The organism is Microcoleus pseudofavosus SVA1_A4 (assembly GCF_036700565.1).
Lineage (GTDB): Bacteria > Cyanobacteriota > Cyanobacteriia > Cyanobacteriales > Microcoleaceae > Microcoleus.
Map to the genome: position 1 here is coordinate 1 of NZ_JAUBPE010000040.1, position 57,281 is coordinate 57,281.

Sequence of the window (57,281 nt, forward strand, 5' to 3'; positions counted from 1 at the left end):
GATGCACCTTACTTGCTCTCCATTTTTGGACACCATACCTAATTTACCATTATTTGAGCCTTAACTGAACCGTATTGGGTTATGTCGTGCTGATTTGTCGGACACTGATTTATCTGGCGCTGATTTGAGTAGTGCTGATTTAAGCGGTGCTAATTTAAGCGGTGCTGATTTGAGTAGTGCTGATTTAAGCGGTGCTGATTTGAGTAGTGCTGATTTAAGCGGTGCTGATTTAACAGAGGCCAATCTTGAATCCGCGAATCTCCAAGGGGCACAACTCATAGCAGCGGATCTCACAGATGCAAATCTTGAAAGAGCATATATAAAACAGGCGAATTTTACAGAAGCTTACCTCACCAATGTAAATCTGAAATTAGCCATCTCTGAACCGAGAGCAACAAACACCAGTTGGACTCAGCTAGAGTTTAATTTTACAGATGCTAATATTTCTAAGCACACAAAAATACAGGGTATATTAGCTGAGCTGGGAAAAAGTTTGGGTTTTACAGTATGGATTGCTAGAAATGACCATCGAAATAAATATAAAAATCAAGAACTAGGAAAACTTAGCTCAAAGAACTTCCCTTTAATAGTGCCTCAAGATTTTCCTCAAAAAACTGAGAAAATTATTCAACTGATAGATGTTATTTGGTTCAGAAAAGAATTTCAGCAAATTGAAGCAGCTTTTGAGGTGGTATGCACTACGAGTATTTACTCAGGCTTGCTGCGAATGGCAGACCTTTCACTTTGTTCAAAACGTGGGTTGTTTGGATATAATGCTCCTGATTTTCATTGCTATACGGTTATTCCTAAAGCAAGGAAAAGGAGTTTTGAAAAACAGTTAGGCAGACCCATATTTCAAGAGCATCAAATCTTTCAGCTTTGCAAAGCAATTAATATTGAAGATATAGAATCCAAGTGGGAGAGTGACCCAAATATTATTCAGAAGATATCTTATGGTTTGGGTCAAGATGCACCCATCAATTGATCGATTGGTAGCTACTTACCTCTTGACCTCATAATGGAGCGATACTTTAAACAAAAAGCGCCCCTATTTCTAGGAGCGCTTTTTGTTGATCTCAAGTTAAAAATTAACCGTTGATAGAAGGAGCAACCATTGCTACGGGAGTGGTTTCACCAGCAGCCAAGTCGAGCGGGAAGTTGTGAGCGTTGCGCTCGTGCATGACTTCCATACCCAAGTTAGCGCGGTTGATAACATCAGCCCAAGTGTTGATGACGCGACCTTGAGAGTCGATAATCGATTGGTTGAAGTTGAAACCGTTCAAGTTGAAAGCCATCGTGGAGATACCCAAAGCGGTAAACCAGATGCCGACAACTGGCCATGCGCCTAACAAGAAGTGCAAGGAACGGCTGTTGTTGAAAGAAGCGTATTGGAAAATCAAACGACCGAAGTAGCCGTGGGCTGCAACGATGTTGTAGGTTTCTTCTTCTTGACCGAATTTGTAACCGTAGTTCAAAGATTCGGTTTCGGTTGTTTCGCGAACCAAGGAAGAGGTAACTAAAGAACCGTGCATGGCGGAGAACAAAGAACCACCGAAGACACCAGCTACTCCCAACATATGGAAGGGGTGCATCAGGATGTTGTGCTCGGCTTGGAACACGATCATGAAGTTGAAGGTGCCGGAGATACCCAAGGGCATACCGTCAGAAAAGCTGCCTTGTCCGATCGGGTAAATCAAGAATACTGCGGTTGCTGCTGCAACAGGTGCAGAGTATGCTACGCAGATCCAAGGACGCATACCTAAGCGGTAAGACAGTTCCCATTCACGACCCATGTAGCAGAAGATGCCGATCAGGAAGTGGAAAACTACCAATTGGTAAGGGCCGCCGTTGTACAACCACTCATCGAGGGAAGCAGCTTCCCAGATTGGGTAGAAGTGCAAGCCGATCGCATTAGACGAAGGAACAACAGCACCTGTGATGATGTTGTTACCGAACATCAAGGAACCAGCAACTGGTTCGCGGATGCCGTCGATGTCTACAGGGGGTGCACCGATGAAGGCGACGATGTAGCAGATGGTGGCAGTTAGTAAGGTAGGAATCATCAAGACGCCGAACCAACCTACATAAATGCGGTTGTCGGTGGATGTGACCCAGTTACAAAACAGGTCCCACAGGTTAGCGCTTTCGCGCTGCTGTAAGGTTGTGGTCATGGTTTTATGATTGCTTTATTGATTTGTCAATGTTCGTAGCGGTTGTGTTTCCCGCCATGTAAATAAACATAAAGCATATTCTCAGGTTTGTAAAGTATCTTAATAACAGGTTAACTGATGAGAGTCATAAGCTTGAGTTATCTATATCAGGAATCCTGGATAAATGGGCAAGAATGCACAAAAAAATAGGGAAAGCCTGGAAGCTTGTCGCCTTCAGGCATGAAAATATTAAGATACAGACTTTTGCTGGCTGGGTATCATAATGAGAGCCCAATAGGGAACTTCAGCAGGATCGACATCTGCGATCGCCCTAATTCGCTGATTCGGCATAGTTGCGCGTTCGATATACAAAGCTCGATCGAACTGCCCCAAATCAATCAGCACATCCCGAACCTTCGCGAAGTGTCGGCCCAGCTTAATAATCACCGCAGCATCAACAACCGCCAGCCGATCGCGCAAAACCTCAGCATCCAGCGTCGCAGGCATAATGCTTAACACATCGTTACGATAAGTCAGCGGCACTCCCAAAGCCGCCGCACTCGCCATTGTCGAAGAAATTCCCGGCACAACTTCAGTAGTGAATTTTCCCGACAAACGGTTGAATAGATACATAAACGTGCCGTAGAGAAAAGGTTCGCCCTCACACAACACAGCCACATCCCGTCCTTCGCTGAGGTGGGCAGCAATTTTCTCGGCAGCAAGATCGTAATAAGGTTGAGACGATCGCGTCGGACTAAAAGGCAGCGGCATCGGAATCTCAATTTGTTCTGGGCGCAGGTAATCTGCGACGATCGCCCTGGCGAGCACCTTACCGTTTTCCATCGCCGGATAGGCAATCACCGGCACCGATTGCAAAATCCGATAAGCTTTCAAAGTAATCAATTCAGGATCGCCAGGGCCGATGCCCAATCCGTACAACTTACCAGTAGTCTCAGTCATAATTCATCCTTTTTCGCTAACGCATTCACGGCCGCCGTTGCCATTGCACTGCCGCCGCGCCGCCCGTGTACTGTAATAAATGGCACTCCCCGACTGTTCGCAGCGAGTTCCGCTTTGGATTCGGCCGCCCCCACAAATCCTACCGGGAAACCCAGAATTAAACTTGGTTTCGGGACTCCATCATCTAACATTTCCAGCAGTCGGAACAAAGCAGTCGGGGCATTTCCAATTGCCACAACCGCACCTTCCAAATCCTTTAGCCACAAATCAAGGGCTGCGGCCGATCGAGTATTTCCGATTTGTAGCGCCAATTCTGGGACTTCGGGATGCCAGAGGGTGCAAATTACCGCATTGTCGGCGGGGAGACGTTTGCGGGTGATGCCTTCGGCTACCATGCGGGAATCGCACAGGATTGGTGCGCCGGCGGCGAGGGCGTTGCGCCCTGCGGTGGCTGCACCGGGGGAAGCTGCTAAATCTGCGACAATATCTGTCATGCCGCAACTGTGGATCAGGCGCACTGCGACGGATTCTAAGTCGGGCGGTAAGGTTGACAAATTGGCTTCGGCTCGAATTGTGGCGAAGGATTTGGTGTAGATTTCTGTTCCGTCTTTAATATAATCAAGCATTATTTAAAACTGGATTTTTTTTGAATGAACCGCGAAGGCGCTAAGGGCGCGAAGGAAGAAAGATCGAGAGAGGAATTCACTTGTGATTTTGTTTTTTGAGGCTAAGCAACTGCTGCAATTGGTCGATCGCACTTCGATCTACAAATTCGCCTAATGATTCGTCGGGCGATCGCCATCGCTGATATATTTGCAGCAACTTGTTCATAGAACTCGATATCTCTGCCACACTCACCGCCCGGAAAATTTGCCGCCCAAAAGGCGAGTCTGTTGTACCTGCGTAAATGTCATAACCTGCGATCGTCTCATTTCCTTGTTTTATCTGAATTCCCACCAACGTTATATCAATTGGAGAATGCTGGGCGCAGGATTTTTCGCAACCGCTGAAATGAATGTTGATTGGGCGATCGATCTGCATTTTTTGCGATAAATCTCTCACCATTGCTAGGGCGTGACTTTGAGTGTCTGTCATCGCGGAAGCACAGCCGCTGCTACCGGCACAAGCAACTAAGCACGAGTCTAGATTGGTTGCGGATGAGTGCAATTCCAAGCGGGCGATCGACTTTTCGAGTTCGCAAATCCGGGAGTTGGGGATGTCAGAAATCAACAGATTTTGCCAAGGTGTGAGCCTCAGAGTGCCTCGACCGAAGTTTTGGGCTAAATTTGCCAAATCTCGCAATTGCTGCGATTTTAGCCTGCTTAGCGGCAGTGCTATTCCGATGTATGAGAAACCGGATTGTTGTTGGGGGTGAATGCCGAGGTGTTGGTGATGGGCGATCGACCTTTCAGACGGAGCGATCGAACTTAGCTGCCATACAAACGGTAAATTATGCTGTATTTGTTCGAGATATTTTTCCACACCCCAATCTGCTAGCAGGTGGCGCAAACGCGGTTTTTTTCCCTCAATTCGATCTCGATTTTTGGTGTATTCAAGATATGTGTTAGCGAGGGCTGCCAATACTGAAATACATTGCGATTCTTGAATTGTAATCCCTGTATCGCCGTTTAAATACAGCCGAAACACGCTTTCTGAATCGGCATATCGCCTTTCTGCTGCTAATAAAATATCGTTGCGAATAGCGCGGATTGAAACTGATTCCCCGCCGTCAAAACCAACACTGAATTTAGGCGAAATTTCTGACAATTCGGGATGCGTTTGCAGGTAATTATCCCAAGCTTTAACTAGCGGGCGAATATCGAGTAACTGCTGGCGATCGATCCCGGCTGTCGGGCTTGCCATAATATTGCGAATCGGGTCAATTTCAACGCAGCGAGATGCTATTCCCAATTCTTGCAAATCGTGCCAAACTTCAGCAGAAATTGCCGAGTTTAAGTCTCGGATTTGCAAATTAGCGCGATTTGTTACTTGCAAACAGCCGCTACTGTATCGATCGACTAAATCTGCGATCGCCCGACACTGCGGTACATTTAAAATTCCCCCCGGAATCCGCATCCTCGATAATATTCCGTCTCGGGCGCGGGAACCGCAAAATAAGCCCGGACAAGTCGGTAATTCACTCAAACTTAACAAACAAACTCCTCCCCGTGCGACGCAGGGAATCTAAAGTAAACATCCTGAAATCGGCATTCTGACTTTGACAGTTGCGGCACAGCGCCGGAATTGCACCGGACTTTCCCGCTTTCAGGTTTCAGAAATGTATCACAAGTCGATCGGCATAAACCAGAACGATCGAGTTTCTTAACAAATCTCCGGGCGAGCTCGCCTGTTAGGGGGGAAGTTCGTTTTACGATCTTGCTGATTCCCGAATAATTTTTTATAATCTATAGTCTCCGTCAAAATCACTCTAAGAGTGCTTGACTTCTAACTTCGGCTATAAAACCTGCGATCGCGTTATTTATGACAATTGAAGAATTGCAAATCAAGCTCGCAGATATCAATCACCTTGTTGAGACATTCCAAACCTCAGTAGCTTTGGAAAACTACTACTCGGATGACACTGTGATGATTGAAGGCGACGGTACGATTACTAACGGTAAAGAAAACTGCCGCCAAGGAAGAGAAATCTTTTTTCAACAAATGTTAGTTGAGTTTCGAGAATCAAAATTAATTAGTCAAGACATCGCTGTTTCAGCCGACAAAGATTATGATTTTGTGGTAATTTCCAATTGGTACAATGATTATAGCGTTAAAGTTGAAGGTCAAATCATTGATTCCAAAAGCAACCAAATCTCGATCGGCTATTGGAAAGATGGTTTGGTAGTCAAGGAAAGTTACAACTATCCAGTGATTGCGGTGGTTTAGCGCTGTTTGTTAATTAGACTTACGCAAAACCTGCATAAACCGGGTTTTTTACCTTATCTGTGCGCGATAACTAAGTATTGTCGAAAAACCCGGTTTATGACCACCCGTGCGTCCTGGACTAATATTGATAGGTGCGATCGTTATTGAACCTGAGAAAAATAATCCGCATGATACTTGAAACTCCGAGAGTGGTTTTGAAACCGATTGTAGAGAGCGACCTCAACACGCTCCACGGAATGTTTACTAATTTTTATGTGAGGAGATATCTATGCGATAGCAAAATATTGTCGCAGCAACAAGTGAAAGAAATTATCGAACAGAACACAAGGGTTTTTGCAGAAAATAAATTCGGTTTGTGGTTTATCAAAACTAAGAGCGATCGAGAAATTATTGGATTTGTCGGTTTGTGGTATTTTTTTGATGAACCGCAGCCGCAGTTAATTTACGCGCTGCTGCCGAAAGCTCTTAAAAAACGTTACGCTACTGAAGCATCAACCAAAATATTGGAGTATAGTTTTGATGAACTTGGCTTTGACTATCTGGTCGCAAGTTGCGATCGCCCGAACATCGAGTCGCACAAACTAGCAGAAAGACTCGGGATGAAGCAAGTAGAAGAAAGAATTGTCGATGAAAATCCGATATTATTCTTTAGAATTGATAAGTCAAATTAGCGAGCATTTTCAAGTTTTGGGCGGGTTCTCCTGCCATCCCACAAGAGTTTGAAAAGTTAACTGTCAACTGTCAACTGTCAACTGTCAACTATCAAATGAATTTGCGAACAATCAATGCTACGAGGTACGTCACTCCCCTGCGGGAAGGCGGATCGCTGCCAGCAATTATCGAAGCCGATGATGATGGGATGTACGTGCTCAAATTTCGCGGCGCGGGCCAAGGAGCAAAAGCTCTAATTGCGGAGTTAGTAGCAGGAGAAATTGCTCGCGCATCCGGGCTTCTTGTTCCCGAGATTGTCTTCGTCGAACTCGATCCCGACTTGGCGCGCACTGAACCAGATCCGGAAATTCAAGACTTGATCCGGGCGAGTGCTGGCCTCAATCTCGCCCTCGATTATCTCCCGGGATCGGTGACGTTCGATCCTGCGGTAGAAAAGTGTGAGGCGGATCTCGCTTCTACGATCGTCTGGTTTGATGCTTTTGTGACTAATATCGATCGCACAGCGCGCAATGCGAATATGCTGATTTGGCACCGACGGCTTTGGCTCATCGATCACGGGGCGGCGCTTTATTTTCACCATACTTGGAAAAATTATCTCGATCGCAGCCGCGATCCTTTTAGCCCCATTAAAGACCACGTTTTACTGCATTTTGCCAGCAATCTGCAAGCGATCGACTCGAAAATGACCGAGTTGCTGGCACCCGATCTCATTGAACGCATTGTGAAATTAATTCCCGATGCTTGGCTGGTGGGAGATTCTCCGTTTAGCGGGAACAGCGAACATCGAGATGCTTATCTCAATTACCTGCTGAATCGGTTAAAATCGCCGCATACTTTTTTGGAGGAAGCTATTCGTGCCCGATCGCTTCATGTATGATTATGCTATTATCCGCGTCGTTCCCAGGGTCGAGCGCGAAGAGTTTGTCAATGTTGGTGCGATCGTTTCTTGCGGGCCCGAAAAATTCCTCGCAGCCCGGATTTCACTCAACGAAAAGCGGCTGATCGCGATCGATCCCAAAGTCGATTTAGAAACGGTTTGCAATCATCTAGCCGTCATCCCCGCCATCTGCGCGGGGGGAAAGCCAGCAGGAAAAATCGGTCAACTCCCGCACAGAGAGCGCTTTCACTGGATTGTTGCACCCCGAAGCACGATTATCCAAACATCGCGGATACACACCGGTTTTTGCCATAACCTCGATGCTGCGCTCGATCGGCTCATGGATACAATGGTGCACCCGCTGCGCGATCGGCCTTCTGCGGTGGAAAATCAACAGAATACCCAGATCCGCGACTTCTTAAAACAGTAAAGATTCAATGCACAAATGGCTTTCGGTGGTAGGGATTGGCGAAGACGGATTATCGGGATTAAGCCCGATCGCCCGTTCCCTACTCGATCGATCTCGAGTCGTTGTCGGCGGTGCCCGTCATCTAGCAATGTTACCAACCGACGACACCCGCGAAAAATTGGTTTGGGCATCGCCTTTGCAGACAACAGTTGACGACATCCTCGGCCGCCGGGGAGAGTCTGTCTGCGTGCTAGCAAGCGGCGATCCGATGTGTCACGGAATTGGGGTAACACTGTCGCGCAAAATTCCCATTTCGGAAATGACTGTAATTCCCGCAGCATCGGCTTTTAGTCTTGCTTGCGCCCGTTTGGGCTGGGCTTTGGCGGATGTTGAGACTTTCAGTTTGACCAATCGCCCGATCGCATCGATCGCCCTTGCTTTGTATCCGGGCGCGCGCTTGCTGGTTTTAAGCGCCGATCGACACACGCCGGGAAAGGTGGCTGAATTGTTGACGCAGCGGGGGTTTGGCAGCAGTTTGATGACCGTGTTCGAGCGGATGGGAGCCGGATCGGAACGGCGGATCGAAGGGGTTGCAGCAGCCTGGAATGCAGCGGATTTAGCCGATTTGAACACGATCGCGATCGCAGTTGCAGCCGATCGACAAACTCTTATCCTCCCTCCAACTGCGGGTTTGCCGGATGCTGCATATCACCACGACGGACAACTTACCAAACGGGAGGTTAGAGCCGTTACTCTGTCGGCGTTAGCACCGATTCCGGGTGAGTTGCTTTGGGATGTAGGGGCGGGCTGCGGCTCGATCGCGATCGAATGGATGCGGAGTCATCGCGGGTGCAGGGCGATCGCGATCGAACGCCATCCGACTCGATTGCAATACATCGCTGAAAATGCCTCGACTTTCGGCGTTCCGGAACTCGAAATCGTTGCGGGATCAGCGCCGGAAGCCCTGACAAATTTGCCTCAACCGAATGCTATTTTCATCGGCGGCGGTGTCACCGCAGAAGCTTTGCTGGAAACTTGTTGGAATGCTTTGGGTGAGGGCGGCCGATTAGTTGTGAATGCGGTGACAGTTGAGAGCGAACTTATGATTTTGCAATGGCATTCTTTGCACGGCGGGGAACTAATTAGAATTGGGATTCAGCGAGTAGGGGCGATCGGTTCTTTTCAGGGTTGGAAGCCGCTTGCGCCGGTGACTCAGTGGGCGGTAGTTAAGGGGTAAAACGACTTACCCAAGGGGCGATCGAAGAAACCGGGTTTTTGACGAAATCTGCGGGCTGTAACGCGTTTTCTCAGCAAAAAACCCGGTTTCTGGGCCCCCATGCGTAAGTCAAAAGGTAAAAGGCGATCGATCTATTTTTATCTTTGATATCTAAGTGAATGAAGCAGTTATAAACACGGCGATAACATAAATAGCTTCTTCAAATCTAGCAATATAAAATACCCGATAGGTGTCTTCTGTCCACTATGCTAAGATGAAGGCTGGTTTACATTTTCTGATGAGGTCGTTATGACCAGTTCGCTGTCTCCTACAAGCATTTCTCGCTATGTCACCCGCAATCCTGAAGTTTTGCAGGGGGAACCGATTATTGCAGACACTCAAGTTACTGTACGGGATATTGTGGTGTTTTGGAAATCAGGAATCAAGCCTGAAGAAATTCCACAGAAGTTACTGCAACTCGTGACGGCAGCTCAAGTGTTTGATGCGATTAGCTTTTATCTGGACAATCAGCCAGAAATAGACGATCGGATTGCTTGGTATGAGGCGCGTCCGATGTTGAATGTTTCACCTCTTTTGAGATGTAATCCGTTGCTGAATGAAGTCACGGAATATGTTCAGACCTATCGCCAAGATCGAAATGCTGATATCGATTTTCCTGAGTCTGAGACCCTATGAATCAATATATTCTCGATACCGACCATCTCACACTGCTGCAACACTTTCCTATGCAACTCCAAACCCTGTATACTCTCGCGCATAAGGAGGCTGAACTCCTAACACGATCTCTTCTTTGGGAATCCCCATTTGTACTAATTCATCAGCAAAACTTCGATCGGTTTGATTGCGCTGAATCCAAATTTTTCCATCTTTGATATCTAAGTGAATGAAGCAGTTATAAATACGGTGATGTTCATTCCATCCTAAATCGATAACCAGATAGCGATCGCGTTCTTTGTCAAAAATGAATTCTACTTCTATCTGACCATTAATCGGCGGGTCTTGACCCGATTCGAGCAGTAACTTTTCGATGCACTGGCGATAATAATCTAGTCGATCCATTGGACTATTTCCTCCCGTACTGGGTTGTATACAATAATTTTAACTTGATGTCGTTTGACTGATGCTTTGGGTAATTCGCGTTGGAAGAACGATTCGTAAGAGGCAAGTGGAACTGCTAAATATAAGGTACGCTCTGGATCGAGTTCTTCTAAGACTAAGCGATAATTCAAAAATTGTCCCAAGGCTGTATGAAAATCAGCTAATGCGGAATCGTTCAAAAAACTCTTAATTTCGACTGCGATTTTCTCTCCTGCTTTCTCTGCACCCAAGAGTTTTTCTGCTCCCAAGTCAATCTCCACGCGCTCGTTTTTTGCATACTCAAGCTTCAATGGATCGTGAGTAACCGTCCATTTTTCTTTTTCAAGACCCCGCTTTACCGCATCATGAAATTTATCTTTAGCTGCCATTCGTTTGTTGGTGCTGGATGAGTTTGAAGCATATCGCCACGATATAAGTTAGTTTACCATATACTCCTGCAAATCCTCTAATGGTGCATCAAAATCATCAGCAAGCGGTAAGAGAAACGTGCCTTTCATCATCCCGGCTTGACGTTTATTTTGAGGAGGATTTACGGCAACTTCGTTATTTGCATATTTTGCCGCTAAGAATTCTACATAGTGCAAAACTTCCTGTTTCAGGGAATCTGGCAACTTGACCAGGGTTTCTAGGATGGTGGTTTCTAGCATTAGATAACCTCTTGCTGGATAAGCTCATAATAACAATCGCAACGCTCTAAAGTTCTGCGAGGTGCCAGAAAGTCATCCCATTTTCATTATGACTGAGCAAAATCCCCAAATCTTCCAGACTTTCTAGACAGTCGAGAATGACTTTTTGTTTGCGGCTGGCTGCTTTGAAATGGGCGGTAACTTGGGCGGCTGTCCATTCGCCGCTTTGGGTGCGAAATAAGTCGCGGATGGCCCAAAGTTGCTCTTTGAGGGTTTTGGGGAAGGGTTGTTGTTCCGTGGGGGCAGGAGGGGTTTCGGTTTCGGTGGTGATGCCTGCAAGGGATGGTTGCACGTAGGTTTCGCCTGGGGCTTGGTAGTCGGGGCGCAGCCAGCGAATCAGTCCGTTGCGTTCTTCTTCGGCGCGTTGGGCGTTGAGGGTGACGAGGTTTTCCAGGATTTGGTCGTCGGTGAGGGTGGGTTCCCAACCGTAGGCGGCAAATACGGCGGTATCCAGTTCGTCGTGGATTTGTTTGAGGGTGGAGACTAGGGCTTTTTGGTTGAAGGCTTTGTCTTTGTCGTTGAGGGGTTCGCCTTTGCGGAGTTTTTCCAGGAGGTTGTACATCCCGGTGATGGTGACTTCGGGGTGAGTGGCTTGGACTCGTTTGCGGTGGCTGTCGAGGTGTTCTCCGAGTTCGCGGATGGTTTGTTTTTGGGTGTCCGTGGGGTCGGGGAAGGGGAAGGGGTCGAAGCATTTGGTCTTGACATAAACAGGGGTAGGACCAAGCTGTCCGCCACATACTAATGCCCATTTAACATGAATTTTACTAGAGAGAACACCTAGAAAATAAGCATCATCTAAAGCAATAGCAACAAGTTTATTATCTGGTAAAATATCATAAGCTAGAAATATAAATACGCGATACTTTGAAGTTTCAACAGTAGCTATATAGCGTTTGAGACTCTTTAGTGCATCTCTCAAAATTGTGTTGGATCTACGATAAAGCCACCATTCTGAACGAAGTTTGGGATCGTTATTCATTAAACGTTCAGGTTTAACTCGAACCAATATATATTGATAAGTTTTTGGATATTTTTTTTGTAAATCGTTTTCTGTAAGCCCTACTGTATCTATAATTCGCTTATTTCGAGAATTATGGAGAATATCTCGACCATTAATATAAGGTCTGAGTAAATCAGCTTCAACTAAACCTAAGTCTTGAGAAGCGACTTGAAATCCTTCACTGCCTGACATTACTCCACGACTAACCAGATTGACATTAGCTCCTAATACTTGACTTTTTGTAACATCAGTACCTGCACGAAGGTTACTAAAAATTTTATCGAAACTTTTCCAAGTAATTTTTAGTCGATCGGCCGAGTCTTCAGGAGTTAATCCTTCATCCTCAGAAATCAAAGTTCCCCATTGAGCAAGTCGTTCAAACTTTGAATGATTAAATTCACCCGCAGTCATTGAAATTCTGACTGCCGCACCTTCATCAGTCCAAGGATGATCGGGGATGGCTAGAAACAGCTTGATTGATTTTTGGTGATTCAGATGAAATTCAATTACACTTCGCAGTCTAGCTTGATGAATACTATTTGTTGTAATAAACCCAAAGCGCTCAACTGGACTCAATCGAACCAATTCGGCTGCTTTATGCCACCAATACATCACAAAATCAACTGTATCCGGCACATCTTTATAGACTTTTCGCAACGTTTCTGCATATCCATCTCCTAACCGTTCCCGCATCCTCGCATTCCCAATAAACGGCGGATTCGAGACAATATAATCCGCCTCCTGCCACTCGGCTGCCCTCGGATTCAAATACCGATAAATCGTTACTTGGTTTGTCGGATCGGGAATATCTTCCCCCGTCACCGGACTTTTCATCATCCGCCCGCCCCAGCGAATTCTCACCTTCCCCGCCGCATCCACATCCGGTTCTATTCCGTCATAGGCCAACACCGCATCCCGGCATTCAATATTGTTGTACTCCCGCAACACGGGTTCGATCGGCGGAATATCGCCAAACCGCCGAAAATGCCACTGCAAATACCCAATCCAAATCACCAAATCCGCGATCGCCGCCGCCCTAGGATTGATCTCAATTCCCAAAAACTGACTCGGATTGACTTGAGCAATATCTAACCGCAACTGCGCCGATCCGGTGACATCCTCCAAGCGCCGCAACACCTCCGACTCCAAACCCTTCAACAAATCCAACGTCACATATAGGAAATTCCCCGATCCGCAGGCCGGATCGAGAATCTTCACCTGTTGTAACTCGGTCAGAAATGCTTCTAAAACCGCGATCGCTTTTTTCCTTTGATTCGCAGTCGGTTCCGATTCCCCCGCGTTGAGCAACTGTTTAACCTCCGCTTGTACCGCAATCCAGCGATCGCCCAAAGGTTCCATCACCACAGGCTTTACCAACCTTTCCACATACGATCGCGGCGTATAATGAGCCCCCAACTTACTCCGTTCCCTAGAATCCAGCGCCCTTTCCAACAACGTCCCAAAAATCGCCGGTTCCACATTGCACCAATCCCGCTTCGCCGCCTGCAACAACACTTCCAACTGCGTCTTTGTCAGCGCAAACGCCTGCGACTGGGCAAACAATCCCCCATTAAACCGCAACAGTTTGCCGTGAAAACCAAAACTCGTCCCCTCATTCATCGCCTCCCACAGCGCCTCTACTTCCGGCTTAAACGTCTTCGGATTGAAAATCCACCGCGTTTCCAGCGCTTGCGTAAACAAATGTTCTTTCAGCAACCCCACATCCTCGGCAAACATGGTGAAAATACAGCGCATCAAAAACTGGGCGACTTGCTGCGGATCGACATTCGCCTCCATCCGCTTCGCCAACTCTGCCAAATCTGCCGCCACTTCCCGCGTCACCCGCGCCGCAATTTTCTCCGGGTTGCGCTGCTGCGGATTGCTAAAAATATCGACAAACAAATCGAAAACATCGGCTTTCCGCAACTCGGCCAGCCCAATTTCTCGCCGCGCCCCATAGCCGCCATAATCGCCGCTAAAGCCCATCCACAATTCAAAATGATCGCCAATATCGCAAGTTAACAAAAACGGCGGTTTGCTGCTGAGACTGCGCGTATAGGCGATCGCCTGCACAAACGCTTTTTCCATCTCTCGCAAATAGGTATTAGTTCCCCGCTTTGCCGTTCCCTTTTTGCTAGTTGTTCCGCCCTGTTTTGCCTCAATCAAAAAATGCTCGGCTTTGTAAAAATCAACAAACCCCGGAGTCACTTTCCCGCTGGGGTGAAAAATCTTGACATCCTTATCAAAGCAGTAGGGATCGTTTGGTAGTCGGCCTTTATCGATCGGGCGATCGACTCCCAGCGCATCGCACATTTCCGCAAAAAACAACTGGTAGTTTGCCCGTTCGTTACCGCTAGAACCCGCCCAGCGCTTGATGAATGTTTCGACTCGCGCCCGATCGGCCTCATTCATGCTTCAATCCTGCTGCTTGCTTTTTCCTGATTCTATACTTCGAGCGGTTTGCATTGGCGATTTATCTTGCTATTTTGGTTGGAAACTCCTGGCACCGATTACCCAGTGGGCGACAGTTAAGAGGTAAAATAATCCCCAATCTTCTCTTTAGAAACACTTTGGCGAGATTTGAGTTCATAGTAGATGGCCCACCAGTATCACAACAAGCTCGTAGGCGAGATCTTCTTAAAGCTTGGAAAGTGACAGTGAGGCAAGAGGCTGAAAAATACTGGTCTTCGGAGCAGAAAACAGCTACTGGCCTAGTGATGCTTAAGATAACTTATTTCTACGATTCTGTTAAAATCGATGTAGACAACATAGTAAAGCCAATTCAAGATGCAATTATCGGGCTAGCCTATGTCGATGACGATCAAGTAACTGATGTTCTAGTCCGCAAGAGGAATTTATCAACTAACTTTAAAGTAGAAAATATGACCTCGATTCTAGCGGAAGGATTTGCCCGTGGTAATGAATTCTTGCACATTGTCGTAATTGATGATCCTGACAAAGAGGTACTGACATGATCGCAACCCCAACTGCAAACATAGAAAGAGAGCAACTGCTGAAACTAGCCGAGGAGTATCGTGAGAAAGGTTATGAAATTTCATTTCATCCAAACTCTGAAGATTTACCGGACTTCCTTAAAAGCTATCGCCCGGATCTGATAGTGCGCCGGGGCGAAGAATCGGTGGTTATTGCAGTCAAGTCACGCGCTTCACTCAAGTCACCCTCTACTACATATCTACGTAATTTAGCCCAAGCAGTAGCAGAAAATCCCGGCTGGAGGTTTGAGTTAGTGATGACTAACTCGGAGGATGCAGTCGATATTTCCCAAGCTGAGGATTCTTTTCAAGAGCATGAAATAGAGTTGGGTTTGCAAGTCGCCAAGCAACTTGTAACACAACATCTAGAGTCAGCAATGCTATATTCTTGGTCTTTAGTTGAGGCAACTTTGAGGATTGTTGCCCATAAAGAAGAGCTAAGTTTGCAAAGATTAGAACCGCTGTATTTAGTGAAACAACTGACGGTTGAGGGCGTGATTTCTAAATCCGAATATCAGTTATTAATGAATGCGCGTTCTTTGCGGAACGCTATTGCTCATGGGTTTAAAACTCCACAACTTACGCAAAATTCTGTGTGCGAACTGATTGAGGTTACAGAGAAAATATTGAAAGATAATACGGCGGTTGTCTAAAGCAAAAAGGTTGGGTTTCCTTTCGTTAACCCAACCTATTAATAATGTAATGAAATCAAACTTCAGAGTTTAGCCTTGATTCACCACAGTCGGTTTTAAACTTTCCTGTGACTTCGATCGATCTAAACCATTTTGAACTTCCACAGATTCCTTAATAGGTTTCCGGGCTTCAATTAAGCTCAGAGCTTTGTTGACACTTTCAGGTAAAATCACGACCAAACTGCCGGCCGGCGCCTCATCTAAAGCCTTGTTAACAGCAGTTGTTTCGTCGAGAATCAACTCGTATTCAACTTGAGATTTGTTTGCGGTTCCTGCAGAAATCGCCTCTGCAATTCCCTGGCGAATTAACTGTGCCACAACACCGGGTTCTCGCCCGCGCCTGTCAATATCTTCTTTGACAATGATCCGATCGAACATCTCGGCCGAAAGTTTGCCCAGCGTGACAAAATCTTCATCTCGCCGGTCTCCAGGGGCGCCGACTACCCCGATCCGCTGTCCCGGCCAATTCAGCACGAAACTGCCCAAAGCTTTGTAGCTGTGGGGGTTGTGGGCGTAGTCGAGCAAAGCGTGATAGCTGCCCAATTTAAACAAATTCATCCGTCCGGGAGTTTGACCCACCGATGCTTGGAAGCTTGACAAAGCCGATCGAATATCTTCTATTTTCAATCCTTGGGCAAAAGCCGCCAAACAAGCTGCTAAAGCATTAGCAATCATAAACGGCGCGCGCCCGCCCATCGTCAGCGGCACGTTCACAGCCTGCTCAATTCTCAGCGTCCAATCGCCTTTTAAGATCGACAAATACCCATTTTCGTAAATCGCTGCCAGCCCGCCCGCAGCGGTATGTTTGGCAACCAGTTCGTTATCCGGGTTCATCGAAAAATATGCAATTTGAGCCTTGACACGCTGCGCCATTTGTGCTACCAGCGGGTCGTCTGCATTCAAAACTGCATAGCCTTTGGGCATTACCGACTCGACGAGGACGCTCTTGAGTTTGGCCAGTTGTTCCACGGTGTCGATGTCGCCAATTCCCAAGTGATCGGCCGCGACGTTCAAGACGACGCCGACATCGCACTGATCGAAGCCGAGGCCCGATCGCAAAATTCCGCCTCTAGCCGTTTCCAGCACCGCCACTTCCACCGTCGGATCGGACAAAATCAACTGAGCGCTCTGCGGCCCGGTATTGTCTCCGGTTTCTACCAAATAATCGCCGATGTAAGTGCCGTCGGTAGTCGTGTAGCCGGTAATCTGACCGGTCTGCTTGACGATGTGGGCGAGCAGGCGAGTGGTTGTAGTTTTGCCGTTGGTTCCCGTTACGGCTAAAATCGGCACCCGGGTGGGTTGAGGCGAGGGGAAGAGCATATCGAAGACGGCGCCGGCCACGTTGCGGGGCAAACCCTGACTCGGCGCGACGTGCATTCTGAAACCCGGTGCTGCGTTGACTTCGACGATGACGCCGCTGACATCGCGCAGGGGTTGGGAGATGTCGGGAGTTACTACGTCAATGCCGGCGATGTCCAAACCGATAATTTTGGCGACTCTGGAAAACAGCCAGACGTTTTCTGGGTGGATTTCGTCGGTGCGATCGACTGCAATTCCACCTGTACTCAAGTTTGCCGTCGCGCGCAAGAATACTCTTTTGCCGGCCGGCAATACCGAGTCCATCGCGTATCCTTGTTTTTGCAGCAAATCCAGGGTCAATTTGTCGATCGTGATCCGGGTGAGCACGTTGTCGTGTCCGTCTCCGCGCTGCGGGTCGCGGTTTACTTCTTCAACGAGCTGTTCTACTGTAGACCTGCCGTTGCCCACGACGTTAGCGGGGACTCGTTCTGCGACTGCTACGACTTGCCCGTTGACTACTAATACTCTGTGATCGCGGCCGGTGTAGTAGCGCTCGACAATCACGTTTTTTGTTTTCGATGCCGCGCTGGCTAAGTCGTAGGCTTCTTGTGCTACTTCCCAGGAATTGATGTCGATCGTAATGCCGCGGCCGTGGTTGCCGTCTAGGGGTTTGAGGACGATCGGATAACCGCCGACATCTTCGATCGCCCCGCGCAATTCGTCCAAATAATTAATCACCGTTCCTCTGGGAACCGGCACGCCGGCGCTGCCGAGAATATTTTTGGTACCTTCCTTGTCGCAGGCCAGTTCTACCCCCAAAACTCCCGTGCGGTTGCTCAGAGTTGCCTGAATCCGCTTTTGGTGAACCCCGTAGCCGAGTTGAATCATAAACCGGGCGCTCAAAGGCATCCAAGGAATGCCGCGAGCTTCTGCTTCCTTGATCAGTGTTTCCGTGCTCGGCCCGAGGGCTGCGGACAAACCAAATTCTCGGAGGTCTCTCAAATCTTGGACTAATTCTGCTGCGGGATAAGTGCCGGTTTCGGCAATGCTCTGGCACATCCGCACCCCCGCTCGGGCGGCATAGCGACCTGCTTGTTCGTTTTGATACTCGATTACTACTTGGTAAGTGCCGGGGGTCGCAGTCTCGCGGGTGCGACCGAACCCGACCGGCATTCCTGCCATTTCCTGAAGTTCTAGGGCTACGTGTTCGATTACGTGTCCCATCATCGTGCCTTCTCTGACACGTTGCAGGAAGCCTCCCCGATGGCCGGGAGAACAGTGATGCTCGTTCAAACTCGGCAGCGCGGCGATCAACCCTTCGTAGAAGCCAGGAATTTCAGATGTGGTTTTATCTGCCCACTCCTCTAAATCCAGACGCATCAGAACGAGTTTGTGGCGTCGGATGCTCCAGTAGTTGGGGCCGCGTAAGGTCTGGATTTTAAGTATTTTCATGACAGTTAGAGGGGTATGGGGCGCGAAATCTTATAGATAATTGAAGCATTTATTCAATTTCGATCTAGATTGCTCGATCGACTGTTCGCTGCGAACAGTTTGGGACTGAATTTCCAGTTATGGGCGACCCACTTGAAAATTCATCTCCCAGCGATCGGCTAGAAACAAGTACAGGTCAATGGCACGCAAAAACTAGAAGCCCGAAGGTAGAATTTTCTGTGATTCTGCCTTCTGGCGTCAGCCGGTGGCTGCTTCGCAATCTATTCTATTGTTGTATTCATGATTCTGCCGGAATGCCACATAATTTTTGTCGAATCAATGAGTCTGAAATTCTGCGTTAGTTGGCTGTGCGACATTCCGGGGGCCAGCCAGACTCGGAACAGGCTGCCGATGGCATTGGTTTGCCTAGGGGCATATTGTAGCAATCTCCGTGACACAGGACGTGCAAGCGCATATTGAACAGACTTAAGGGTTCTGTCGCTCCTACCACCGACTCATTGGTATAAAAATTTTCCCTAGAATCAACAATAGTCACAGTGCCTTTACCGAGAATTTTCATAGTATCGTCTCCCTCAAACAAGGCGCAGGTGTCTTCGTCAATACCAATAGCGAGGCGATCGGGATGGCTTGCAACAGCCGACAGCAAGCGAGCCATGCGGTTGCGGTTGTGAAAATGCTGGTCTACGATGATCTCAGGAATAATGTTAAGTCCGTTTGCCATGTCTACTAAAGAGCGGTTCGGCGGGGCCCCGCTCCCGCCGCCGGCAATCATGTGATATCCCATCACCGCAGCACCCGCGCTGGTACCGGCGAGGGTAATCTTGCCTTCGAGAGTTTCTTTGCGAATTTTCTCCATCAGCGGGGTGTCCGCCAGCAGCCCGCAGAGCCTCAGTTGGTCGCCGCCTGTGATGAATACGCCCGTACAATCTTCTAAGTAATCTTTCCACACGGGGTTTTCGGCTTGTTCCCGTTCGCGGATGTCCACTACTTTGACGGCGCTAACGCCCATTTCGTCAAATATGGTGCGGTAGCGGTTGCTAATTCCTTCGGGATCTCGCGAAGCGCAGGGAACGATCGCCAGCCGAGCGTTTGCACCCCCAGCACGGCAAAAAAAGGTGTTCAAAATCTCCCGTCCGTGAACTTTGTCTTCGGCTCCCCCGATGACCATAATCGAGGTTTTTGTGCGCTGGGGAAGATTGTGTTCAAGGGCTTGAGATGTCAACTGCTGCATGGTGTGTCTTCCTCTGGTGGATGTGAAATTCAATTTTGCCGTGACTGTGGGTAGAATGGAGCTTTTTAAGAGTGAATATTTTTTTGTGCGAGTGAGGTGCGATCGCCGATCGCGCGATCCAGCAGTTGTTTGGGGGCGAGTTTACAAAGCAGCCGGTGTCCTGAGAACAGATTATTTTTGTACAAAACCGACTCGCAGACAAAGGAAGAGAATTTAACTTGCAAAAATGCTCAGAGATTATAAGAAATTATAAAGAATAAAGCAATTACTGAAAACTGAACTCCCTCTAAGGGTCAAACTAGAGGTGATGTATCAATAAATTCCAATAATTGTGCGCTTTGACGTAGTTACCTTATTTCCAGAATTTTTCCGGGCTCCCCTAGAATCGGGACTGATGGGCAAAGCCTTAGCTAAAAAGATTGCTGAGGTGAATTTTGTCAATCCCCGCAATTTTACCACAGACAAGCACCAGCGAGTCGATGACGAGCCTTACGGGGGCGGAGTGGGGATGCTGATGAAGCCGGAACCGATTTTTGCTGCGGTGGAGTCGCTGCCTGTTTTGCCGCGGCGGGAGGTGATTTTGCTGACTCCCCAGGGGGAACCGATGCAGCAGCCGATGTTTCGGGAGTTGGCGGCCGATCGCGATCAGTTGGTGTTGATTTGCGGTCATTATGAGGGTGTGGACGATCGAGTGCTGCATTTGGTCACTCGCGAGGTGTCTTTGGGGGATTTTGTGCTCACGGGGGGCGAAATTCCGGCTTTAGCTTTAATTAATGGGGTTTTGCGATTGCTGCGGGGAACTGTGGCGAAGGAAGATTCGCTGAAGTTTGAGAGTTTTGAGGACGGACTTTTGGATTATCCGCAGTACACTCGACCGGCGGATTTTCGGGGATTGAAGGTGCCCGACGTGTTGCTATCTGGCAATCACGCGGAAATCGCTCGCTGGCGCAGGGAACAGCAAATTGAAAGAACTCGATCGCGCCGGCTGGATTTGTACGATCGGTGGTTGGAGGAAAGGGGAGAATAGGAGAAAGGGCGATCGCACGGGTGGTCAGAAACCGGGTTTTTTGCGGTAATACTTCGTTGCAGTCCACAGATTCGGTAAAAAACCCGGTTTCTTTGGTTTTGATGCCTCCAAAACCGTATATGTAAGATCCTAATAAACTTTGAATTCGCCTTTGTAAGTCTTTGAGTTCAGGAGAGCGATCGAGAAGTCCGCGATAATTTTCTAGCGTTTCCAGCATTAACGGTTCTCTCACCCCTCTAACAGCTTTAGGATTGCCATAACTGCTGAGGAAATCAGCAAAAAAAAAATCTTTAACACTCGGAGCGGCATTAAAATATAAATTCACTTATCTCCCTGAAAATATGAAATAATTGTCTTTCGATATACTTCCAAAACCTAAATTTTACATGAACATCCGCATCGGCAACGGTTACGACATTCACTGCTTAGTTCCAGAACGCCCCCTCATCCTCGGCGGCGTCCAAATTCCCCACGAATTAGGATTACTCGGTCACAGCGACGCAGACGTACTTACCCACGCTATCATGGACGCGATGCTCGGAGCTCTCAGCTTAGGAGATATCGGGCTGTATTTCCCGCCGACTGACCCGAAATGGAAAGGTGCTGATAGTCTCGTATTGCTGGCACAAGTCAATCAGTTAATATTAGATAAAGGCTGGGAAATCGGCAATATTGATTCGGTGGTGGTGGCCGAACGTCCGAAGCTGAAACCGCATATTGAGCAAATGCGCGATCGGCTTTCTACTGTTCTACAATTAAAACCCGACCAAATTGGCATCAAAGCCACCACTAACGAAAAGCTAGGCCCCGTGGGGAGAGAGGAAGGAATTGCAGCCTACGCTGTAGTTTTGTTAGTGCTAAAATAGTTGTCAGGTTATGAAGATTTTCTACTTATTTAGGAGTCGAATTTATGCTCGCCGAAGACTTGGAAATCGAAATGCCGATCGACGTTGACATCATCGCTCTCGATAAGGACGATCGGGTAGTCGTCCTAATTGAGGTCAAAATTATTCAAGCTCAAGAACAAGCAGCAAAGCAGAGGATTGTTGACTACATGATATCTTGGATGAAAGCTGTGTTAGCGAAGATATCCGAGCAACGCACCATCATTCCCTATGCTATGTTTGTTGACACCGAACAAATTCTGATTTTCAAATGGGACGGAGTGAATTTATCTGAACCTGTTTGTTCTCTCAACACTGGTGAAATACTTCGCTATTATGAGCCTGAATTTGGTAAAAAATGGATATCTGAGCGTTACTTAGAGAGTCTGATCGAATCGTGGCTGCGAGACTTAGCGTATAACTGGAAATCTGAAATACCCCCAGAATCAGAACAGATAACAATCATTGGCTTGTTACAAAGGCTGGCTGGTGGAACAACAAAAGCAGGAGTGCAACTTGGTCATTTTGTATATAGAGACAAACTTCTTGATGAGTATTGCCACAGGGCGTGACCCTCAAGCAAGTACGTTGCTGAGGCAAACGCCAGCATCTGTACAGTTGACAATACCCAGTATTTGCTACATGGAATCTTTCTCTGCTTTAGAGGACGAAGTGAAGCGACACAACTATTTCAAACAGCAACTTGACAATCAAATCAGCGAGGCTAATCGAGATTTGACCTCACAGCACGCCCAATCTCTATTTTTAAACTTAGGTCAGTCTAGAACCGACTATGAAAGACGACTCGACGATATAGATTTGCGTCTGCGCGAATCTATTGAGCAGTTGTCTCAAAATGCTGAAATGATTGCCTTAACTGCTAATATGATTCAACAAAGCTTAAACACAATTATCATCAAAAAAGACCCAACAGACAATTTGATTCTGCACTGTATCCTGATTCATGCCCGCTTGCACCCCACAGAGACCAAAGTATTTCTAAGCGGCAACGTTAGAGAATTTCGCAAACTTCCCGAAGTTCAAGATGCTTTGCAACAGGCTGGAGTGACAAAGTATTTTTCGCGCACTGAAGATTTTATCGGTTGGCTGCAATCTCAGTCGTAGTTGCACGGAAATGGTATAGTAAAAAAATTATGAAAATTTCTATGATGTTATATTCAAAACTACGATCGCTCGTGATTTTACTGGCTGCAATTGCCACTATAACTCTGTCTGCGTGTACTCCAGCCCGATCGAACTTAGTAAACAGACTCATCGTTCCCACCCCCAGCGGCCCGGCCACCTTCAACTACCCCCTAAATCAATCTGCATACAGCGTTTTTGGCTATATGTACGAGGGATTGATCAACGAAAACGGCTTGACATCGCAGCTAGAACCAGGTTTAGCCGAGTCCTGGGAAGTTTCTAAAGATGGCAAAAAGATTGTCTTCACCCTGCGAGAGGGTTTGAAATGGTCGGACGGCGAACCGATGACTGCTGATGACATTATCTTCAGCTATGAAAAAATTTATTTCAATGACAAAATCCCTAGCGGTTTGAAAGATACTCTCAGGGTTGGGATGAGTCGCCAATTCCCAAAAGTTAAAAAAATTGACAGCCGCCGCGTTCAATTTTCCGTTGCAGAACCCTTTGCTCCTTTTATTAGATATGCTGGGGGAATCCCAATTTTACCAGCTCATATTTTACAGGAATCTGTAGACAATACAGATGCAGATGGCAAACCTAAATTCCTGGCTACTTGGGGTACGGATACTGACCCTAAAAAAATTGTCGGCAACGGTCAATATCGAATGCTGAGCTATACTCCTAATCAGCGCGTTGTTTTGGAAAAAAATCCGTATTTTTGGCGCAAAGATACGGAGGGAAATCTTCAGCCTTATATCCAGCAAATTGTTTGGCAAATTATCGAAAATACTGACAATCAACTGCTGAATTTTCGATCGGGCGATTTGGATACTCTGGACGTGCAGCCGGAAGTGTTTCCCCTGCTGAAACGGGAGGAAAAACGCGGCAAATATACTGTGTTTAACGGCGGCCCGGACACTGGCAGCGTGTTTATGTGTTTCAATCTGAATAAGGGGCGCAATGCTCAAAATCAGCCGTTTGTAGACCCGGTTAAGTCTCGCTGGTTCGCGACTAAGGAATTTCGGCAGGCGATCGCCTACGGCATTAACCGCGACTCCATGACTAACAATATCTATCGCGGACTTGGCGCACCGCTGCATTCCCCAATTCCGGCGCAAAGTCCGTTCTACTTGTCTCCAGAACAGGGATTGAAAACTTACAGTTACGATCTGCAAAAAGCCAAAGAGTTGCTGTTAAGTGCGGGTTTCAAGTATAATAGTGAGGGTCAATTGTTGGATGCTGAGGGCAACAAAGTGCGGTTTACTTTGTTAATGGCTGCGGGAAAAAAAGTGCGGGAACAAATGGGAACCCAAATTAAGCAAGATTTGGGAAAACTGGGGATGCAAGTTGATACGCAGTTCCTGAGTTTTAACACTTATGTGGAAAAGCTGCGCCTGACACGGAATTGGGATACTTACCTCGGCGGTTTTACGGGAGGTACTGAACCGCACAGCGGCTACAATATTTGGTCTGTTAACGGGACTTTGCACAGTTTCAACCAGGGCCCGCAAGCCGGAGAACCGCCGGTTAAGGGTTGGGAAGTTTACGATTGGGAGCAGAAAATCGATGACCTTTACGTGAAGGCTTCCCAGGAGCTTGATGAGGCGAAGCGCAAGGAACTTTATGGGGAGACGCAGAAGATTATAGCGGAACAAGTGCCGTTTATTTATATGGTGAATCCGCTGACTTTTGAGGCGGTGCGCGATCGCATTTCGGGAATTCGCTACAGTGCCCTCGGCGGTGCTTTCTGGAATTTGTACGAACTGAAAATTGCAGAATAGTCAATCGATTTTAGATTTTAGATTTTAGATTTTAGATTTTAGATTGACTCCACAGATGAATCTGGGAACTTGAACAAAAGTCTAAAATTGTGCCACTCGCAATTTAAGTCGGGGGCTTGTATCCGTTTTTGGGCAGGTCATTAGTTAGCAGTCATTAGTTATTAGTTTATGGAACCTGAAATTTTACAGAAGTTACTCGAATCTGTGGCTGCCGGCGATATTAGCCCGATCGCAGCTTTGGATAAATTAAAGCATTTTGACTTTCAACAAGTGGGCGATTTTGCAAAAATTGACCACCACCGCACATTAAGAACCGGTTTTCCTGAAGTCATCTGGGGCCCGGGGAAAACGCCAGACCAAATTGTTGAGATTATCGAGGCGATGCGCGGGCGAAATCCTGCGGTGATGGCGACGCGAATTGAACCGGAAGTTTTCGAGCAATTGCAGCAAAAAATACCCGATTTGTGCTACTACCAAAAGGCTCGAATTTGTGCAATTTCTGCTGCTAATTCCCCAACTCCGCAGCATCCGGGTACTGTGACTATTATCAGTGCGGGAACGGCGGATTTGCCTGTAGCGGAAGAAGCGGCAGTTACTGCGGAACTTTGCGGTTTTCAGGTGCGGCGTTTGTGGGATGTCGGAGTTGCCGGCATTCACCGCTTGCTGAGCAACCGGCACGTTATTGCCGGTGCTGATGTGTTGATTGCGGTTGCGGGTATGGAAGGTGCTTTGGCGAGTGTGGTTGCGGGTTTGGCAGATTGTCCGGTGATTGCTGTGCCGACGAGTGTGGGTTACGGCGCGAGTTTTGGCGGGATTGCTCCTCTGTTGACTATGCTTAATTCTTGTGCGGCTGGTGTGGGTGTGGTGAATATTGATAACGGGTTTGGGGCGGCGATTTTGGCTTGTCAAATTCTGAGAACCGCTGGCAGAGTGGGGAGAATGAAAGAGGGGGAGAATGGGAGAGAGGGAGAATAGTGAGAAACCCCCTCGATCGTCCTAGTGCGGTTGAAACCGCTGCATAGAGTCAAACTTTAGTCCGCGCATCGCGCACGAAAGAATACAGGCGCTATTATTAAAGCCGGATTTGATATTATATCGTTTCCGGTTGCATCGGTATTGTTCAAATTTTCCAATGTTTAAATGTCCAAACAGTCAACATTCAACAGTCAACATTCAACAGTTAACATTCAAAAATGATTCCGGTGCAACCGGAATTGATATTACTTGCCAGCCAGCCAAATCGGATAAGCAGAAGAATCCTCAGCTTTCAACTTTTGCGCCTGATAGCTCTTGCTAGTCCAACTAGCTACTGTTTCCAGACTTTCAGTCAAAAAACTTTCGCTGCCAAAGGCTTCAAATCCCAAAGTCCACGACGCACTGCCGTTAATATTTAACTGAGTAATTTCTACAATACAGCCTTGGGGAATTGGTGCTTCGACAGGAACAGACATTAGCGCACCAGGGGCAGAAACTTGGTAAAGACGCTGCGCTCGCTTTTTCTTGACTCCCACCCACTTTCCTGTCGCCAGAATATCCGCCGACACCGGCGCCATCGTGTCGGCACAAATCCACTTCAGCCATTTCTCGGCTTTGCCTTCCCAGCGGTTGCCGAACTGCATCGCCCCCAATTCTGCCTGCCGCCATTTTACCTGTAAATTTTTACCGCGCAGTTTTACTCCCAAGTAGTCGCACCCCGGTATCAGCAAATATAAGTCTTCCCGCTCTTCAGGGGGCGAGAGATACCCGCCGAGACTGTCGCTTCCAAACCATTGACCGATCGATTTTGGCAGCGCACCGCCATAAAACCACCGCATTTCCAGACTGGCCCGCATAACTTTTTCCTCCGTTCCACAATTTTCGTCAAACCCAGACTGGATTTGCCACACACCATCGACTTTTGTGCCTCTCTACTCTATCCTCCCCCCTCCGGGGCCCAGAGTCTACTGTCCACAGTCCGATCGGGGTCTTTAAAAAAAAATTTCTCACAATCCTTTACATATCTTCACAAGTCTGTTACATTTGTTTACAGTAAATTAAAAGCAATTTAGGAGACCAAAATGACTAACAGAGGCTTAATGCTGGACGACCAAGGGAAAATGAACAATTTTGCGATCGAGCCGCCAGTATACATCGATGACGAACCCCGCACCGGCTTTACCCCCTACGCCGAACGCTTAAACGGCCGCCTTGCCATGATTGGTTTTGTTTCTCTCTTGGCTTTAGAAGTTTCCACCAAACACGGACTGATTACCTGGCTCACTAACCTGCAATGATTTTTTTACAATTAAACTGGACGGCTATGGGTAGCAGGCGATACGTAAACTGCAATCCATAGCTTAACTATTTTTAGGGCTAAGGTTTGGTGAGATAATTAGAATCAAATCTTTCACCGTAACCCTAAGCGTAAAAATAATGCTCAAACGAATTGCGGCAATACTTCTGGTGGTTCTAAGCCTCACCTTGACCGGTTGTGTGTCTAAAGTCACCGGACTCAAAAGCTACGTTGATACTGGCGACGGCTATCAATTTCTCTATCCTAACGGCTGGCTGCCGATCGCGGTTTCTAACGGGCCCGATGTGGTGTTCCGCGATTTGATTCAGCAAACCGAAAACGTCAGCGTGGTCATCAGTCCAGTCGCGGGGGATAAAACTTTGGCGGATTTGGGAACGCCGACGGATGTGGGATACAAGCTCAGCAAAAGTGCGTTAGCGAAGCCCTCGAAGAGGATCGCCCCGACAGATTCCGGCCGCGAAGCTGAATTAGTCAATGCAGAAGCTCGCGAATCGCGATCGAAAAACTATTACATTTTAGAATACGCCGTCAAACTTCCAAACCAAGAACGGCACAACTTAGCCAGCGTAGCCATCAGCCGCGGCAAACTTTTTACGCTTAACGTGTCCACTACCGAAGAACGCTGGCCCAAGGTAAAAGAAGCTTTTGAGAAAGTCGTTAAATCTTTCTCTGTTTATTAGGTTTAAAAAGTAGTTGGGCATTGGCCAAACAGGGCATCGGGCGTTAGTTATCTCTTCCATGTCAATTAACCAATATTTCGTGTTATGTCGTTTCCCGTGGCGTTGGAATAATATATTTGGATGATATCAGTGCGAGCGTCCCCGCTCGCGATTTGGGTCGCGAGCGGGGACGCTCGCACTACATAATTACGATGCTACCGGATTTGATATTATTTGTTGTTTATTGTTTATTGGTTATTAGTTATTAGTTATTAGTGATAGTAACAAGTAACAAATAACCAATAAACAATAACTAATAACCTATCACCAATGCCCAATGCCCGATGCCCTGTTTGGCCAATGCCCGATGATTTATAACTTATGAAAACTCCAACTTTTGTATTAGCTTCAGCTTCCCCGGCGCGCAGCAAACTGCTAAAAAATGCTGGCATTCAAGCTGTGATTTGCCCCAGCGACTTTGATGAAGGGCAAATCAAAATGAGGGATGCCACTAAATTAGTGCAGGTTTTAGCAGAGGGAAAAGCTGACGCTGTAGCGAAGTTTTTGCTGGCTAATTCTCACCCGCAAATCCCCAATCCCACATCTTGTTTGGTGTTGGGATGCGATTCAATTTTGGTCGTAGATGGTGAAATTCACGGCAAACCAAAGGATGCAGAAGAAGCAATCTCGCGCTGGCAGAAAATGCGCGGTAAGGTTGGCGAATTATATACGGGTCATGCTTTAATTGATACTAGATTCGATGACTTTGATGAGGCAAGGTCACGATCGCTCGTTCGCTGTCAAGTTACAAAAGTTCATTTTGCGGAAGTTACCTCGCGCCAAATTGCGGCTTACGTCGCCACTGGAGAACCGCTGCAATGTGCCGGCTGTTTTGCTCTGGAAGGAAAAGGCGGTTTTTTTGTGGAAAAAATCGAAGGATGTCATACCAATGTTATCGGTTTGAGCTTACCTCTGCTGCGGCAAATGCTCAGCGAAATGGGATATGATGTGGCGGATTTTTGGCAATCTTAAATATGGTAGGGTGCGCAATGCGCACCTTACTAAATATGGTAGGGTGCGCAATGCGCACCTTACTGGTTGGGGTTATCCTAGGGCGATCGCCCCGTCAGACACAGAGGTAAACTGAATTTGACTCGGTGAAACATCTTTCACCAAACCCAAGATCTTGCCGGTGTTAGCTTCCCTAATCACCGTCGCCTTAGTATTTAAAAATCTAAAATCAGCAGTGCGAGGAATTCCCGGAGGAAAAGGCCCGCTGCTATCGTAATCTCTGGCATCACCAATTGTCAAAAACCTTTCGCTCAAAACAATATCATTTCGCGTCAATCCAGACGCCAATCCAATTACATCACCTTCAGCCGGATTGTAATCGAGAATAAAATCGGCAGGCACTTCATCTAGATCAAAATTGCCGCTAGGAGGCGGTTGAAGCGAACCAATCTCCCCCGAAGTTGCTCCCACTTCTGTGCGGAGGACAAACAAATCTGCGCCTTCACTTCCCCAAAGTCTATCAATTCCAGCATCACCGATTAGAGTATCGTTTCCACTCTCTCCTACTAAAGCATCATTCCCTTTACCGCCGCGAATAAAGTCATTGGCCGTACCTCCATAAACGTAGTCATCACCTTGATCTCCGCTGACTAAATCGTTGCCGCATTCTCCGTAAAGTATGTCAAAATCTTGACCGCCGCGAATAGTGTCGCTGCCGCAACCTCCGATTAAAGTATCTGTGCCGCTGTTGCCGTTCATCAGTTCTGCAGCACCGGAACCTCTGACAAAATCGTTGCCGGCTAAGGCCCGCAAACCTCCGGGAGTGTTGCGGAGGATTCCATTTGCGAGTTGAACTATATCGTCGTTCGCAGTGAGGTCAAAAAAGTTGGGATCGCTACCAGGATTTAATGGCCCAGTTAACAATCTAATGTTGGGGGGATCGGCAATAATTGGGTCGGAGTCTTCAGCTAATGCTCTAATTTCTCCGAGAGTTGTTTCTGACATCCTAGCTTTCTCCTTTTTTGATTGACTTTGTTGACATTCTGATTTTAACAAAGGTTCCAATTAGAAAATCTGCGTGAATTTGCGGTTAAAAAAATTAAATTACTATCAAAATTGCCACCAGTCATTGTGCAACAAGCCTAGCTTATTGACACAAAACTGCCCAAATCCGCAAATATTTTGAACTGTGCAGCAATAATTCTGGGGATCGCGTACTCTATTACCCGTTAGCAGTCAGCGTGGGAAAGCCAACAGACTGCCAAATGTCATCAAACCGTGAGTAAAGTCAGGAATCGTTAATATGCTAGACACTGCGATCGAATCTATTCAGGCCAGAGAAATCCTCGACTCCCGCGGCCGCCCCACCATCGAAGCGGAAGTTTACCTAGCCAACGGTGTTGTCGGACTCGCCCAAGTCCCCAGCGGCGCGTCTACAGGCTCTTTTGAGGCCCACGAACTCCGCGACGGCGACAACAAACGTTACGGCGGCAAAGGAGTCCTGAAAGCCGTCGCTAACGTCGAACACAAAATTGCCCCCGCTTTGGCTAATCTGGATGCGATCGACCAAGCACTGGTAGACAAAACCATGATTGACTTGGACGGTTCCCCCAACAAATCCAACCTCGGCGCCAATGCCATTCTCGGAGTCTCCTTAGCCACAGCAAAGGCGGCTGCCGAGACTTTAGGACTCCCCCTTTACCGCTACTTGGGCGGGCCCTTGGCTAACGTTTTACCCGTGCCTTTGATGAACGTGATCAACGGAGGCGCCCACGCCGACAATAATGTGGACATTCAAGAATTTATGATTGTCCCTGTGGGTGCGCCATCTTTTAAAGAAGCTTTGCGCTGGGGTGCAGAGGTATTTGAATCCCTGAGCAAAGTCTTAAAAGCTGAGGGTTTGCTGACTGGTGTGGGTGATGAAGGCGGTTTTGCGCCTAATCTTAAATCCAATCAAGCAGCTTTGGATTTGTTGATTGCAGCTATTGAAAAAGCTGGTTACAAACCGGGCGAACAAGTTGCTTTGGCTTTGGATGTTGCTGCTAGCGAATTTTACAAAGATGGGCAGTACACTTATGACGGTGTGGCTCATTCGCCGACAGAATTAATTGATTATTTGGATGGTTTGGCTGGAAAATATCCGATTGTTTCCATTGAAGATGGTTTGCATGAAGACGATTGGGACAGTTGGGTAGCGCTGACGCAGAAAATGGGCAGCAAAGTTCAATTGGTGGGTGACGATTTGTTTGTTACCAATCGCACGCGGCTGCAAAAAGGAATTGATTTGAAAGCTAGCAATTCGATTTTGATTAAGCTGAATCAAATTGGTTCTTTGACGGAGACTTTGGATACGATCGACCTCGGCAAACGGAACAGCTATCGATCTGTAATCAGCCACCGTTCTGGTGAAACTGAAGATACGACAATTGCCGATTTAGCCGTAGCGACTCGCGCCGGTCAAATCAAGACTGGTTCTCTGTGTCGCAGCGAACGAGTTGCTAAATACAACCGCTTGTTGCGGATTGAGGACGAATTGGGCGATCGGGCAATTTATGCAGGCTCGATCGGTTTCGGGCCAAAATAACACTTGGTAATCGGGCATGGGGCATCGGGCATCGGTAATTGGTAATCGGTAATCGGTAATTGCTTTGAAATTTAAATTAACCAGTGACAGCCTGGATGTGAATCCTCGCTTTACCCCATGCCCCATGCCCCATGCCCCATGCCCCATGCCCAATAATTAAGGATAGAAAGCCAATTGCGGCAAACCCAAAGTTTCTTCCCAGCCCATCATCAAGTTCATGCACTGGATGCCTTGACCGGCTTGTCCCTTAATTAAATTGTCGATCGCCGACATCACAATTACCCTGTCAGTGCGCGGATCGACTTCCACGCCGATAAAACAAAGATTCGTGCCGCAAGCCCATTTTGTTTGGGGATAAACCCCAGCCGGCAACACTTTTACCCAAGGACAATTGCGGTAAAAAGCGGTGAAAATGGTGATTAAATCTTCCCGCACCAACCCCGGATCGCGCAGATTTGAGTAAACAGTTGCCAGAATTCCCCGCACCATCGGAATTAGGTGGGGAGTAAATTGGACTTTGATATCTTGTCCGGCTAAATCGCTGCAAATTTGTTCGATTTCAGGCGTGTGGCGGTGACGGCCAACGCCGTAAGCGCCCAGAGAACCCTCTGCTTCAGCCAACAAGAGATTAACTTCGGCTTTGCGGCCCCCTCCTGAAGTACCGGATTTGGCGTCGATAATTGCTGTTTCTGGCACGATGAGACCTTGTTTGAGCAAAGGTGCCAGCGCTAATAAACTAGCAGTGACGTAGCAGCCGGCACAGCCTACTAACTGAGCGTCTTTAATTCGATCGCGATACAATTCCGGCAAACCGTAAACAGCAGTTGCAGCTAAAGCAGAGTCCGATCGCTCGCCCCCGTACCAAGCTTTGTAAGTTTCCAGATTTTCAAATCTGTAGTCAGCCGACAAATCCAAGACTTTGCAGCCTTTTTCGATCAGCTTCGGTGCCATTTGGCAAGCTAAACCGTTCGGCAGCGACAGAAATACAACTTCACATTTTGCCGCTATTTTATCTAGGTCGATCGCCTCGACAGTCAAGTCAATGCAGTTAGTCAGATGCGGATAAAGGCTGGAAAAAGGTTTTCCCGCACTGCTATCCCCGCCCACATACACTACTTCCGCCGCTGGGTGATCCGCCAGCAGTCGCACAAGTTGCACGCCGCCGTACCCTGAAGCGCCGATAATTCCTACAGGCACACGTCCAACATCTCCCATTTTCCTTTATCCCCTCAGCCTTTGAAGTCAAAAACGCTTGAACTTTTGCTGCATTGTAGTATCAAACGCCAACTTTGGTGATAAAGAATTGTGTTGTTTTGTTCGGGAGGTGCATTTTTGTTAATTTTCCGGTGTTTGACCCCCGCCCAAAAACGGATACAAAGCCCCGACTCCTTTCCTGGAGAACCCAAAATTTTAGACCAAAGTTCCATCTTCCAGATTCAAAGCTGCAAGTAAATCTAAAATCTAAAATCTAAAATCTAAAATCGACCGACGGCTCGCCAAAACCCTAAAATTAACAAACGGATGTGCGATCGTGCTATAAAAAAACTTACCTTAACCCATCCACAAACCGGAAATTAACATTTTTCGCTCGAATCTCGAACCTCGAACCTCAAACCTCAACATCCATCCATTAAATCTGTTAAATCGGTTAAATCTTGTACACAATCCGTTGCCGAACTTCCTATGGGCATAGTTGTCGAAAACGTATCAAAACAGTTTGGCAGTTTCCAAGCACTCGATCGAGTCAGCTTGCAGATTGAATCCGGTTCCCTAGTCGCATTGCTGGGCCCGTCTGGTTCCGGCAAGTCTACGCTGCTGCGGCTGATTGCAGGTTTAGAAATGCCCGACTCCGGGAAAATCTGGCTGACAGGCCAAGATGCCACCAATACTAGCGTCCAAGACCGCAATATTGGGTTTGTGTTTCAGCACTACGCGCTATTCAAGCACATGACAGTGCGAAAAAACATCGCTTTCGGCATGGAAATTCAGAAAACAGCGCCGGCGAAAGTCAAATCGCGGGTAGAAGAATTGTTGAATTTAGTGCAATTGGGAGGATTGGGCGATAGATACCCGTCGCAACTCTCAGGAGGCCAGCGGCAGCGGGTGGCCCTCGCCAGAGCCCTGGCGGTGGAACCGAAAGTGTTGCTGTTGGACGAACCTTTTGGAGCTCTAGATGCCAAAGTTCGCAAAGATTTGCGTGCTTGGTTGCGGCGACTGCACGACGAAGTACACGTTACCACAGTCTTCGTGACGCACGATCAAGAAGAAGCAATGGAAGTTGCCGATCGAATTACAGTAATGAATAAAGGTAAAATCGAACAAGTAGGCACACCCGCACAAATTTACGACCATCCAGCTACTGCTTTCGTCATGAGTTTTATCGGCCCAGTCAATGTCTTGCCCAGCAGTTCGAGAATGTTCCAAGACAACGGCTTTGACTCAGCCAACCCGGAGATTTTTTTGCGCCCTCACGACGTAGTAATTGAAACTACAGAAAATAGTGCAACCGTGCCTGCAAGAATCAGTCGCTTGATTCATTTGGGATGGGAAATTCAGGTAGAATTAACTTTAGATGATGGTCAAGTGCTAAATGCTAATTTGACTAGAGAAAAGTTTGACCAATTGCAGTTACAGCCGCAGCAAAGAGTTTTTGTAAAGCCGAAAGATGCCAAATCTTTTCCGCTTTATTATTCGATTTAATCCCAATTCTGAAAACTACAGCTAAATTTAGATAGGACATGAAAATTATAGGGACACGGCATTGCCGTGTCCCTACTTTTTTCTACTGAAAACTGCGCGCTGCGCTGAGTTAGTCTTTGATTTTGCCGACAGCTTTTTTGACTTGTTGCTCAAAGGATGTAGCTTTTGTATTGGAAGGATTTTTCATTTTTTCAATGTCAGCGTCTCCCTGAACTTCGTTAGGCCCTTTGCTCGCTTTTTCTTGAGTTTCTTCCAAGGACATCGGTTTTTTCAGGACTACTTCTTGAGATTCTTTTTCAATACCCAAAAGTTGGTCTTCACCTTTGGTGGGGCTGCTGGTAACTGCAAAAGCCGGAAAAGCATTAGAAACAAACATCAAGGCACAAAAACAAACAGCTATTAAAGTGCGAACTACACGCTTGGCAGGGAAGTTAAAGGTGATAAAAGACATACAAAAATTCTCCGTTTTTACAATTTTCGATCGCTGAGATTGTTAACAGCCTGAAGCTCACTCAAATTCTGCACAATCTTTAACTCAAGTTTGATACAAGCAATAGCATTTAGCAGAAGTTGCTGTCTTTCAAATTAAGCTAATATCTTTTTAGCTGAAAAAGCGATCGCTTGAAATCCTTCTCAGGGAATATTGTGAAGAAGGAAGAGGGAAGAAAAAGAAACTACGCCCCCTGCCCCATGCCCTTAAAAATGCAGACTACTGCTGCCGCACGGGAACTTGGCATTTTGCTAGATAAGTCTTAATTTCTCCCACGCTGAGTTGCCCGTAATGCAGCAGGGAAGCCAGCAGTGCGGCTTCTGCTTTGCCCTCAGTCACGGCTTCGTAGATGTGGTGACAGTTGCCTGCGCCGCCGGAAGCAATAACCGGAATTTCGACAATTTCGGCGATGCTTCGGGTTAATTCCAAGTCGTAACCGGCTTGAGTGCCGTCAGAGTCCATGCTTGTCACCAGAATTTCGCCGGCGCCGCGCACTTCGGCTTCCTTGGCCCAGGCGATCGCATCTTTGCCGGTATTTTCTCGCCCTCCGCGCACGTATACGTCCCAACCGGGATTATCCGCATCTTGCCGTTTGCGGGCGTCGATCGCCACTACAATGCACTGATTGCCAAATCGATCGCTCGCTTTGTCAATCAAACCCGGATCGCGCACTGCGGCCGAATTAATACTTACCTTATCGGCGCCCGCCCTCAACAAACTTCTGATCGTGTCTAAGGATTGGATGCCGCCGCCCACAGTCAAAGGGATAAAAACTCGATCGGCAGTCCGGTACACCACATCAATCATAATGTCCCGGTCTTCGTGAGTCGCCGTAATGTCCAGAAACACCAACTCGTCAGCACCCGCATCGTTGTATACCTGAGCCATTTCCACCGGATCGCCAGCATCCTGAAGGTTGACAAAATTGACACCTTTGACCACGCGGCCGGCTTTCACATCCAGACAAGGCAAAATTCTCTTCGACAACATAAAATTTTCGTGTTTCTAATTTATTGACCGCCGCAGCGAGGAAAAGGCTTTGTTGATATCTTCAAAAACATGAAGTTAAGCAACAAATCTTAAAGATACCTTGTCTTTAACAACTGCTCCACAGAACTTGGCTAAACTTATTCAGATTCCACCCTTCAACCGAGAGAGTCTCAGAGAATCTGCTTCCTGTTTCAATCAAGGGAGTCGGCTCGCAACTTCTCTACAGGCGTAAATTCCGGTCAAGCCAACCGTACTTTTTCATTTGGGGCACACTCAAGATTTATTGCGGCATTTTCATCCCGATCTAGAATATGTCCGCAGTCTGGATTTTGGCAGAGAAATACCCGCTCCGAAAGCTTCTTTGGCTGAACATGACCGCATTTTGAGCAAGTTTTAGAACTTGGATACCAACGCTCAACTAATTCTACCTTTGTGCGATAATGAGCCTGTTTGTAAGTTAACTGACGGCGAATTTCGTAAAAACAGTTGCTACTCACCGCACCCGCCTAGTTACTATTAGCCATCATCCCTGAAACCTTGAGATTTTCAATCCGAATAATGTAAGCTTTACGGTTTAAATCAGTCGTCATTTTCTGCGTTGTCTCTGCATAATATTGGCAGTATGCGCGTGTTGACGTGCTGATTCACCATAGAACTTACGAGCATTATTCGATGCTTTGATTCTTAGTTTATTCTAGCCAAAATTTCTGTGACGATTGCGCCCTTGAAGTTGGCAAAGCTTGGTTTTCGCTATTTTTGCGGCCGCAGCCATCTCATACAGCCTATTCCAGGCTTATGAAGTGTAGGGACAAAGGCTTTCGCCGTGTCTAACCGGGGATCGAACCACAGGCGGGTGTACTTCATAAGCGTGGAATCTGCTGTATATCGAACCATCAGAACAAGTTGCCAAGGCTTTGACGCCTAAATCAACACCAATTTTTTCAATTGGGTGTATAATCGGCGGAATCTTCTCGGTCTAAAAAAAAATGAAACAAACCATTTATTAGCAGTCCTAGAAACTGTAAATCTTTGATAAGTGCTAATAAATTCGATTCGTTTTTTTAGTCGAAATGTTAACAAATCTGGTAATTGAATTTGTTGACCAGCGTAGAGGGTAACTCGATTAGTAAATGGTAAAGCAGGTTGACCAACCGTTGGGTAAATTCCTGATGTTTTATAAACAGTCAAAGAATCACCTTTTTTCTTGGTTTTCTTTTTCGGGAAGCTGGTTAATCCTTTGCGCCATCTAACGTTTAAATTCGGCGTGGCCACGCATCTGCGAGGTTTCAGCGTTATTAAGTTTAAGCTCACGTTTGAGGGCGTACATTTTCAATCCCTGGACTTATTCACATGATTAACTATAGTTGAGTTTGAACAAGGATCGATACCATCCACAATATTCTTTACTTTTGCTTTATATTTCCGCAGTCCGTACAACCTAGAAGAAAAACTGTGGACGATCGAAAGTAGGTCTTGGGTCAATTCTTCATGCGGTGAAAGGGTTTCAGCGTTAGCGACAATAATCGTTCCGCCATTCCACTGCAAGATTTGTTCGACTAATTCAAAACCAAATCGACACAATCGATCCTTATGAGCTACATACAGTATTTTTACTTCGCCTTGAATTGCCCACTGTACAATCTGCAAAAATTTGGGGCGCTTAAAGTTCAATCCTCCGCCAACCTCTTGAATTGAGTCGGTCACGGAAGTTCCTTGGGCTAAGCAGAATTGCTCCATTACTTTTACCTGGCGAAGTAAGTCCTCCTTCTGCCCATTGGATGAGACGCGACAGTAAATAATGACTCGACTTGGTGTTTTGCCTGTTTTCAGGTTTCGAGCAATATTCAAATGAGTCTCGGTATAAAGTCGCTGATTACCCAATGTCCTTTCTGGGATTAACTTTCCGTCGCTTTCCCATCGTCGCAAGGTAGAGCATGACACTCCAACTAATTTTCCAAACTCTGCAACTTTCCACATGGAAAATTCCTTTAAAGATTAACTATGAGTAAGTTTAGCAAAGTATGGGACGATTTAGTTGAACTCTCGATCTGAGCCGGCGAGCAATTTTCCAGTTTTTTTGCGTCCCCCTCAGCATAAATAAGTGAGATTTTTGGCAAAAATCAGCAAATTAAACTCCCCAAATACATTTTTGGCGTGAAAAAAATGACACTTTCGCTTAAGATCGAACCATAACTACCTTCGTGGGCGATCGAATTGTGGTTCGGCAATCCTGTTTTGGTTTGGTGCATCGACGATCGACTAAACAATTTTAGATTTTAGAACAGCCGATGTGAGGTTTTTAAGCAGCAATCTCAGTTATAAGCCGCGCGGTAAAGTTAAAATTTAAAGTTTAAAACCTCAAATCGGTTGACTTGATGTTGTTTCTAGGGCTGTGGTGACTTTGCAAGCCAATCCACATTTGGTACTTCGTACAGAAAGCGGCAATCGCTACTTGCCGCTCTCCGGCAGCAATTGCTGGACAGTAGGGCGGAGCGATGACAATAATTTTGTGTTAATCGATCGCTGGATTTCCCGGAATCACGCGATGTTACAGCAAATGGAGACAGGAGAGTTCTACCTGATCGACTTGGGCAGCCGCAACGGTTCCTTTGTCAACGGGCGGCGGGTCAGTATTCCTGTCACGCTCAGAAATGGCGATCGGATTATTTTCGGTCAAACCGAATTGGACTTCTACAACCCAACCGCCGGCTACCGGCACGATCCCATACACGAGGCAGACTCTGACGATTTTACGGCGACTTTGACGGTGCGCAGCCTGATTAGCGTCATGGTAATGGACATCCGAGACTTTACTGTTTTGACTAGGCAGCTAGACGAAACCCTACTCTCAGAAGTCATCGGCAGTTGGTTCCGCAAAGCAGGACTGATCATTCGCGAACACGGCAGTTGGGTGGACAAATACATCGGCGATGCCATCATGGCTGTCTGGTTCCACAAAACCAGCGGTGTCAGCAGCGAGGAAATGATGCGGATTTGCCAAGCTTTGAGCGAACTGCACAAGGCAACAGACGAACTCAGCACCCGTTACCCCCTGCCTTTTCCTTTGCGAGTCGGGGCCGGAATCAATACCGGTTATGCAATGGTGGGAAATTCTGGCAGCAGCGACCGATCGGACTACACCGCCTTGGGAGATACTGTAAACGCAGCATTTCGCCTGGAATCTTGCACCAAGCAACTCGGCAAAGATATCGCCGTGGGAGAAACAACCTACAAATACCTGACCCAATTGGGGGCCCAGGGCGTTTTCGAGCAGCACACCGTTGCTTTGAAGGGTTACGACACTCCCACCGTGACTTACGGCGGTACTTATGCTGATTTGAACACTTTTTTGAAATCGAAAGGAAAAAGTTCTCGATAGCCAGAAAATTGGGTGCGCGGCAAAAAATTAACCCTTAAAAATGGAAGTCCCAGTTTTTAATTTGGAGGGCCTTCTATAAACTTGCCTGCCATGCCTCAACTTCGAGAAAGATCATATATCGTCCCTGGTGTCAATAGCTCAATGTAAAGTTTATAACAGCCCTCTGCCTGCTGCGGATTTGTCTGAAAAACTGCATAAGCAAAATGGTAGTCTCTAGATAAATGCTGTGTATGAAATTGGGAGACAAAACTTCATGAAACGATTGGGTCGTCTATTGGCAGTATTGGGCTTAGTGCTGGGCTGCTTTGCATGGGCTGGAGATCAAAGCGCGATCGCGGCAACCTTGAGCCGTATCGTCTTGCCATCATCCTCGCTCCTAGCTGTTGAAGCTCCGGCTAGAACCAATCGCGCCGATGACAAGCTTGCCACAGAATACGGCAAAAAACTTGATTTGAACAACAGCGCCGTCCGGGACTTTCGGGAATTTCGAGGGTTGTATCCCACTTTAGCTCGATCGATTATTAAGAATGCTCCTTACGAAAAAGTTGAGGACGTACTCAACATTTCAGACTTGACGGAAGCTCAGAAAAAAGTGCTGCAAGCTAACATGGACAAATTCACCGTAACTGATGTCGAATCAGTCTTTATTGAAGGAGACACCAGGTTGAACAACGGTCTCTACGACTAGATAGCAGCGGGCCTCCTTTGAAGGCAGAACGCAGAAGGCAGAAGGCAGAAGGCAGAAGGCAGAAGGCAGAAAGAAAAGATTTTTTTCTCTTAGGCTGATGACTTCTGCCTTTAATTTTTCAGGAGTAATTCTAAAATCTCAAATTTAAAATCTCAAATCGCCTGACTGCTTAGCATCGCAACCACCTTGGGGGTTAGCACCTTTTAAATTCCTCAAATTATTGATTTTATTGGATCTTCCTTCTTCCCTTTTCCTTCTTCCTTCTGGTATATGACTGACAAATTTGACGTATTGGTGATAGGTGCTGGCGCGGCTGGGTTGTACACGGCACTTTGCCTCCCAGAACATTTGCAGGTGGGCTTGATCAATAAAAATACCCTGCCTGTTTCTGCAAGCGATTGGGCCCAAGGAGGGATTGCTGCGGCGATCGCCCCTGAAGATTCCGCAGCGCTGCACGTTCAGGATACACTGGCTGCCGGAGCCGGTATTTGCGATTTGGAGGCGGTGAAATTTTTAGTCGAGGAAGCTTCAGCCTGCATTGACTCCCTGGTCAAAATGGGCGTTGCTTTCGATCGCACCGGCCCCGATTTAGCCCTCACCCTAGAAGCAGCCCACTCCCGCCGCCGAGTTCTCCACGCCGCCGACACTACGGGCAAAGCCGTTATCAGTACGCTGACAGCAAAAGTATTGAGCCGCAAAAACATTCAACTCGTATCCCCTGCCTTTGCTTTGAGTCTGTGGCTAGACGAAACCGGGCGCTGTCAGGGCATTAGCTCGATTTGCGGCTCACAAGTCAAGTGGCTGCGGGCGCCGGCCGTGGTACTGGCGACAGGCGGTGGCGGACAGGTTTTTGCTCAAACGACCAACCCGTCGGTAAGTACCGGGGATGGGGTGGCAATTGCGTGGCGTGCCGGGGCGCTGCTGCGAGATTTAGAATTTGTGCAGTTTCACCCGACGGCCCTCAGCAAAGCGGGCGCGCCTCGGTTTCTGATTAGCGAAGCGGTGCGGGGAGAAGGAGCTCATTTGGTTGACAGTAAGGGATATCGCTTTGCTTTTGACTCTCACCCCAGCGGGGAACTCGCCCCTCGGGATGTTGTCAGCCGCGCTATTTTCCGCCACTTGCAGAAAACGGGGGAACCTCACGTTTGGCTGGATTTGCGCCCGATTGCGGTCGATCGACTGCGCTACAGGTTTCCGAATATTATTCAAGTGTGCGCTGATTGGGGAATTGATATTTTTTCCGAACCGGTGCCCGTGACGCCGGCCGCCCATTACTGGATGGGAGGAATTGTGGCTGACAAGTTTAACCAAACTTCGATTCCGGGTTTGTACGCGGTGGGAGAAACTGCCAGCACCGGGGTACACGGCGCTAACCGGTTGGCGAGCAATTCGCTGCTGGAGTGTCTGGTTTTTGGGGCGCAGATGGGACTTTTGCAGGTAGAAGGTGGAAAGCCCGAAGCATTCGCCTCGGAGTTCGATGCAGGGGAAATCTTGAAAAAATCGATTTCTCAAAAGGACATTGAGGCGATCGAAAAATTGCGGTTTGAATTGCCGCAATTGGTGTGGCAGAGTGCGGGAATTTGCCGGGGACAACGCGATTTGGAAAGTGCGATCGTCCAAGTTGAGATTTGGCGGCAAGAATTTGCCTCTTTGCCTTTGAGTCAAACTTTGCTGAAGTTGCGGCCTGGAAAAATCCTTGATTTCTCACCTGCGGATGAGGAAACCAGCCTGCTGTTGCGAAATTGGGGGGAAGTTGGCAATTTATTGGATATCGGCTGCTTAATTCTCAGAAGTGCTGCGTTTCGCACCGAAAGCCGCGGCGGTCACTACCGAGTTGACTACCCGCTGACTGAGCCGGATTGGTGCACCCATACTTTAATCGATCGATTCAATTGGTACAAATCTGGGCCAATAGAAGATTGAAAAGTTGGGTTCAGCGCGTCCCCGTACCGTCACTTTTGGGGTTCCCGTTGGGGTCTGGTTCGTATTTTGTTGCTTGATTTCCAAACGATGAGGTTTGTGCAACTGTCAAGACTGTGGAGGTCGATCGCCCGGAGCCCTCGCCCGTGCTACGGCTGTTTGCCCAGTTGCTGGTAAGTAGAGCCGCATTTGCGATGCCGATCGTACTCACTTGCAGGCAGACCGCCAGGGTTGCCGTTTTTGTGAGCTGAATCAAAGTACGCATAGTATTCATAGTTTTATCCAAATCACCGAAGTAGATGCACGCCTGTACCACCTATTATATCGATCGATTTCCGTAGTTCCACTGATATCTTTACATTTCCTTTAATTAACTTTCGTAAAGCTACTTAAACCCTTTTAAATCAACGCTTTTGGCGATTTGAATTTAATCTCCGGTCTCTATTTTTGAATTTTTTAATATTCTTTAACATTTAGATAAAACGGCAACTTGCTGCAATCAGTTTCCTCTTTTTGGTAAGTCTATCTCAAGACAGATGACAGACTATACTATTTTCAATCTAAGTTTTGAGATGGGAATAACTGATGACTATCGGGGTTTGCAGCTTGCCGAAAGCTGCATTCTTTTTTTAAACGGGTATTTCTTAAGAAAATTGATATTGGTTTTTCCCGCGTTCCTTAGCACGATACATCGCTGCATCGGCATTCTTAACTAAAATCTCTGGCTCTTGACCGTCAGTTGGATACAAAGTAATACCAATACTTGTAGTTACAGAAACTGTATGTTCTTCTAAAATAAAAGGCTGCATGATGGCGTCGCAAATTTTTTGGGCTACTTTCGCAGCTTCCTCGCGACCGGGAATTGCGGGCAGAATGACTGTGAACTCGTCGCCGCCCAACCGCGAGATAGTATCGCTGCCGCGCAAGCATTTTTTGAGCCGACTGGCAACAGCTTTTAAGAGCAAATCGCCCACATTGTGTCCGAGAGTGTCGTTGATTGACTTAAATCCATCTAAATCTAAAAACAGTAAAGCTACCAATTCCTGATTGCTGGAGGCAGTTTCTAGAGAGGAATGCAAGCATTCGTAGAACATTTTGCGGTTGGGCAAACTGGTGAGAGCATCGTGATAAGCTTGATGGCTGAGTTCAGCATTTTTTTGTTCTAGGGCATCTTCCCGGCGCTTGCGATCGGTAATATCTCTGATTGCTCCGACTAAAAATAGGTTGCCGGCAGCATCTTTGTGGAGGGATCTTTTAGTCGCAATCAGATGGGTAATTCCGTGAGCGTCGGTAAAATATTCTTCATTTTCTCGCGGCTGGTGAGTTTGCAATACTAATTCGTCTTGCTGCCAAAATATATCGGCTTCGTCTTGGGGAAATAAATCGTAATCTGTTCGGCAAGTTAAAATTTCCAAAGGATAGCCAATAAACCGACAATATGCCTGATTCAAAACAACGCAGCGGTGATTTCGATCCTTGACAAAAATCGGGTCGGGAATTGTATCGATTAGCGATTGTAAAAATTCTTTAGACCGTTTTAATTCTTCTTGCAAGTGAGCCAGATAACCTACAACTGCACAGCCAGAACCCAAAAGACTGAGGATTGGAGGAATTAACGGCAGCCACCAACCGGCTAAAAAAGCTAAGTATAAACTGGCACTCAGACCGAGACAGATACTTGACAAACAGCAAGCCGATCGACCGAGCGATCGCAACTTCCAGCTCAAACTGGCTCCCGCCCAAGACCACAGTAAAATCCACAGCAACTCCGCCGCCTCGGGCCAGACTTTGATACCTCCGCGCCCGTCGAGGGCAGCACTCAAAATTTGGCTCAAGAAATGAGCCTGAAGCTCGACTCCGGGTATTGGCTGGGGAGGAGCAAACAAGCCGGAGCTGTAAGCATTTTGCTGAAAGTCTTTGAGGCTGGTGGCAGTTGAGCCGATCAAGACAGCGCGCGATCGCACAAAATCCGGCGGTACTTTGCCAGAAAGCACGTCGCTCATCGATGCAGTGCGAAAACTGCCTAGCGGGCCGCGCGGATTAGCGAGAATTTGATAGCCGCGGCCGTCCGATCGAACGTAAGCACCGTCATTCGGTTCAAAAGGCCGAAAAACCCCCTTGCCTAACTGCAAGTATTTAGGATTGGCTTTTGCTGGTTGAGGGGAAATCCCTTCACTTTCGAGGTAAAGCAAAGCCAGTCTGAGCGCGAAACTTTGATGAGTTTTGCCGTCTCCGGGCCAAGCGTAGAGCAAAGTTCGGCGCACTTTTCCATCAGCGTCGATCACAACGTTGTTGAAACCGATTCGATCGAGCTTGTCAAGTACCGGAGGTGGCCGAACTCCGAACCTGGCTTCGTCTGGCATCAACTCAATGCCGATTAAGTTGGGAATAGTTTTAAAAGTTTTGAGCAATTCGGCGTTACCCGGTTGAGTTGGCAAATCTCGGTAAACGTCGAGCCCGATCGCCCGCGGCTTCCCTGCGTGCAATTTTTGCAGCAATTGGGCCAATACAGCATCGGAAATTGGGTAGCCGTATTTTTGCAAGTCAGCTTCCTTAATTTCGACAATGGCGATGCGCGAGTCCATTGGTTCGGCCGGCCGCCAGCGCACAAAGTGGTCGAAAGCAGCCCATTCCCACACCTGCAAAAATCCGAACCAGCGCATTACAATCACCGTACCGGCAACTGCATTCGCAGTAATCAATACTCGGCGTTCTCGATCGAGCCATTTTTTGATAGTTTCTAGCATATTTTAGGGATTTTTGCCTCGCCCTTCGAGCATCTAAGCTACTACTACATATAGCTTTTACATCTCTGGGGCGATCTATCGATTTTTGATTTTTTGATTTTTTGATTTTTTGGTTTTTCGGTGCGGGCGGGTCGATTTTAGATTTTTGATTTAAAATTATCCAATTTTTTGGTTTTTCGGTGCGGGCGAGTCGATTTTAGATTTTTGATTATCCAATTTTTTAGTTTTTTGCTGCGGGCGATCGGGCTGCAGCAGAAACCGGCTTTCTCAACCAAAATATGTCATTTCACCAATGAGTCTGGAAGCTGAAACCCGGTTATGATAGTTTTTGTGTAAAAGTCCTAGTATTTATTCGCAGATTATATTAGAGAGCCACAACTTGTTTTAAACTTCTTCGCTCTAACTAATACTAATTCTCAAAACTCATGCAACAGTATCGCTCCGGGTGCGTCGCCATCAAAAATCTTAAATAATATCCACAATCTTTGAGCGACGCACCGGTGCAGAATAGTGAGCGCAAACAAACCCACACTCATCATTTTTGCAAGACTTGGGAGAATTGGTATAATTTTTACTAAGTTTTTAGGGATTATAGATGCGAGATTTTAGATTTATTCGCAGCACTAGACAACGATAAACTAAGTGAAAAACCAGGAGGTTTCCTGCAAAAAAATCTAAAATCTGCCCTCTAAAATCTCAAATTTTTCTGTCAGTTTTGAAAGTTGCGCGGGCCGGTGTAACCGGATAAGTCAGCGAGTTTATCCAAAGTTTGTGTCCCCGAATAAAACTGACCTTTAATCTCCCAAGTCGGGAAACCTTTAACATTCGCAGCAGCAGCTTGGCAAATTTCAGCGCGGGAATTTTGCCCTTGCGGATCGCATTCAAAATAATCAATTATTTTGGCTGCTTCTTTGCCGAACAGGATTTTTTGGTCGTGGCAGTGGGGACACCAGTAAGCGCCGTATTCTTTAGCGCCGATTTGTTGGAGGTGGCGGGCCAAAGCAAGTTGTGCCGGCCCTGAAGTTGTAGTGACGGCAGGGGGTGCAATTCCTGGAGTAGACACAGAAGCAGCAGGCGATCGCACGCTGTTGTAGAGTCCCAAAGCGCCGATCGAACTCACCATCGCCACCAAAATGCCTGTAAACACCAACTGTCCGATATCTTCCCACTCGCGCCCGACTAGCACCAGCACAAACAGCGACAGCGAAAATACGGCGGAACTGATGCAATAAATGCACAGTTCCTTAATTTCAAAAGCCATCAAATACACTAAATAGCTACTAAAAATTACCATCGCAGCGGTGATGATAAATAGCGCTTGCCATGTTTTGTTTTCTAGTTGAGAGTGCAGTCCTTTATTGGTGTCGCGATTGACGGCTTTGGGAGCGAATGCCAGAATTGCTATGCTCAGGTAAGCCAGACAACCTAACAAACTTAAAGGCACTGTGCCAAAAACTGTAGCGTAGGGACTGTTGAGAACTTTGTCGCAGCCGCTGGTGGGACAAATGACCGAGCCTGTCGTGAATTTAGCGATCGTGAGATAGGCCGTTTCTACGACGCCGATGGCTGCGATCGCTGCCATCACAGTCCTAGACCAGCGATGAATCCAAGGGGTGGAACGTCGGCGAATCATTTTTTGATTTGGTAATTGGTAATTGGGAATTGGGAATTGGGAATTGTGGACTGTTGACTGTTAACTAATGACTATTGAATGTTAATTGTTAACTAATAACTGATGACTACTGACTGATGACTACTGCCAACAGTCAACAGTCAACAGTCAACAATTCCCATTTTACGTTTTACTTCTGACTTTGCCAGGTTCCGGTGTGGGCCCGATCGAGCCGTTAGCGTCTCTGTTTTCCTGTTCGCGCTCGATCGGGGCCAAGCTGCGGCGGGCGGCTTCTACAAACTGACTGACGCGGATCGGATCGATGGGTTGATCGATGCGGCCGTTTCGTTTCAAGGAGCTCGAAACAATTACTCCATCAGCAGCCTGCATGAGGGTAGAAATGTTTTCCCACGAGGCGCCGCTGCCGATGAAAACTGGAATTCCCGCCGCTGCTGCACTCGCGAGTTCTAAGTCTTCGAGATTGGGAGGGCTGCCGGTTGTCCAGCCGGAAAGGATCACGGCGTCGGCTAAAGCGCGCCCGATCGTCTCTTGGACGGCTGTGGTCAAGTTGGGGCTGCCCAGGGGTCGCCCGTGCTTGACTAACACGTCTGCTAATATTTTGACATCGCTGCCCAATTCCCGGCGGTAGCGCAGTAGCTGGTGAGCTTGGCCTTCAATTAAGCCTTGGTCTGTAGCCATGATGCCGTTGAGGACGTTGACGCGGATGAATTGGGCTCCCGTGCAGGAGGCGATGGCGATCGCGCTGTGGGCGTCGTTTCGCAGCACGTTAACGCCGATCGGCAGCGTCACCAGATTTGTCAGCCTCTCGACTACCAGAGTCATCGCGCTCACAACAGCCGGATCCACGCTGTCTTTGGCAAAAGGAGCGTCGAAAAAGTTCTCGACGATGATACCGTTTGCGCCGCCAGAAGCCAGCGCTGTAGCCTCTTGCTCGGCTCTTCCGATAATAGCTTTGAGGTTCCCGCCCCAGCGGGGAGAAGTTGGCAAAGGCTGTAAATGTACGACACCGATTATGGGATTCGGCGTTTTGAATATTTGTTTTAAGTCCACGGGTTTCCTGAAACCACCAAGTTCACTGACGGCTGACGGCGGATTTTGACGGTATATTCTAGAATTCTATATCCACGGGGGCGATTCGGTTGACTCAATCGCGCGACCAAGTTGCTAAAACCCCGAATTCAGCAGCAGTTTTTCGTTTTCGATCGAGGTTAATTGTTGAAAGTTGTTCTGATAATTTTGGCTGTCACCGCAGGATTGTGGGCAGCAATCGAAGTGCTGCTGCGGGTGCTGCTGGGTTTTGGCAATCCCTTGATTTACATTGCCGATGCCGAGTGCGGCTATTTGTTGGCGCCAAACCAGAGGGTGCGCCGCTTGGGCAACCGGATTGAGATTAACGAGTATTCGATGCGTACGGTCGCGATCGCCCCCCTGGCCGATCCCGAAACTCTGCGCGTCTTGCTGTTGGGAGATTCTGTCGCCAACGGCGGTTGGTGGACACATCAGACAGATACCATCTCGGAAATTATGGCTCGGCAGTTGAGGCTGCAAGTACAGCATTTGGCGAGCGATGCACAAATAAGTTCACAAGTCAACTATTCGGATTTTGAAGTTCTCAACGCTTCAGCGAATTCTTGGGGGCCGAGGAATCAACTTGCTTATGCCAAGCGGTTCGGTGTTTTTGGGGCAAAGGCTTTGGTGTTGCTGCTCAATACGGACGATTTATTTGCTTCTGCTCCCTGTGCTCTTGTTGTGGGGCGCGATCGATCTTATCCCGATCGCAAACCTCGATCGGCCGCGCTAGAGTTATTGAGTCGCTATCTGCTACCTGCAATGCCGCCTCGCCAATTAGCAGCACCCTGGACCGAAAGCGATGTAGTCGGCTGCAACTTAGAAGCTATGCGCCAAATCCAGAAAATAGCTGTATCCGCTAACGTCGAGTTTTTGCTAGCCGTGACGCCCAAGCGCGACGAATTAGGCGAGGGCTCTCGCGACTGGGAAGTCAAGGCTAGAGAGCGTCTCGCCGAACTCGTCGAAACAGAGAAAATTACTTACATAGATTTTCTTCCGATATTCAATTGTGCAGCCGAACTTCCAACTTTGTATCGAGACAGCATTCACCTCAGTCCTCAAGGAAATCAGCTAGTTAGCAAAACCATCAGCCGTCAAATAGTGGCTCTTTTTTTGCATAAATCGTGACCTTACCCAAAGACGGATACAAGCCCCGACTTAGGTTGTGGAGATCCCAAAAATTTAAACCTTAGTTTAATCCCCCAGATTTATCTGTGGAGTCAACCTAAAATCTAAAATTTAAAATCTAAAATGGACTGACATCGAATCCGGTTGCGCGGGAACAGTTACCCTTTTCAACGAACAACAAACCCAAACTGTAAAAGCACCCGGAAACGACACGATTTGTCTCGATTTAGCTAACTTGCAAAGTAGACTCTAGCTCTTTCGGATACCAAGCTTGACCGTCGAGAGCAATTTGCTCGATCGAACTCGCAAGCCGCAGAGCTTTGAGAGCTTGTTCTCCCCCAACAGAAGGCTGATTTCCACCCCGCACGCAATTAATAAAATGCTCCAATTCTGCGTGGAGCGGTTCAATATTGCTGGTGTAAACTTTCTCGATCAACCCATCTTGACGGTAAAGCACCTGACCGTAATCCGTCACGTAATTGGCGGTTGTTTGTCGGTGAATCAAGATTTCGTTGTTGAGAAAATCTGCCTCTGTCAAAGAATTCTTGCAGTGAGCGACTATTGAACGAAGTTTGCGGTGCGTCACCTTACTGGCAGTCAGGGTGGCCACAATGCCGTTAGCAAAGTTCAGCGTCGCTGTCACGTAGTCTAAATAACCTGAATCTGAGGCCCTGCTGCCGCTGGCCGTCAGCTTCACCACTTGGGAATCTGCCAATTCCAGGAGCAAGTCGATGTCGTGGATCATTAAATCCAAAACTACCGATACGTCGTTGGCCCGATCGGAATAGGGACTCATCCGGTGAGCTTCCAATGCCAGTAGCTCTTCAGTTTTCAGCACTTTGCCGAGTTCCTGAAAAGCTGGATTGAAGCGCTCGATGTGACCCACTTGCAAAATCCGGTGGGCTTCAGCAGCCGCATTGACCAAAGATTCGGCTTCAGCAATGCTAGCCGCGATCGGCTTTTCAATTAAAACGTGAACACCCGCTTGGAGACAAGACATCCCCACAGGGTGGTGCAGGCGAGTTGGAACGGCGACGCAAACTGCATCTACGTGGGCGAGCAAATCCCGGTAGTCTTCAAAGAAGCGAACCCGGTATTTGCTTGCTACATCAATTCCCCGCTCTACATTTATGTCTGCAACACCCACGAGCTCGATATCTTTCAGCAAGCTCAGAACTCGCGTGTGGTGCTGGCCCATATTGCCAACCCCAATCACCCCAATGCGGAGGGGTTCGGGTTGACTTCGCTGGCCGAAAACGTTTGCGTATCCCAATGACATCCTATCTAGCACTCCTGGATTCTCCTCCACCACAGGAATCAAGCCCGTTGGCTTCCCTCAGCTACTCACAGCCATCCAGATAGTACCACAGTCAAACTATTTGTGAAGAATTTCTAAGAGAAGGAAGAAGGAAGACAGCACAAGGAAGACGGCATCCGCAACCCGATCAAATTTATGGAAATTGGATATTGACAAAATCGATAGAGTATGATATGAGGACGCGTTCGCCGGCAACCACACAAGCCCGTCGGAATATTTATCCGGTACGAGGAACATTTTTCTGGTATCGGTTCAAAAGTAATAGTTAAAAGTCATAAATTATACAAATATTACACGTAGCGTATCAGTAGAAGTTCCGATATTTATATTTGGCAATCTTGGAAATAAAAAAAAATTATGTTAAGAATGCGGATACTTACTGGCGATGGCTATCTACAATGAAACTACACTTACATAAAACCTGATGAGGTAGACTATGAACCCGAAACAAAGACAGAGATTGGGAAGTGCGATCGCTAGCACACTTTTAAGTTATGCAGCGGTGTCATTAGCAGGAGTAGACCAAGCACAAGCCGCCGTACTTAGCTACAATTTTTCTTCGCAGGGAACTAGCGGCTTTTTTAAGGTGGATAACTCCTCGCTTACAGGAATAGGATATGAAGGAATTGCAGTATCCGAGGGAAGATTAAACACTTATCTAACTGCCTCTGCTGAGTCTTATCAACTGCAAGGCAAAGATTACTACGATTTGGTAGGGGCTACAGTTTCATTTTATCAAGGGGAATTTCTCGGACTGGAAGCAAGGGGCGGCGACACAGCGATTAGAGAAATTGACCTTCCAGACGTACCAGGAGGGCCTTTTTACGTCAAGTATGAGGGCACGGCACGTTGGCAGATGGCTAACAACGGGCCGTTCTCTCTTTTTTGGGGCTATAAGGAGGTAATGATTAGTAACAGAGACCGTGTACTTGCTATAGACAGAGGTTTCCCGAGAGTCGACTATGCCCCTGTTTCTTACACTCTAGTGGATACCGCAGCCGAACCAGTTCCCGAACCTCTCACCGCAGGGGGGACAGCTTTAGCATTGGCAGGTTTAAGCTGGTTAAAACACAAGAAAAAAATGGCAGCTTGAGGTGCGATCGTACCTCAACAATTAAGCAGTCAGCAGTCACTTTTGAGAAAATATTCTGGTGGCAAAATTTTGCTCGCGATTCGGAGACAGAGCCCGGGCTTTCAAAATCGCGGCCACCAAAAACGCATAGGACAAAACTCCCACCACAGCCAGTAAAAGTACGCTGGCGGCTCCCGACGCATTCCACAAAGCGTGAAGTGCGGCAGCGCTGAAATAACCTACGCCCAAAATTTGCCAGCGCTTCCTGGGTTTGAGGGCGCTCAAACCGATAAAATATCCCAAATAGCCGCTGTAAGCCATGTGTCCGGCGGCGGAACCCAAAATTCGGGGAATTAGCAACTGCAATCCTACTAATTGTCCGGCTTCGGGCCCTGCTTGCAGGGTGACATTTTGGATAACATTGGGAACGTACTGCCCCAGAGTTTCTAACAGTGTAAAGCCCACTGCGGAGGCACTTCCTAACAAAATTCCGTCTAAAGGTTCCCAAACGCCGATTCGATCGCGCCACGGATTTTTCAGGCAATTTCCCAGCAGCATCGCTCCCAAAACGGGCAGGGCTTTCAGTAATTCTTCCATCAGACCCGCCCCGAAAAACATTCGGATTAAAAAATACAAAAAATTGATTTCTTCGCCTTCTGCTGGCAGGCGGCCGGGTAAAATTTCTCTAAATACTAATATAAATCCAATTAATAAGGGGCTGAGCAAAATTAGGACTGTAGCTACAGCCGAACCAAGCAATACCCACCAAGGCTTATGTTTGCCGCACAGTTGATATATAAAGTAGTAAGCCCCACCGGCGAGGTAAGCTGACAGCAGCAAGTTGAATGCTGCGGAATTTCCCACGGCCACAAACATCGACACGACAAAAATAACTGTGGCAATACCTGGATATAAGTAAGCTTTTTGGCTTAATAGTTTCCCTGTCGAGGCGATCGGGAATAATTGAGTTAAAGTGAGAGCGTCCTTTTCACTAACAGCAAAATTTCCTGTTTTTGTTGCGGGAAATCCGAGTTTATTTTGGTGAGGGGTTACGGGAGATTCAAATATGAATTCAGGGCCGTCTTGGCCGAGACTGATGCGATCGCCTGTTTCTAAAGTTTGGCAGCCTTGTAGCTTTTGTCCGTTTATATAAGTTCCGTTAGCGCTGTTGAGGTCGCAAATTTCCCATCTCGTCCAAGTGCCCTGAGTCAGGGGACGGACTGCGGCGTGGCGGCGGGAAACCATGCCGTGGGCGATCGACTCTAAAGCTATTTGACAATTGCGATCGCGTCCGATAACCATTTCCCCATCTTCAAAAAGTTGGTATCTGGATGCTGGCGATCCCGCAGCGCCAAAGGCTGGCACTTGTCGCAGAAATCCGATTTCATTAGTCATTAGTTATTAGTCATTAGTCATCAGTCATCCGTCATTAGTCATTGGTCATTGGTCATGAGCTGATGTTATTTATCCGCAGTCTTTATTGCAAAGTTATTAGTCATTAGCTTGCGAGATGTTAGCTGATGTTATTTATCTGCAATCTTTATTCAACAGTTATTAGTTGTTAGCTAATAAGTAATAAGTAATTACTAATAACTAATGACTCAGGACTCAGGACTCATGACTAATGACTCTGCTTAGAGATTTGCCCTGGCATCCTGAACGGCTGCATAGAAAAATATGCCAGTTAGCGGTACGCTGAGGGCGAGGATGATGCCGGTGACTAAATTGCCGAGTTGAGCGTCTCCCGAAGACAGCTCAAACATTGAGCCGACTGCGGCGATCGCAGCGATGCACGAAAGAGCTAACAATAAACCACTTTTGGGAGTTCCTGCCATCATACTGATTTTACTGCCTTTGGCGAAAATTTCTTTTTGACTAATTCTTCATTCAGTGCCAGCTTGTTTTCTACTCTGTCTACAAACAGCACTCCGTTGAGGTGATCCATTTCGTGCTGAATTGCCCTTGACAGTAACTCTGTCGCTATCAGGGTTTGCGGGCGGCCGTATTCGTCGCGGTAGGACACTTCAATGGCTTCTGGACGTTTGACCTCTAAATACACTCCCGGAATGCTCAAACACCCTTCTTGCAAGATGCAGACATCGCTGCTGCTACTTTTGATGGTAGGGTTAATCAAAACCATTGGGGGTGTTGCGGGGTTTTCCGGGTCGCAGTCGAGCACGATTACTTGTTTGTGGACTCCGACTTGGGGGGCGGCCAAACCGATGCCATCCGCACTGTACATGGTTTGCAGCATTTCTCGGACTAGCTGCCGAATTTCTGCATCGACGCTTTTGACGCGCTTCGCTGGCTGCCGCAGGACGCGATCGCCTAATGTGTGTATTGTTAGGGGCGGTTTTTCTAACTTTTTCTTTTCAACCAAAACCTGAGCCGTCATACAATCCTTACTCGCTATCTGGGATTAAATTTGAAACAATACTATTCTTTTTAATATTAATCTAAATTTTGACGCCCATGACTGGAAACGCACCAAACCAACGGCCAGTTATTTCTCTGGGGCTTTCGCCTGCTTTAGTGGCGGTAGAGCTCGCCGGGGCGATCGCGATTTTAGTGTCGATTTTGGTAATTGTAGAGTTTTGGCCGCTTTTGCCCGATCGAATTCCGATTCATTTCGGCTTGGGGGGGCTGGCTGATGCTTGGGGCGACAAGGTGACGATTTGGATAATGCCGGCGGTTGCCGCAATTATTTTTGCGGTTTTAACTGCGGTATCTCGCTATCCGCATACTTTTAATTATCCCGTACCCATTACTTCTGAGAATGCGCGCCGGCAATATCTGTTGGGGCGAGGTCTTTTGGTTTGGCTGAAGGCAGAGATTTGTTGGCTGTTTGCCTTTGTGGTGCGGCAGCAAATTCTTGTCGCTTTGGGCAATGCTCAAAGGTTTAGTATAGAGTTAGTTTTAGGGTTAGTTGTTTTGATATTTGGGACGGTTGGGGTGTATTTACTCAAGGCTTATTCGGCTCGCTAGATGTATGGCAAAAAACTTACATCAACCCAAAAATCACGTTTTTTGGGATAAAAATTTTTAACCAACGATGATATTATGTATTCTCGAAGACAAAAATAAAATCCGTTTGTAGTGAGGGCTGGTAATAGACTGGACATGATAGGAATCACAGGCTAGAGGTTTGTGCTACGGTAAATGCCGATCGACTAACCCATCAGATACGTTTGCTGATTGTTCATCGGCAATACTCGCAGCCGTTGATTTTTCAAATCGGGTTCTAAGCCTAGTTCTTCCAGGGGAATCACGCCCAGCAAGACAGCGGAAACGCCTTCTGGTAACTCTAAACAATCAAATCTCCCTTCTCTTCCTTCTATAATAATTTGAGCGTCGGCAAAAATTCGACCTTTTCTGATGCCAGTGGATGTTTCTACATCTCTTTCTCCTACTTGTTTTAAACCGAGTTGGCTAATAATGGGAGCTGGCAAGGAAAGCAGTGTCGCTCCGGTATCGACAATAACGTTATCGAGTATCACAGAGCGAACTTCATCAGCAGAAATGAAGCCTCGTTCAGCCATAACTAGATCGATGCGATTTGTGACGGCGATTGTTGTAAGAACTTGACCCATTTGTTTGCCTTGAAGATTGGGGAGTACCAGTGTCATATTATTTTACCTCTTTTAAAATCTCAAATCGATTGCACATTATTGAACACCGATCGACTAAACCATCAAATATGTTTGTTGGTCATTCATCGGCAATACTCGCAGCCGTTGATTTTTTAAATCTGGTTCTAAGCCTAGTCTTTCCATTGGAATTACGCCCAGCAAAACCGCATCAACTCCTTCGGGCATTTCCAGGCAGTCAAACACTGCTTGTCGCCCTTCAACTTCAAGCATAATATCTTGAAATATCCGCCCTTTTCTGATTCCCGCAGCAGTTTCTACATTAGTTTCTCCAAGCTGGCTTAAACCCAACTGGCTGATAATGGGAGCTGGTAAGGCAAGCAGAGTGGCTCCAGTATCGACTAGAACTCGATCGAGAGTGAATGAACGAATTTCACCCGCAGGAATGAAACCGCGCTCAGCGAGGACTTGATCGATGCGATTCGTTACGGTGATTGTTGTAAGAACTTGACCCATTTGTTTGCCTTGCAGATTGGGAAGTACCAGTGTCATATGATGTTACCTTTTTGAGTGCAAGTGATTATACATTTTTGGGCTGTTATGCCAGCTAGAATATTAAACCATCAAATATGTTTGTTGGTCATTCATCGGCAATACTCGCAGCCGTTGATTGTTCAAATCTGGTTCTAAGCCTAGTTCTTCCATGGGAGTCACGCCCAGCAAAACAGCGGAAACGCCTTCTGGTAACTCTAAACAATCAAATCTCCCTTCTCTCCCCTCTACAAAAATTTGAGCCCCGGCAAAAATTCGACCTTTTGTGATACCAGTGGATGTTTCTACATCTCTTTCTCCTACTTGTCTTAAACCGAGTTGGCTAATAATGAGAGCTGGCAAGGAAAGCAGTGTCGCTCCGGTATCGACAATAACCTTATCGATTATCGCAGAACGAACTTCATCAGCAGAAATGAATCCCCGTTCAGCCATAACTAGATCGATGAAATTCGTGACGGCGATTGTTGTAAGAACTTGACCCATTTGTTTGCCTTGCAGATTGGGGAGTACGAGTGTCATATGATGTTACCTTTTCGAGTGCAATTGGTGGATTTTTATATTTTAATGCTATCTAGAAGTGTCCGGGGTTGGTTAAAATTGTGTTTAGTGACGAGCCACAGTTAGAATTAGCCTCAACGCATGACACCAGAACCCAACTCTTCTCAACCCAATCCTTCTGAGTCGATCGCGACTGTAGAAAGTATGAACGGTGCGAGCCCTACTGTGCCACCAGAGTCAGCGACAATCGTCGCTACTGCTGAACCGGAAAAACCGCTGCCGCCGCCTCCAACTCGCAAGGTTTTATTGCCGCAGCAGCCGGAACAAACGACTGCGGAGAAATCAACGTCGGCGCTGACGCTGGGGTTGATCGCAGCGATGATTTTTGGGCTGGCCAATGACAACATTTGGCTGGGCTTAATTGGCGCAGTCGGTGCGATTGGGATATCGCTGCGGCTGATGTGGCCGAGTTGGGGCAAAATCTGGGCGCAGGTAATTCCCCCGACTTGGCGCACCCTGATTGTCGCCTGCTTCGGTCTTTTAGCTGGGATTGTTGGCTTGCTGATGCTCAGCGGTACTAATACTGAACCGGGAAGCCGCAACATCCAAATCAACTGGGACGCCATCGGCGCTCTGGGCGAGTTAATCGGCGCTTTGGGCCAAATTTTGATCGCAATTTTGGGCGTTTACGTGGCTTGGCGCCAGTACGTGATCTCGAAAGATTTGACGATTCAGCAAAACAGAATTACGCAGCAGCAAACAATTGATGCTTATTTTCAAGGGGTTTCCGACTTAGCCCTCGACGAACAAGGATTTTTGGAAGATTGGCCGCAGGAAAGGGCGATCGCAGAAGGCCGTACCGCTGCGATTATGAGCAGTGTAGATGCTGAAGGTAAAGCTAAAATTCTGCGGTTTTTGTCGCAGTCGAGGTTGGTTACTCCTCTGAAGCGCGATCGGCTTTTAGGCCGCCCCATCCTTGACGGCGACGGCGGCTACGCTGAAGATAGAGATCACGGTATCCGCGTTATCGATCTAAATGTCATGTTAGCGGGTGCTGACCTGGCTGGCACGGATTTGCGGTGGACGGATTTGAGCGAAGCCAACCTCGTCCGCGCCAATCTCAGCAAGTGCGATTTAGTGAAAGCCAACCTCTCGCGCGCTGTCTTGTACGACGCCAATCTCGCTCGCGCCGACATGAGAGCCGCCGCATTATTCTACGGCTCGGCAGAAACTGCATCCCCCCGCAGCCGTACCCAATTTCCCAACTATCAAACAGGCGAACATACCGGCGCTGTGGTTGAACGCGCTGATTTCACGGCTGTCAAGCGGCTGTCGGAGGAGCAGCGCTATTACTGCTGCGCTTGGTGCGGCTCGAAGTCGAGAGAGACTATTCCCGGCGGCTGCGAAGGCATTCCCAATAAACTCGGACGTTAAAATTAGCAGTACGGCTCTACTTACGTATATATTTGGCGATCGCGATCGCAGCGGACTATACTTTAATTTTAAATCTACAGTCTTGCGCTGTTTTAGCCATGACAAATACTGATTTAGGGCTAGAAGTAATTCCGCACCGGGATCACTCAAAAAGCCGTCCCGGCTTAATTTTTGTAATTGCTATGTAGTTTCTGAGCCGATGGGTAATTGCGATCGGGATGCAAGCCATCGCCCCCTTCCTTTTCCATCACTCGGTGCTGTATCAGTCTCAGAACTCAAAGCCTTTTGTTCCCGGCTTCCTTCCCCAAAGCGGCTGGGAACTGTTTTCGCACTGGGACGGTAAATGGTATACCAAAATCGCTACTCTAGGCTACACCTATGCAGATGACGGGCAGCAGCATTCTGTGGCTTTTTATCCGCTGTTTCCTTTGCTGATGCGCGGGTTGACGGCTCTTGGAATGCAAGTGGAAGTAGCAGGGGTACTCATCAATAGTTTGGCGTTTCTGGCTGCATTAGTGCCGATCTACTTTTGGGTAGAACAGCGATACGATACCAGTGCAGCCAAGTGGACGACTTCTGTGCTTGCATGGTGTCCGTTTTCGCTATTTTGTACAGTCATATACACAGAAGGATTGTTTTTGTTCCTGACAGCATCGGCTTTACGAGCTTTTGAGAGGGGCGAGTATATTTGGGCGGCTGTTTGGGGAGCTTTGACGACTGCTACTAGGGGGCCGGGATTAGCGCTGATACCTGCTTTTTTGCTGACAGCTTGGAGGGAAAAAAGACCTCCCCTCGCTTATGCTGCGGGTTTGGCTAGCGCGATCGGGTTCTTTTCATTTAGTTTATATTGTGCGATTCGTTTTGGAGATGCTTTAGCATTTCTTCACGTCCAAAAAGCCTGGGTTCAGCCTACTTGGTTGGAGATATTAAAGGACTTTTTCAGTTTCCGCTTGCAAGCTGTTAGTAAAGTTGCGATGATTTTTGGCGGTGGCTATTTGTTGTGGTATTTGCGAAAAAGGCTGAGCATTACAGTCGTCTGCTTCGGTTTTT

The 57,281-nt window shown here is 47.4% G+C and carries 58 protein-coding genes and 1 riboswitch (1 of these 59 running past the window's edge); of the genes, 28 read left to right on the forward strand and 30 right to left on the reverse strand.

Annotated elements, in window-relative coordinates; genetic code table 11:
* Positions 1-94: 94 nt before the first annotated feature.
* The gene (locus QUA02_RS18105; protein WP_333029626.1) at positions 95-985 is read left to right on the forward strand and encodes a pentapeptide repeat-containing protein; all 891 of its coding nucleotides are present in this window, start codon (positions 95-97) and stop codon (positions 983-985) included.
* A 103-nt stretch (positions 986-1,088) separates the two neighbouring features.
* Here QUA02_RS18105 and psbA read toward each other — a convergent pair whose 3' ends face one another.
* The 4 genes from psbA to cobG form a co-directional block, all read right to left on the reverse strand.
* The gene (gene psbA, locus QUA02_RS18110; protein ID WP_333029629.1) at positions 1,089-2,171 is read right to left on the reverse strand and encodes a photosystem II reaction center subunit D1; all 1,083 of its coding nucleotides are present in this window, start codon (positions 2,169-2,171) and stop codon (positions 1,089-1,091) included.
* Between the two features lie 228 nt (positions 2,172-2,399).
* Complete coding sequence (locus QUA02_RS18115; protein ID WP_333029631.1) at positions 2,400-3,110, reverse strand: precorrin-2 C(20)-methyltransferase; 711 nt, start codon at positions 3,108-3,110, stop codon at positions 2,400-2,402.
* Positions 3,107-3,736, reverse strand: a complete 630-nt coding sequence (locus QUA02_RS18120; RefSeq protein ID WP_333029633.1) for a precorrin-8X methylmutase — start codon at positions 3,734-3,736, stop codon at positions 3,107-3,109. The genes QUA02_RS18115 and QUA02_RS18120 overlap by 4 nt, the downstream gene beginning before the upstream one ends.
* Positions 3,737-3,812: 76 nt before the next feature.
* Complete coding sequence (gene cobG, locus QUA02_RS18125) at positions 3,813-5,264, reverse strand: precorrin-3B synthase (RefSeq protein ID WP_333029636.1); 1,452 nt, start codon at positions 5,262-5,264, stop codon at positions 3,813-3,815.
* Between the two features lie 43 nt (positions 5,265-5,307).
* Positions 5,308-5,387, reverse strand: a riboswitch (adenosylcobalamin-variant (AdoCbl-variant) riboswitch).
* Between the two features lie 204 nt (positions 5,388-5,591).
* On the opposite strand from cobG, the gene QUA02_RS18130 reads away from it, so the two are divergent.
* The 6 genes from QUA02_RS18130 to QUA02_RS18155 all read left to right on the forward strand — a co-directional run bounded on the left by QUA02_RS18130 (position 5,592) and on the right by QUA02_RS18155 (position 9,866).
* Positions 5,592-5,996 (forward strand): hypothetical protein, encoded by a 405-nt coding sequence (locus QUA02_RS18130; RefSeq protein ID WP_333029638.1) that lies wholly within the window; start codon positions 5,592-5,594, stop codon positions 5,994-5,996.
* 167 nt (positions 5,997-6,163) lie between these two features.
* A complete protein-coding gene (locus QUA02_RS18135; RefSeq protein WP_333029640.1) occupies positions 6,164-6,667 on the forward strand; it encodes a GNAT family N-acetyltransferase in 504 nt (167 codons plus the stop codon).
* A gap of 95 nt (positions 6,668-6,762) precedes the next feature.
* Positions 6,763-7,545 (forward strand): HipA family kinase, encoded by a 783-nt coding sequence (locus tag QUA02_RS18140; RefSeq protein ID WP_333029642.1) that lies wholly within the window; start codon positions 6,763-6,765, stop codon positions 7,543-7,545.
* A complete protein-coding gene (locus QUA02_RS18145; protein ID WP_333029644.1) occupies positions 7,523-7,975 on the forward strand; it encodes a DUF3037 domain-containing protein in 453 nt (150 codons plus the stop codon). Before QUA02_RS18140 ends, QUA02_RS18145 begins: the two co-directional genes overlap by 23 nt.
* 7 nt (positions 7,976-7,982) lie before the next feature.
* Positions 7,983-9,191, forward strand: a complete 1,209-nt coding sequence (gene cbiE, locus QUA02_RS18150) for a precorrin-6y C5,15-methyltransferase (decarboxylating) subunit CbiE (RefSeq protein ID WP_333029647.1) — start codon at positions 7,983-7,985, stop codon at positions 9,189-9,191.
* A 288-nt stretch (positions 9,192-9,479) separates the two neighbouring features.
* Positions 9,480-9,866, forward strand: coding sequence for a DUF433 domain-containing protein (locus QUA02_RS18155; protein WP_333029648.1), 387 nt, complete (start codon positions 9,480-9,482; stop codon positions 9,864-9,866).
* 48 nt (positions 9,867-9,914) lie between these two features.
* Here the strand turns inward: QUA02_RS18155 and QUA02_RS18160 are convergent, their stop codons facing one another.
* From QUA02_RS18160 to QUA02_RS18175, 4 genes are read right to left on the reverse strand one after another with little or no spacing between them, the layout of a single operon-like run.
* Complete coding sequence (locus tag QUA02_RS18160; RefSeq protein ID WP_333029651.1) at positions 9,915-10,250, reverse strand: XisI protein; 336 nt, start codon at positions 10,248-10,250, stop codon at positions 9,915-9,917.
* Positions 10,238-10,657 (reverse strand): XisH family protein, encoded by a 420-nt coding sequence (locus QUA02_RS18165; RefSeq protein ID WP_333029652.1) that lies wholly within the window; start codon positions 10,655-10,657, stop codon positions 10,238-10,240. Before QUA02_RS18165 ends, QUA02_RS18160 begins: the two co-directional genes overlap by 13 nt.
* 48 nt (positions 10,658-10,705) lie before the next feature.
* Positions 10,706-10,936: a type II toxin-antitoxin system VapB family antitoxin gene (gene vapB, locus QUA02_RS18170; protein WP_333029654.1), complete on the reverse strand. Its 231-nt coding sequence runs from the start codon at positions 10,934-10,936 to the stop codon at positions 10,706-10,708.
* A 46-nt stretch (positions 10,937-10,982) separates the two neighbouring features.
* Positions 10,983-14,387 (reverse strand): class I SAM-dependent DNA methyltransferase, encoded by a 3,405-nt coding sequence (locus tag QUA02_RS18175; protein WP_333029655.1) that lies wholly within the window; start codon positions 14,385-14,387, stop codon positions 10,983-10,985.
* A 53-nt stretch (positions 14,388-14,440) separates the two neighbouring features.
* Here QUA02_RS18175 and QUA02_RS18180 point away from each other — a divergent pair, with 53 nt between their 5' ends.
* On the forward strand, positions 14,441-14,950 hold the full coding sequence (locus QUA02_RS18180; RefSeq protein WP_333029656.1) for a RusA family crossover junction endodeoxyribonuclease: 510 nt from the start codon (positions 14,441-14,443) through the stop codon (positions 14,948-14,950).
* Entirely contained in the window at positions 14,947-15,621 is a 675-nt protein-coding gene (locus tag QUA02_RS18185; protein ID WP_333029658.1) for a hypothetical protein, read from the forward strand. Before QUA02_RS18180 ends, QUA02_RS18185 begins: the two co-directional genes overlap by 4 nt.
* A 69-nt stretch (positions 15,622-15,690) precedes the next feature.
* Here the strand turns inward: QUA02_RS18185 and cphA are convergent, their stop codons facing one another.
* From cphA to QUA02_RS18200, 3 genes are all read right to left on the reverse strand, one after another.
* Positions 15,691-18,411 carry a cyanophycin synthetase gene (gene cphA, locus QUA02_RS18190; RefSeq protein WP_333029661.1) on the reverse strand — a complete coding sequence of 907 codons (2,721 nt, stop codon included), beginning with the start codon at positions 18,409-18,411 and terminating at the stop codon, positions 15,691-15,693.
* Between the two features lie 337 nt (positions 18,412-18,748).
* Positions 18,749-19,642 carry a cyanophycinase gene (locus tag QUA02_RS18195; RefSeq protein WP_333029664.1) on the reverse strand — a complete coding sequence of 298 codons (894 nt, stop codon included), beginning with the start codon at positions 19,640-19,642 and terminating at the stop codon, positions 18,749-18,751.
* A 65-nt stretch (positions 19,643-19,707) separates the two neighbouring features.
* A complete protein-coding gene (locus QUA02_RS18200; protein ID WP_333029666.1) occupies positions 19,708-19,866 on the reverse strand; it encodes a hypothetical protein in 159 nt (52 codons plus the stop codon).
* Between the two features lie 107 nt (positions 19,867-19,973).
* Here QUA02_RS18200 and trmD point away from each other — a divergent pair, with 107 nt between their 5' ends.
* From trmD to larB, 6 genes are all read left to right on the forward strand, one after another.
* Positions 19,974-20,669: a tRNA (guanosine(37)-N1)-methyltransferase TrmD gene (gene trmD / locus QUA02_RS18205; RefSeq protein WP_332982396.1), complete on the forward strand. Its 696-nt coding sequence runs from the start codon at positions 19,974-19,976 to the stop codon at positions 20,667-20,669.
* A gap of 386 nt (positions 20,670-21,055) precedes the next feature.
* Complete coding sequence (gene ispF / locus QUA02_RS18210) at positions 21,056-21,535, forward strand: 2-C-methyl-D-erythritol 2,4-cyclodiphosphate synthase (protein ID WP_333029667.1); 480 nt, start codon at positions 21,056-21,058, stop codon at positions 21,533-21,535.
* Positions 21,536-21,579: 44 nt separating this feature from the next.
* Entirely contained in the window at positions 21,580-22,125 is a 546-nt protein-coding gene (locus QUA02_RS18215) for a hypothetical protein (RefSeq protein WP_333029668.1), read from the forward strand.
* The gene (locus QUA02_RS18220; RefSeq protein ID WP_333029670.1) at positions 22,103-22,678 is read left to right on the forward strand and encodes a PIN domain-containing protein; all 576 of its coding nucleotides are present in this window, start codon (positions 22,103-22,105) and stop codon (positions 22,676-22,678) included. The genes QUA02_RS18215 and QUA02_RS18220 overlap by 23 nt, the downstream gene beginning before the upstream one ends.
* Before the next feature lie 41 nt (positions 22,679-22,719).
* Positions 22,720-24,480, forward strand: a complete 1,761-nt coding sequence (locus QUA02_RS18225; RefSeq protein ID WP_333029672.1) for an ABC transporter substrate-binding protein — start codon at positions 22,720-22,722, stop codon at positions 24,478-24,480.
* 168 nt (positions 24,481-24,648) lie between these two features.
* A complete protein-coding gene (larB, locus tag QUA02_RS18230; protein ID WP_333029673.1) occupies positions 24,649-25,455 on the forward strand; it encodes a nickel pincer cofactor biosynthesis protein LarB in 807 nt (268 codons plus the stop codon).
* 245 nt (positions 25,456-25,700) lie between these two features.
* Here larB and QUA02_RS18235 read toward each other — a convergent pair whose 3' ends face one another.
* Positions 25,701-26,312: a hypothetical protein gene (locus tag QUA02_RS18235; protein WP_333029675.1), complete on the reverse strand. Its 612-nt coding sequence runs from the start codon at positions 26,310-26,312 to the stop codon at positions 25,701-25,703.
* 225 nt (positions 26,313-26,537) lie between these two features.
* Between QUA02_RS18235 and QUA02_RS18240 the strand changes: the two genes are divergently transcribed.
* The 3 genes from QUA02_RS18240 (at position 26,538) to QUA02_RS18250 (ending at position 28,464) form a co-directional block, all read left to right on the forward strand.
* On the forward strand, positions 26,538-26,753 hold the full coding sequence (locus QUA02_RS18240) for a CAB/ELIP/HLIP family chlorophyll-binding protein (RefSeq protein ID WP_332982413.1): 216 nt from the start codon (positions 26,538-26,540) through the stop codon (positions 26,751-26,753).
* A gap of 139 nt (positions 26,754-26,892) precedes the next feature.
* Positions 26,893-27,453 carry a photosystem II reaction center PsbP gene (gene psbP, locus QUA02_RS18245; RefSeq protein ID WP_333029676.1) on the forward strand — a complete coding sequence of 187 codons (561 nt, stop codon included), beginning with the start codon at positions 26,893-26,895 and terminating at the stop codon, positions 27,451-27,453.
* A 360-nt stretch (positions 27,454-27,813) separates the two neighbouring features.
* A complete protein-coding gene (locus QUA02_RS18250; protein WP_333029678.1) occupies positions 27,814-28,464 on the forward strand; it encodes a Maf family protein in 651 nt (216 codons plus the stop codon).
* A 72-nt stretch (positions 28,465-28,536) separates the two neighbouring features.
* On the opposite strand, the gene QUA02_RS18255 is transcribed toward QUA02_RS18250, so the two are convergent.
* Complete coding sequence (locus QUA02_RS18255) at positions 28,537-29,448, reverse strand: calcium-binding protein (protein ID WP_333029679.1); 912 nt, start codon at positions 29,446-29,448, stop codon at positions 28,537-28,539.
* 298 nt (positions 29,449-29,746) lie between these two features.
* Between QUA02_RS18255 and eno the strand changes: the two genes are divergently transcribed.
* The gene (eno, locus tag QUA02_RS18260) at positions 29,747-31,027 is read left to right on the forward strand and encodes a phosphopyruvate hydratase (protein WP_333029680.1); all 1,281 of its coding nucleotides are present in this window, start codon (positions 29,747-29,749) and stop codon (positions 31,025-31,027) included.
* 156 nt (positions 31,028-31,183) lie between these two features.
* Here eno and argC read toward each other — a convergent pair whose 3' ends face one another.
* The gene (argC, locus tag QUA02_RS18265) at positions 31,184-32,242 is read right to left on the reverse strand and encodes an N-acetyl-gamma-glutamyl-phosphate reductase (RefSeq protein ID WP_333029682.1); all 1,059 of its coding nucleotides are present in this window, start codon (positions 32,240-32,242) and stop codon (positions 31,184-31,186) included.
* 468 nt (positions 32,243-32,710) lie between these two features.
* On the opposite strand from argC, the gene QUA02_RS18270 reads away from it, so the two are divergent.
* Positions 32,711-33,727: a sulfate/molybdate ABC transporter ATP-binding protein gene (locus QUA02_RS18270; protein ID WP_333029683.1), complete on the forward strand. Its 1,017-nt coding sequence runs from the start codon at positions 32,711-32,713 to the stop codon at positions 33,725-33,727.
* 109 nt (positions 33,728-33,836) lie between these two features.
* Here QUA02_RS18270 and QUA02_RS18275 read toward each other — a convergent pair whose 3' ends face one another.
* The 5 genes from QUA02_RS18275 to QUA02_RS18290 all read right to left on the reverse strand — a co-directional run bounded on the left by QUA02_RS18275 (position 33,837) and on the right by QUA02_RS18290 (position 37,184).
* Complete coding sequence (locus tag QUA02_RS18275; RefSeq protein ID WP_333029686.1) at positions 33,837-34,178, reverse strand: low temperature-induced protein; 342 nt, start codon at positions 34,176-34,178, stop codon at positions 33,837-33,839.
* Between the two features lie 258 nt (positions 34,179-34,436).
* A complete protein-coding gene (gene hisF, locus QUA02_RS18280; protein ID WP_333029687.1) occupies positions 34,437-35,207 on the reverse strand; it encodes an imidazole glycerol phosphate synthase subunit HisF in 771 nt (256 codons plus the stop codon).
* 239 nt (positions 35,208-35,446) lie between these two features.
* Complete coding sequence (locus QUA02_RS33665; protein WP_445305184.1) at positions 35,447-35,704, reverse strand: zinc ribbon domain-containing protein; 258 nt, start codon at positions 35,702-35,704, stop codon at positions 35,447-35,449.
* A 424-nt stretch (positions 35,705-36,128) separates the two neighbouring features.
* Complete coding sequence (locus tag QUA02_RS18285; RefSeq protein WP_333029689.1) at positions 36,129-36,518, reverse strand: hypothetical protein; 390 nt, start codon at positions 36,516-36,518, stop codon at positions 36,129-36,131.
* 18 nt (positions 36,519-36,536) lie between these two features.
* A complete protein-coding gene (locus QUA02_RS18290; protein ID WP_333029690.1) occupies positions 36,537-37,184 on the reverse strand; it encodes an IS607 family transposase in 648 nt (215 codons plus the stop codon).
* Between the two features lie 415 nt (positions 37,185-37,599).
* Here QUA02_RS18290 and QUA02_RS18295 point away from each other — a divergent pair, with 415 nt between their 5' ends.
* The 3 genes from QUA02_RS18295 (at position 37,600) to nadB (ending at position 41,197) form a co-directional block, all read left to right on the forward strand.
* A complete protein-coding gene (locus QUA02_RS18295; RefSeq protein WP_333029691.1) occupies positions 37,600-38,586 on the forward strand; it encodes an adenylate/guanylate cyclase domain-containing protein in 987 nt (328 codons plus the stop codon).
* A gap of 253 nt (positions 38,587-38,839) precedes the next feature.
* Entirely contained in the window at positions 38,840-39,274 is a 435-nt protein-coding gene (psbU, locus tag QUA02_RS18300) for a photosystem II complex extrinsic protein PsbU (protein ID WP_333029692.1), read from the forward strand.
* Positions 39,275-39,544: 270 nt separating this feature from the next.
* Positions 39,545-41,197, forward strand: coding sequence for an L-aspartate oxidase (gene nadB, locus QUA02_RS18305; protein WP_333029694.1), 1,653 nt, complete (start codon positions 39,545-39,547; stop codon positions 41,195-41,197).
* 10 nt (positions 41,198-41,207) lie between these two features.
* On the opposite strand, the gene QUA02_RS18310 is transcribed toward nadB, so the two are convergent.
* From QUA02_RS18310 to btpA, 4 genes are all read right to left on the reverse strand, one after another.
* Complete coding sequence (locus QUA02_RS18310; RefSeq protein WP_333029695.1) at positions 41,208-41,468, reverse strand: hypothetical protein; 261 nt, start codon at positions 41,466-41,468, stop codon at positions 41,208-41,210.
* Positions 41,469-41,838: 370 nt separating this feature from the next.
* Entirely contained in the window at positions 41,839-43,941 is a 2,103-nt protein-coding gene (locus QUA02_RS18315) for a CHASE2 domain-containing protein (RefSeq protein WP_333029696.1), read from the reverse strand.
* A gap of 709 nt (positions 43,942-44,650) precedes the next feature.
* The gene (locus QUA02_RS18320; protein ID WP_333029697.1) at positions 44,651-45,574 is read right to left on the reverse strand and encodes a vitamin K epoxide reductase family protein; all 924 of its coding nucleotides are present in this window, start codon (positions 45,572-45,574) and stop codon (positions 44,651-44,653) included.
* 162 nt (positions 45,575-45,736) lie between these two features.
* Complete coding sequence (gene btpA / locus QUA02_RS18325; RefSeq protein ID WP_333029698.1) at positions 45,737-46,624, reverse strand: photosystem I biogenesis protein BtpA; 888 nt, start codon at positions 46,622-46,624, stop codon at positions 45,737-45,739.
* 165 nt (positions 46,625-46,789) lie between these two features.
* Between btpA and QUA02_RS18330 the strand changes: the two genes are divergently transcribed.
* Entirely contained in the window at positions 46,790-47,770 is a 981-nt protein-coding gene (locus QUA02_RS18330; RefSeq protein WP_333029699.1) for a GDSL-type esterase/lipase family protein, read from the forward strand.
* 226 nt (positions 47,771-47,996) lie between these two features.
* On the opposite strand, the gene QUA02_RS18335 is transcribed toward QUA02_RS18330, so the two are convergent.
* Positions 47,997-49,049, reverse strand: a complete 1,053-nt coding sequence (locus QUA02_RS18335; protein WP_333029701.1) for a Gfo/Idh/MocA family oxidoreductase — start codon at positions 49,047-49,049, stop codon at positions 47,997-47,999.
* Between the two features lie 475 nt (positions 49,050-49,524).
* Here QUA02_RS18335 and QUA02_RS18340 point away from each other — a divergent pair, with 475 nt between their 5' ends.
* Complete coding sequence (locus QUA02_RS18340; RefSeq protein ID WP_333029703.1) at positions 49,525-50,181, forward strand: PEP-CTERM sorting domain-containing protein; 657 nt, start codon at positions 49,525-49,527, stop codon at positions 50,179-50,181.
* Between the two features lie 36 nt (positions 50,182-50,217).
* On the opposite strand, the gene QUA02_RS18345 is transcribed toward QUA02_RS18340, so the two are convergent.
* From QUA02_RS18345 to def, 3 genes are all read right to left on the reverse strand, one after another.
* Positions 50,218-51,555: a PrsW family glutamic-type intramembrane protease gene (locus QUA02_RS18345; RefSeq protein ID WP_333029705.1), complete on the reverse strand. Its 1,338-nt coding sequence runs from the start codon at positions 51,553-51,555 to the stop codon at positions 50,218-50,220.
* A 239-nt stretch (positions 51,556-51,794) separates the two neighbouring features.
* Positions 51,795-51,998 (reverse strand): hypothetical protein, encoded by a 204-nt coding sequence (locus QUA02_RS18350; protein WP_510182595.1) that lies wholly within the window; start codon positions 51,996-51,998, stop codon positions 51,795-51,797.
* The gene (gene def / locus QUA02_RS18355; protein WP_333029706.1) at positions 51,995-52,555 is read right to left on the reverse strand and encodes a peptide deformylase; all 561 of its coding nucleotides are present in this window, start codon (positions 52,553-52,555) and stop codon (positions 51,995-51,997) included. Before def ends, QUA02_RS18350 begins: the two co-directional genes overlap by 4 nt.
* Positions 52,556-52,632: 77 nt before the next feature.
* On the opposite strand from def, the gene QUA02_RS18360 reads away from it, so the two are divergent.
* Positions 52,633-53,145: a DUF1648 domain-containing protein gene (locus QUA02_RS18360; RefSeq protein ID WP_333029708.1), complete on the forward strand. Its 513-nt coding sequence runs from the start codon at positions 52,633-52,635 to the stop codon at positions 53,143-53,145.
* Between the two features lie 185 nt (positions 53,146-53,330).
* Here QUA02_RS18360 and QUA02_RS18365 read toward each other — a convergent pair whose 3' ends face one another.
* The 3 genes from QUA02_RS18365 to QUA02_RS18375 form a co-directional block, all read right to left on the reverse strand.
* Positions 53,331-53,786, reverse strand: a complete 456-nt coding sequence (locus tag QUA02_RS18365) for an aspartyl protease (RefSeq protein WP_333029710.1) — start codon at positions 53,784-53,786, stop codon at positions 53,331-53,333.
* Between the two features lie 57 nt (positions 53,787-53,843).
* Positions 53,844-54,299, reverse strand: coding sequence for a retroviral-like aspartic protease family protein (locus tag QUA02_RS18370; RefSeq protein ID WP_333029711.1), 456 nt, complete (start codon positions 54,297-54,299; stop codon positions 53,844-53,846).
* Positions 54,300-54,362: 63 nt separating this feature from the next.
* Positions 54,363-54,818 carry an aspartyl protease gene (locus tag QUA02_RS18375; protein ID WP_333029712.1) on the reverse strand — a complete coding sequence of 152 codons (456 nt, stop codon included), beginning with the start codon at positions 54,816-54,818 and terminating at the stop codon, positions 54,363-54,365.
* A 120-nt stretch (positions 54,819-54,938) separates the two neighbouring features.
* Between QUA02_RS18375 and QUA02_RS18380 the strand changes: the two genes are divergently transcribed.
* Both QUA02_RS18380 and QUA02_RS18385 read left to right on the forward strand, forming a co-directional pair.
* Positions 54,939-56,231: a pentapeptide repeat-containing protein gene (locus tag QUA02_RS18380; RefSeq protein WP_333029713.1), complete on the forward strand. Its 1,293-nt coding sequence runs from the start codon at positions 54,939-54,941 to the stop codon at positions 56,229-56,231.
* A gap of 218 nt (positions 56,232-56,449) precedes the next feature.
* On the forward strand, positions 56,450-57,281 hold the 5' portion of the coding sequence (locus tag QUA02_RS18385; protein WP_333029714.1) for a mannosyltransferase family protein. 197 nt of this gene lie beyond the right edge of the window; 832 of the gene's 1,029 nt are visible here — the first part of the coding sequence; it begins with the start codon at positions 56,450-56,452; its stop codon lies off the right edge, out of view.

Bases quoted from the DNA above. Each gene is read 5' to 3' on its own strand.
- QUA02_RS18320 (WP_333029697.1), bottom strand. From the start codon at position 45,574: ATGATTCGCCGACGTTCCACCCCTTGGATTCATCGCTGGTCTAGGACT.
- QUA02_RS18135 (WP_333029640.1), top strand. From the start codon at position 6,164: ATGATACTTGAAACTCCGAGAGTGGTTTTGAAACCGATTGTAGAGAGC.
- QUA02_RS18235 (WP_333029675.1), bottom strand. From the start codon at position 26,312: ATGCGGGCCAGTCTGGAAATGCGGTGGTTTTATGGCGGTGCGCTGCCA.
- QUA02_RS18310 (WP_333029695.1), bottom strand. From the start codon at position 41,468: ATGAATACTATGCGTACTTTGATTCAGCTCACAAAAACGGCAACCCTG.
- QUA02_RS18340 (WP_333029703.1), top strand. From the start codon at position 49,525: ATGAACCCGAAACAAAGACAGAGATTGGGAAGTGCGATCGCTAGCACA.
- psbA (WP_333029629.1), bottom strand. From the start codon at position 2,171: ATGACCACAACCTTACAGCAGCGCGAAAGCGCTAACCTGTGGGACCTG.
- QUA02_RS18115 (WP_333029631.1), bottom strand. From the start codon at position 3,110: ATGACTGAGACTACTGGTAAGTTGTACGGATTGGGCATCGGCCCTGGC.
- QUA02_RS18375 (WP_333029712.1), bottom strand. From the start codon at position 54,818: ATGACACTCGTACTCCCCAATCTGCAAGGCAAACAAATGGGTCAAGTT.
- QUA02_RS18165 (WP_333029652.1), bottom strand. From the start codon at position 10,657: ATGGCAGCTAAAGATAAATTTCATGATGCGGTAAAGCGGGGTCTTGAA.
- QUA02_RS18255 (WP_333029679.1), bottom strand. From the start codon at position 29,448: ATGTCAGAAACAACTCTCGGAGAAATTAGAGCATTAGCTGAAGACTCC.
- QUA02_RS18220 (WP_333029670.1), top strand. From the start codon at position 22,103: ATGAGTATTGCCACAGGGCGTGACCCTCAAGCAAGTACGTTGCTGAGG.
- QUA02_RS18215 (WP_333029668.1), top strand. From the start codon at position 21,580: ATGCTCGCCGAAGACTTGGAAATCGAAATGCCGATCGACGTTGACATC.
- QUA02_RS18315 (WP_333029696.1), bottom strand. From the start codon at position 43,941: ATGCTAGAAACTATCAAAAAATGGCTCGATCGAGAACGCCGAGTATTG.
- QUA02_RS18270 (WP_333029683.1), top strand. From the start codon at position 32,711: ATGGGCATAGTTGTCGAAAACGTATCAAAACAGTTTGGCAGTTTCCAA.
- argC (WP_333029682.1), bottom strand. From the start codon at position 32,242: ATGGGAGATGTTGGACGTGTGCCTGTAGGAATTATCGGCGCTTCAGGG.
- QUA02_RS18160 (WP_333029651.1), bottom strand. From the start codon at position 10,250: ATGGATCGACTAGATTATTATCGCCAGTGCATCGAAAAGTTACTGCTC.
- QUA02_RS18130 (WP_333029638.1), top strand. From the start codon at position 5,592: ATGACAATTGAAGAATTGCAAATCAAGCTCGCAGATATCAATCACCTT.
- QUA02_RS18175 (WP_333029655.1), bottom strand. From the start codon at position 14,387: ATGAATGAGGCCGATCGGGCGCGAGTCGAAACATTCATCAAGCGCTGG.
- QUA02_RS18345 (WP_333029705.1), bottom strand. From the start codon at position 51,555: ATGACTAATGAAATCGGATTTCTGCGACAAGTGCCAGCCTTTGGCGCT.
- QUA02_RS18365 (WP_333029710.1), bottom strand. From the start codon at position 53,786: ATGACACTGGTACTCCCCAATCTTCAAGGCAAACAAATGGGTCAAGTT.
- QUA02_RS18185 (WP_333029658.1), top strand. From the start codon at position 14,947: ATGATCGCAACCCCAACTGCAAACATAGAAAGAGAGCAACTGCTGAAA.
- QUA02_RS18290 (WP_333029690.1), bottom strand. From the start codon at position 37,184: ATGTGGAAAGTTGCAGAGTTTGGAAAATTAGTTGGAGTGTCATGCTCT.
- eno (WP_333029680.1), top strand. From the start codon at position 29,747: ATGCTAGACACTGCGATCGAATCTATTCAGGCCAGAGAAATCCTCGAC.
- QUA02_RS18370 (WP_333029711.1), bottom strand. From the start codon at position 54,299: ATGACACTGGTACTTCCCAATCTGCAAGGCAAACAAATGGGTCAAGTT.
- cbiE (WP_333029647.1), top strand. From the start codon at position 7,983: ATGCACAAATGGCTTTCGGTGGTAGGGATTGGCGAAGACGGATTATCG.
- QUA02_RS18195 (WP_333029664.1), bottom strand. From the start codon at position 19,642: ATGCAGCAGTTGACATCTCAAGCCCTTGAACACAATCTTCCCCAGCGC.
- QUA02_RS18380 (WP_333029713.1), top strand. From the start codon at position 54,939: ATGACACCAGAACCCAACTCTTCTCAACCCAATCCTTCTGAGTCGATC.
- QUA02_RS18350 (WP_510182595.1), bottom strand. From the start codon at position 51,998: ATGATGGCAGGAACTCCCAAAAGTGGTTTATTGTTAGCTCTTTCGTGC.
- QUA02_RS18155 (WP_333029648.1), top strand. From the start codon at position 9,480: ATGACCAGTTCGCTGTCTCCTACAAGCATTTCTCGCTATGTCACCCGC.
- vapB (WP_333029654.1), bottom strand. From the start codon at position 10,936: ATGCTAGAAACCACCATCCTAGAAACCCTGGTCAAGTTGCCAGATTCC.
- nadB (WP_333029694.1), top strand. From the start codon at position 39,545: ATGACTGACAAATTTGACGTATTGGTGATAGGTGCTGGCGCGGCTGGG.
- QUA02_RS18250 (WP_333029678.1), top strand. From the start codon at position 27,814: ATGAAAACTCCAACTTTTGTATTAGCTTCAGCTTCCCCGGCGCGCAGC.
- QUA02_RS18225 (WP_333029672.1), top strand. From the start codon at position 22,720: ATGATGTTATATTCAAAACTACGATCGCTCGTGATTTTACTGGCTGCA.
- ispF (WP_333029667.1), top strand. From the start codon at position 21,056: ATGAACATCCGCATCGGCAACGGTTACGACATTCACTGCTTAGTTCCA.
- psbP (WP_333029676.1), top strand. From the start codon at position 26,893: ATGCTCAAACGAATTGCGGCAATACTTCTGGTGGTTCTAAGCCTCACC.
- larB (WP_333029673.1), top strand. From the start codon at position 24,649: ATGGAACCTGAAATTTTACAGAAGTTACTCGAATCTGTGGCTGCCGGC.
- QUA02_RS18275 (WP_333029686.1), bottom strand. From the start codon at position 34,178: ATGTCTTTTATCACCTTTAACTTCCCTGCCAAGCGTGTAGTTCGCACT.
- QUA02_RS18240 (WP_332982413.1), top strand. From the start codon at position 26,538: ATGACTAACAGAGGCTTAATGCTGGACGACCAAGGGAAAATGAACAAT.
- QUA02_RS18120 (WP_333029633.1), bottom strand. From the start codon at position 3,736: ATGCTTGATTATATTAAAGACGGAACAGAAATCTACACCAAATCCTTC.
- QUA02_RS18335 (WP_333029701.1), bottom strand. From the start codon at position 49,049: ATGTCATTGGGATACGCAAACGTTTTCGGCCAGCGAAGTCAACCCGAA.
- hisF (WP_333029687.1), bottom strand. From the start codon at position 35,207: ATGTTGTCGAAGAGAATTTTGCCTTGTCTGGATGTGAAAGCCGGCCGC.
- QUA02_RS18360 (WP_333029708.1), top strand. From the start codon at position 52,633: ATGACTGGAAACGCACCAAACCAACGGCCAGTTATTTCTCTGGGGCTT.
- def (WP_333029706.1), bottom strand. From the start codon at position 52,555: ATGACGGCTCAGGTTTTGGTTGAAAAGAAAAAGTTAGAAAAACCGCCC.
- QUA02_RS18140 (WP_333029642.1), top strand. From the start codon at position 6,763: ATGAATTTGCGAACAATCAATGCTACGAGGTACGTCACTCCCCTGCGG.
- cphA (WP_333029661.1), bottom strand. From the start codon at position 18,411: ATGAAAATACTTAAAATCCAGACCTTACGCGGCCCCAACTACTGGAGC.
- psbU (WP_333029692.1), top strand. From the start codon at position 38,840: ATGAAACGATTGGGTCGTCTATTGGCAGTATTGGGCTTAGTGCTGGGC.